This window comes from Enterobacter sp. MGH85 (assembly GCF_001037655.1).
In the GTDB taxonomy this organism is placed as follows: Bacteria; Pseudomonadota; Gammaproteobacteria; order Enterobacterales; family Enterobacteriaceae; genus Enterobacter; species Enterobacter intestinihominis.
On the sequence record NZ_KQ089925.1, the window covers coordinates 4,214,872 to 4,272,542 of the forward strand.

A 57,671-nucleotide genomic window follows, 5' to 3' on the forward strand; every position below is an offset into this window, starting at 1 on the left:
TGGTCGGTAGAACCGGCGCGCAGCTGTTCCAGCAGCGAGTAGGCTTTCATCCCGTTACGGATACGCTCTTCATGCTGCACCATCAGATCTTTCAGGCCAGTCACCTGTTTGTCGACGGAGCGCGTGGCGATAATACCCAGAGCGTAAGGAATTTGAATGGCGAAGCGGTTTTCCTGCGCGTCCTGGTCAGGCACGCCGAACAGGGTAAACGCTGCCGGTGCCGGCTGGGTTTCCCATTCAGCTTCAATTGCGGCGAGTTTGGTTTTCTGCACGTCACCCATTTCGTAACCGGATTCATCACCCAGAACAATAACGGACAGAATCGCGGCCATACCGAAGCTTGCTGCGATAGCGAAAGAACGCTTGGCGAACGCGAAGTCACGGCCGCGCAGCATATAGTAGGAGCTGATGCCCAGCACGAACATCGCGCCGCACACATAGCCAGACGCCACGGTGTGCACGAATTTAACCTGGGCAACCGGGTTCAGGACTAGCTCAGCGAAGCTGACCATCTCCATACGCATGGTTTCGAAGTTGAAATCAGATGCGATTGGGTTTTGCATCCAGCCGTTCGCCACCAGGATCCACAGTGCGGACAAGTTGGAGCCTAATGCCACCAGCCAGGTTACCGCCATATGCTGGACTTTACCCAGACGGTCCCAACCGAAGAAGAACAGACCTACAAAGGTGGATTCGAGGAAGAAGGCCATCAGACCTTCAATGGCCAGCGGCGCACCGAAAATATCCCCTACATAGTGGGAATAGTAAGACCAGTTTGTCCCGAACTGGAACTCCATGGTCAGACCGGTTGCCACGCCCAGCGCAAAGTTGATACCAAACAACTTGCCCCAGAACTTGGTCATATCTTTATAAATCTGTTTGCCGGAGAGGACGTAAACCGTTTCCATGATGGCCAGCAGGAACGCCATACCGAGCGTCAGCGGCACAAAAAGGAAATGGTACATCGCGGTCAAGGCAAACTGTAAGCGCGACAGTTCGACTACGTCTAACATTATGACTCCTTGCTCATCGCATGAAGACTCCGAGAGTGAACCCCGTTAGATAAGGATCCACACGCATGCCCCAATACAAAGTTATCTGCTTCCCTTCTTCGTTGCTTATTCTCTACAGGAGGAAAAAGCAATGATGAAAGGTTACAAATACGTTAAGAAAAAACCAAATTGATCCCGTAAATATAATACGCTGCAAAACCCTTACAATAAACAGGTTTTTATTCGAACAGATTTACGTTTTTCGACGGCGATCAATTTATAGCAAAATTACCACTTTTCGGCCATTTTGATCGGGAACAATTTAACGCCTTTTGGAGCCTTTTTCCAAGGATTAAACATTGATTTAAATCAAAAACAGCCGGTACTGTTAATGATGTTTCTTTGTGACATGGATAGTAAAAACCTTGTTAATAACATGTATATTTAAAGGCATTAATGGTTATAAAAGCCAGAAGATAATATAAACAGTTGTGATTTTTATTAACGCGTGTGAAAAAAGACCTTTTTGCAGGGAGAGAAACATATAATGTTATCCGCTTCACAGTATTTTTCTTTCGCTTTACTACCCGCCTAAAAGATTACATTTCATTCACCTTCGCTAATCTTAAAATTAACACCCTTTGGTGACTATTTGATGAAATAAAGGCCGCAGGGGATGCGGCCTTGATATTGTTCTTGAGATTACCTTTCAATTTTTATGCTGAAGGTGCGTGACTGGCCTGGCCTGAAAGACCCCGTAATGGCTGAGCCCTCCTCCCCTTGCGCTTTGCACACCTCATTCATGTCCGTTTCGCAACAGGCCTGGACCTCACGGTTCACAGACAAAGCCACGTCACTGGAGCGGGTCTCCGAAGGGTTGTACAGACGAAGAATCATCTCGTCACGATCCTCCGCTTTTTTCAGCGCACTGAGTACACATCCGTTAGGCGCCAGCGTTAGCAGGCTATAGCTACAGGGTGTGGTGAAAGAGGCACGGTTAAGCTTCATCGCATCCCACGGAATTTTGTTATAACAGTGCACTGGCGTTAACCACGACTTCGCCTGCTGCGCAACGCCAGCACTGACGGGCGTACCATTAAAACTGAACAGGCTAAAGCGACAGGTTAACTGGCCCCGCATCTGCGAATCAGGCACCGGCATTTTGATCCCGGACGGTCTGCCAGGGCGCAGAAGTAAGTCTTCCTTCCCAAGCAACCCGACGCCGCGAAGCAACGTCAGGGCAAACGTGTTTTGACGCTCACCTGTTACTTCAAATTCGCGCAACCCTTCGGTAAATAGCGCCATCCCGTTACGCCGTTCCTGGAGCACCGCGTAGTTGAGCAGATTCCACACCGGCAGCGGCGCTTCCTTCCATCCCTCCTCCTGCCAGTCTGCCATCGCTTCATCCTGTACAGGGCGCGTCAGCGAACCAAACTGGGTATCGGCTAAGACCGTCTCTGTGGTGAATGGTGTCGGGATCAGCACCCGCACACGGTGGTCATCCGCGTGATTTCCGAGACGTGCCTCGACGTCGATACGTCGGCTGTTATGGCTGAGCGTGACCGTGAGTTCTGCCTCAAGCGTTCCCGTCTGCTGACGCGCAGAACGTTCAGCGAGATCCGCTGGCACCGCCATTCGATGGCGGATCACCGCCCTGCTCTGCCAGGCCTCGTGGATCACCTCAACCTCATGTTCGCCCTGCGCGGAAGAGAGTCTCCACTCTTCCCGTGAAGGCGAGTAGTCGTACTCATCGCCATCATCCGAGCTCTCTTCAATTTCCAGCGCGCGGTCATAGATAAGCCCGGACGCTTTATCGAGCAGACGCAAAGTACCGTCCTCGTTTAACGTTACTTCCCAGAAAGCATTTTCCAGTAACGCCTCCGGCGATTTATCTGGCGTCTGCAGTTTGCCGGCCACGTGCGGCTCGATATAGAGCGTGCGGTAACCCATAGATGGCAGGATCTGGTTGAGCTGGATGTCAAACTCCATGAAGGGATCGTAGTTGCCGTAATGCACTATCTGCCGGTCAATCAGCCCGGGGTCTATCTCACGCGCGCTGCGGAGATAATAAGGGATTTCATTTCCCTTTTCGTCCAACAGGCGGAACTGGCTGGCGCGCAGACGTATCGTGGTGTTAATCACTTCCTCACGCGGCCAGGGCGTGAGGTTAAACATCACCAGTTTGTCTTCCTCGCTCTGCGGCATGTTGTCGACAATCTTGCGCATATAGAAGCACGTCAGGTTATCAGCCATGTCTTCCGCCAGCTCAAAGCGTGACATCACCTCGCGATGCACTTTATCGCTGCAGCAGCAGCCGATACTGTCGTGGGCGTGATTCTTGAGGATCTCTTTCCACATTTTTTCCAGCAAGCCGTGGTGATAGTCAAAGCCCAGCGTCCAGGCAAGCGTAGCCAGCGGCTCAAGGACGTTGACGATTTTATTCTCTATCCGGGCGTGGGCGATTTTGATGTCCATCCGCGTGGAGCCGATCGTCCGGTGCACCCGCATATATTTACCGTCAATAAATTCCCCTTTCAGCGTCGCCAGTTCATCGCGGTGCGCATCGATATGGTCAAACACCTCCTCGAAGCGGCTCATCACAAACTGACGCTGCGGATAGATTTTGCGCAGCTTATCCATCACCGCAAATATGTTCTGCTGGAGCGGCATCTGATCATGGCCGTTAGGCAGCAAAATTTCTTTCGTCACGGAGGCTTTTTCGAGCACCTCGAAGTAGTTGTCGAGCCGTTTGCGCAGTCCGGCTTCATCCTCCGGTAAGTACTTACCAATCGCGTAGCCCAGCGGCAGCACCTGTGCCGTCACTTCGCTGCCGTCCTGGCTTTGCCAGAGAAATTCGGTTTTATCGGTACCGTGCCGCTCGGAACACCCGCGCCAGAACATGGTGCGCGTGATGCCAAAACCGTTGTAAATGTGTGGCAGCTGGGAAGACATGCCGAAGGAGTCCGGCAGATAGCCAATTTTCATCGGCTCGCCAAAGGCCAGACAGTCGCGCATGCCGTACATCAGATTGCGCACAATCGACTCGCCGGAGACAAGGGTGGTGTCCGTCTGGGTATACCACGGCCCGATAATCAGCTTCCCGGCCGCCACCAGCGCCTTCACGCGTGGCCTGTTTTCCGGTTTCACGGCAAAATAATCTTCCAGCACCGCCGTCTGGCCGTCGAGAACGTAGTATTTATACTCTGCGTCCTGCTCAAGACGGGTGAGGATCTCTTCCATATTATTGACCAGAAGAATACGTGACGCTTCGGTGGTGAAGTACCACTCCCGGTCCCAGTGCATATGTGGCGTGATATGAACGCGAGATACAGCTTTCATCTTCGTTTCCTGTCAGTGCGTGTTTAGGATGGTATGTCTTCAGTCACGTAGGTACCGCTCTTCACGGCCTGGCGTCGCCAGAGCAGTAAAATGAGCGTAGAGATTGCGGCGCCCACCAGCGCGGCGCCAAACCAGCCGGCAGCGGCTATCACGCCGCCCAGCCCGGCATCATGCAGTAAGAAGAGAGAGAAAATGCCCGCGCCCGGGGTGGAGAGCCCAATACCCATCGCTCCGACAATCGCTCCGGTCGCCATTGACCCCAGAACAAATGAGCCGATGACTCGCAACGGATCCTCGATAGCCATCGGAATTGCCCCTTCGGTGATGCCCGCCAGCCCCAGCAGCCAGGTGGATTTGCCGGTCTCAATTTCGAACTGTTTAAACAGATTCGGAGCCAGCATCGTTGATGCCGTCACGGTAAAGGCCGAAACCATTTTGACGGAGGCGAAGATCGCATAAGGCCCGTATACGCCGTTGGCCATCGCGCCCAGACAGAACGCGTAAGAGGCTTTGTTGACCGGACCGCCCAGATCGAACGAGCACATAAAGCCCAGGATCGCCCCCAGCAGCAGCGCGTTCGCGCCGGAGAGACCATTAAGCCAGGCGGTCAGAGCGTTATTGATCCAGGCCACCGGTTCGCCGATCACAAACAGCATCAGGCTGCCTGCGCCCAGTACGCCAATCACCGGATAGAGATAAAAGGTCAGAAAGCCGTTGTAGCGGCTACTCAGCCGGATGTGGTTTTTCACCCAGCGCATCAGGTAGCCCGCAATCAGCCCGCCGACGATGGCCCCCAGAAAGCCGGAGCCGATCATATTGGCGGCAAGGCCCGCCGCAAATCCCGGCGTAAGCGCAGGTTTATCCGCCAGCGAGTAAGCGGTATAGGCCGCCAGAACAGGGACCATCAGAATGCCGAGCATCCCACCGCCCAGTTTACGGTACATCCACAGCCACGAGTTTTCCTGATCGAACAGGTGCTGCAAGCCCAGGATTTGCGCCAGGAGTACCGACACGGCCAGCACCGTGCCGCCAGCGACGATCAGCGGCACCGCAAAGGAGATACCGCTGAGCAGCGCTTGCTTGAGTTCGGTTTTAACGGACTTTTTCGCGTCCGTGTCGACGTGCGCAGGACGCGCATCGGATACAGGCTGTAGCGCCAGCGCACGCTCAATGAGCGCTTCCGCATGGCGCAAGGGTTCCGCGACGGGCACGGAAATGGCGGGGATCCCCTGAAAACGCTCACGCTCTTTGATCGCCACTTCCGCCGCGAAGATACACGCTTTTGCCTCCTGCAAATGCTGCGCGGTGATGCGCCCCTCAATACCGTTTGCCCCCTGCTTTTCGACCACTACATTGACGCCGAGCTTACGTCCCGCTTTTTCGAGATATTCCGCTGCCATGTAGGTATGGGCGATCCCGGCCGGACAGGCGGTAACGCAGACGATCGTCGGGGCATTCTCTGCGACGGCGGTTTCTTGCGCCTCAGGCGCCGTTTCCAGCGCAGCAAGCACCGCTTCCGCGCTGGTCGCCGTCATCACGTGCGCCCTGAGATCGTCATCCGCCAGGCGGGACGTCAGTTCCGTCAGCACCTGAATATGCGTTGATCCCGCTTGTGCGGGAGGAATGGCGAGCAGAAAAATCAGCTCGACCTCCTCCGGTCCGTCCACGCCTTCCCAGATCAGCGGCTCGCGCAGTGTTGCCACGGCAAAAGCCGCTTCCTTTACTGCCGCTGATTTACCATGGGGTACGGCCAGCCCCTCGCCCAGCGCCGTCGGGCCAAGCGATTCGCGATGGAAAACCTCTGCCAGAAACGTATCGGCGTCGGCTATTTTGCCCAACGCTACCAGCCGCGTCGCAAGCTGACGGATTGCCTCATCACGGCTGGTAAACTGCGCCTGCACGCAGACAGCACGGGGGTCGGTCAGAGTCGTCAGGTTCATAAGATCCTCACCTATCCAAAGTTATTGTCTGGGGAGGATTGTGGCAGACTGGATAATACATTTATGTGATCATTTTCACTAACAACGATATTTGTATTTAATTTGTATTATTTACAAATCAGTCACTGAAGGCATAATTCCCCTAAAAAGGTATTAAAAAGGCGTAACACAATGGGCAATAAACCGATGTACCGGCAGATCGCCGATGCGTTCCGCGAGAAGATTAACGCCGGGGAATTAAAACCCGGAGACGCGCTGCCGACGGAATCCAGCCTTCAGGAGGCATTTAACGTTAGCCGTGTCACCGTGCGGCAGGCTTTGAAGCTGCTCGCCGACGAGCAGATCATCGAAAGCATTCAGGGCAGTGGCTCGTATGTAAAAGAGGAGCGGGTGAATTACGATATTTATCAGCTTACCGGCTTTTACGAAAAACTGGCGGATCGCAACGTTGATACGCACAGCGACGTCAGCGTCTTCGAAGTGGTGAAAGCCGATGAGCGGCTCGCGGCAAAACTGGCGCTCAATCCGGATGATAAGGTCTGGCACGTCAAGCGCGTACGCTTCATCAGGGAAAAGCCGGTGAATCTGGAAGAGACATGGATGCCGCTGGCGATGTTTCCCGACCTTACATGGGAAGTGATGGAACAGTCGAAATACCATTACATTGAGCAGGTCAAAAAGCTGGTTATCGATCGCAGCGAGCAGGAGCTGGTGCCAGTCATGCCATCGGACGAGGCGATTGCCGCCCTGGCGCTCGATCCGGCAAAACCAATTCTTGAAAAAGTTTCCCGCGGCTTCCTTAAAGACGGCCGGGTATTTGAATTCAGTCGCAACGTGTTTAACACCGACGACTATAAATTCACTCTGGTGGCTAAACGCAGGCAATAAAAAAAGGCCGCTTTACAGCGGCCAACCATGTCGAAACGGACATTTTTTTATACTTCAACGCGCCCCATTCGGGGAGCAGAGAGGACTTACTTAATGATGGATTTCAGTGCTTCACCGATATCCGCCAGGCTGCGAACGGTTTTCACGCCTGCGGCTTCCAGTGCTGCGAATTTCTCATCAGCCGTACCTTTACCGCCAGCGATAATCGCACCCGCGTGACCCATACGTTTGCCTTTCGGCGCGGTCACACCCGCGATATAACCCACCACCGGCTTGGTCACATGATCTTTGATGTAAGCAGCCGCTTCTTCTTCCGCGCTACCACCGATCTCACCGATCATCACGATCGCTTCGGTCTGTGGATCTTCCTGGAACAGCTTCAGGATGTCGATGAAGTTAGAGCCTGGGATCGGGTCACCGCCGATGCCCACGCAGGTGGACTGGCCGAAGCCGTAATCGGTGGTCTGCTTAACTGCTTCATAGGTCAGGGTACCGGAACGGGACACGATGCCCACTTTGCCCGGTTTGTGAATGTGGCCCGGCATGATGCCGATTTTGCATTCGCCTGGGGTGATAACGCCTGGGCAGTTCGGGCCGATCATGCGCACGCCTGCTTCGTCCAGCTTCACCTTCACGGTCAGCATATCCAGCGTCGGGATGCCTTCGGTGATGGTGATGATCAGCTTAATGCCTGCGTCGATCGCTTCCAGAATAGAGTCTTTGCAGAACGGCGCTGGAACGTAGATCACGGTCGCGGTTGCGCCCGTCGCTTCTACTGCTTCACGCACGGTGTTGAACACCGGCAGGCCCAGGTGCGTGGTGCCGCCTTTACCTGGCGTTACGCCGCCAACCATCTGCGTACCGTAGGCAATCGCCTGTTCGGAGTGGAAAGTCCCCTGGCTACCGGTGAAGCCCTGGCAGATAACCTTGGTATCTTTATTAATTAAAACGGACATTATTTCCCCTCCACTGCGGCAACAACCTGCTGAGCTGCATCCGTCAGACTTTTCGCTGCAATAATATTCAGGCCGCTGTCAGCCAGTTTTTTCGCGCCGAGTTCAGCGTTATTCCCTTCCAGACGTACAACAACCGGAACGTTAACGCCCACTTCTCCTACCGCGCCGATGATACCGTCGGCGATCAGGTCGCAACGTACGATACCGCCGAAGATGTTCACCAGAACCGCTTTTACGTTGCTGTCAGAGAGAATGATTTTGAACGCTTCGGTTACGCGCTCTTTGGTTGCGCCACCGCCCACGTCGAGGAAGTTCGCTGGCTCACCGCCGTGCAGCTTAACGATGTCCATGGTGCCCATTGCCAGGCCCGCACCGTTAACCATGCAGCCGATGTTGCCATCCAGCGCCACGTAGTTCAGCTCCCACTGGGCAGCCTGCGCTTCACGCGGATCTTCCTGAGACTGGTCGCGCATTTCGCGCAGATCCGCCTGGCGGAACAGCGCGTTGCCGTCAGCGCCCAGCTTGCCGTCGAGGCAGATCAGGTCGCCCTGGGTGGTGATCACCAGCGGGTTGATCTCGATCAGCGCCAGATCGCGCTCCAGGAAGATGGTCGCCAGCCCCATGAAGATCTTGGTGAACTGCTGAACCAGCTTGCCTTCCAGACCCAGTTTGAACGCCAGCTCACGACCCTGGTAAGGCATTGGGCCCGCCAGCGGATCGATTGCCACTTTGTGGATCAGGTGCGGGGTCTCTTCCGCCACTTTTTCGATTTCCACGCCGCCTTCGGTAGATGCCATGAACACCACGCGACGGGAGCTACGGTCTACGACTGCGCCGAGGTACAATTCTTTCGCGATGTCGGTTGCCGCTTCAACCAGGATCTGGTTGACCGGCTGGCCATTCGCATCTGTCTGGTAGGTTACCAGACGCTTGCCGAGCCAATGTTCAGCAAACGCACGGATCTCTTCTTTGCTCTTAACAACCTTCACACCGCCCGCTTTACCACGGCCACCAGCGTGAACCTGACATTTAACTACCCACGGGCCGGAACCGATTTTAGATGCGGCTTCTTCTGCTTCACGCGGGGTAGTACAGGCATAACCCACCGGAGCCGGTAAGCCTGACCTGGCAAACAGCTGTTTGGCCTGATATTCATGTAAGTTCATGTGTTCTATCCATCCTTCAGGGTAATCGTTATCTTCAAACCTGTAGACCGGCGCTACGCTTATCCGGCCTACAGGGCAGGTGATGCTAAATAGTTACTAAACGTCCAGCAGCAGACGCGTTGGATCTTCCAGCAGCTCTTTAATGGCAACCAGGAAGCCTACGGACTCGCGGCCGTCGATCAGGCGGTGATCGTATGAGAGCGCCAGGTACATCATCGGCAGGATCTCAACTTTACCGTCTACCGCCATTGGACGATCTTTAATGGCGTGCATACCCAGGATCGCGCTCTGCGGCGGGTTGATGATCGGGGTAGACATCAGCGAGCCGAACACGCCACCGTTGGTAATGGTGAAGTTACCGCCAGTCAGGTCTTCAACGGTCAGCTTGCCGTCGCGGCCTTTCACGGCCAGCTCTTTGATTTTCTTCTCAATGTCAGCCATACCCAGGGTGTCCACATCACGCAGAACCGGGGTGACCAGGCCACGTGGGGTAGAAACCGCCATGCTGACGTCGAAGTAGTTGTGGTAAACCACGTCATCGCCATCGATAGACGCGTTCACTTCCGGGTAGCGTTTCAGCGCTTCAACTACCGCTTTCACGTAGAAGGACATGAAGCCCAGACGGATACCGTGACGTTTTTCAAACGCGTCACCGTACTGCTTGCGCAGGTCCATGATTGGCTTCATGTTGACTTCGTTGAAGGTGGTCAGCATCGCGGTGGAGTTTTTCGCTTCCAGCAGACGCTCGGCCACGCGCTTGCGAAGGCGGGTCATCGGCACGCGTTTTTCGCTACGTGCGCCCAGAGCTGGCTGTGCCGCTGGTGCTGCCGCAGGGGCTTTCGCTTCCGCTTTCGCCTCTGAAGGCGCTTTTGCCAGATGCTTGTCGATATCTTCGCGAGTCAGACGGCCACCCACGCCGGTACCTTTGATGGCTGCCGGATCGAGGCTGTGCTCAGCCAGCAGGCGACGGATCGCCGGGCTGAGCGCGTCATTGGTTTGCTCTTCCAGAGACGCCTGCTGGCGCTGGGCTGGGGTAGACGCTTTCTCTTCAGATTTCGCGCTGGACTCTTTGCCCGCGCTGTTGCCTTCACGCAGGCGACCCAGGATCTGGCGAGAAGTCACGGTCGTACCTTCGTCTTCCAGGACTGCATCCAGAATGCCATCCGCTGAAGCCGGTACTTCCAGTACCACTTTGTCAGTTTCGATTTCTACCAGCACTTCGTCACGGGTTACCGCGTCGCCTGGTTTTTTGTGCCAGGTGGCGACGGTTGCATCTGCTACGGACTCAGGCAGGTCGGGAACAAGAATATCTACGCTACTCATTATGTATCCTTTAATTAATCGACGTTCAGCGCGTCATTGACCAGATCTTGTTGCTGCTTCTGGTGAACGGACATATACCCTACCGCCGGAGAGGCGGAGGCCGGGCGACCTGCATAACGCAGGGCAGACCCAAATGGAATCACTTCACGGAAATGATGCTGGCTGCAATACCATGCGCCCTGGTTGAGCGGCTCTTCCTGGCACCAGACAAAATCATGAACGTGAGCGTACTGTTTCAGCACTTCCTGCATCGCCTGATGCGGGAACGGATAAAGCTGCTCGATACGCACGATGGCGACATCTTTCTGATCGTTCTTACGGCGCTGTTCCAGCAGGTCGTAATAAACCTTACCAGAACACATTACGACACGCTTAACGGCCTGCGGATCCAGCTCGTCAATTTCACCGATGGCTGGCAGGAAGGTGCCGTTAGCCAGTTCATCCAGGCTCGAAACCGCCAGCGGATGACGCAGCAGGGATTTTGGCGACATGACCACCAGCGGACGGCGCATACCGCGCAGCGCCTGACGACGCAGCATGTGGTACACCTGAGCCGGGGTGGACGGCACGCAGACCTGCATGTTCTGCTCGGCGCAGAGTTGCAGATAACGCTCCAGACGCGCGGAGGAGTGCTCCGGCCCTTGCCCTTCATAGCCGTGCGGCAGCAACATCACCAGACCACACATACGGCCCCACTTCTGCTCACCGGAGGAGATGAACTGGTCGATGACGACCTGCGCACCGTTGGCGAAGTCACCGAACTGCGCTTCCCAGATAGTCAGGGTGCGAGGTTCTGCGGTGGCGTAGCCGTATTCGAAGGCCAGAACCGCTTCTTCTGACAGCACGGAGTCCCAGACCTTGAACTGGCCCTGACCGTTATGCACGTGCTGAAGCGGAGTATAGGTTGAACCGTTAGACTGGTTGTGTACAACCGCATGACGGTGGAAGAAGGTGCCACGACCCGCATCTTCACCGGACAGACGAACCGGAATACCTTCGTCAACCAGCGTCGCATAGGCCAGCGTTTCCGCGCCGCCCCAGTCGAACAGCTTTTCACCCGCCGCCATGGCCTGGCGGTCGCCATAGATCTTGGCCACGCGGGACTGCATCTCGATCGCTTCCGGCACGGTGCTGATGCGTTTAGCCAGCTCCTGCAAACGCTTCATCTCAACCTTGTTCGGGTAGCTCTCGTCCCACTCGTGGTTGAGGTACGGCGACCAGGTAAAGGAGTGCATGTTCATTGGGCGCAGCTCTTTGACCACGCATTCACCCGCGTCCAGCGCGTCGCGATAAAGATTGACCATTTCGGTCGCATCTTCCAGCGTCGCCACTTTTTCGCTTTCCAGCTTGTCAGCATAGATTTTACGCGGCGTCGGGTGTTTTTTGATTTTCTGGTACATCAGCGGCTGGGTTGCACTTGGCTCATCCGCTTCGTTGTGGCCGTGACGGCGGTAGCAGAAGAGGTCAATGAACACGTCGCGCTTAAAGGTGTTACGGAAGTCCAGCGCCAGACGGGTAACGAAAGCAACGGCTTCCGGGTCATCCGCGTTTACGTGGAAGATTGGCGCCTGAACCATTTTACCGATGTCGGTGCAGTACGGGGTAGAACGCGCATCCAGCGGGTTAGAGGTGGTGAAGCCCACCTGGTTGTTGATTACGATGCGAACGGTACCGCCCACTTCATAACCACGCGCTTTCGACATGTTCAGGGTTTCCTGAACCACGCCCTGCCCTGTGACTGCCGCATCACCGTGAATGGTGATTGGCAGCACTTTATTGCTGCTCGGCTCGTCCAGACGATCCAGACGCGCACGCACGGAACCGATAACCACCGGGCTGACGATTTCCAAGTGCGACGGGTTAAACGCCAGCGCCAGGTGAACCTGACCGCCCTCGGTTTCGATATCCGACGAGAAGCCCATGTGGTACTTCACGTCACCGGTGCCGAGGTGCTCTTTATGTTTACCCGCAAATTCGTCGAACAGATCCTGCGGTTTTTTACCCAGCACGTTAACCAGCACGTTCAGACGGCCACGGTGCGCCATGCCCAGCACCACTTCGCGCGTGCCGCTCTTACCGGCATGACGAATCAGCTCTTTCAGCATCGGGACTAACGCATCGCCGCCCTCCAGTGAGAAGCGTTTTGCGCCCGGGAATTTCGCGCCCAGATAGCGCTCAAGGCCTTCGGCTGCCGTCAGTTCGCTCAGGAAACGTTTTTTCTCGTCTGCTGAGAAATTCGCGTGACCCGCCACGGATTCGATACGCTGCTGGATCCAGCGTTTCTCTTCGGTGGAGGTAATGTGCATATATTCCGCGCCGATGGAGCCGCAGTAGGTTTGCTTGAGCGCATCAATCAGATCGCCCAGCTTCATCGTGTCTTTGCCGATGGCAAAGGAACCTACGTTAAAGCTTTCCTGGAAATCGGCCTCGGTCAGATCGTGATAAGCCGGATCGAGATCCGCTACACGTTCCTGCTGCCACAGTCCCAGCGGATCGAGATTCGCATGCTGGTGACCACGGAAGCGATAAGCGTTGATAAGCTGCAGGACTTTTACCTGCTTCGCATTGGTGTCAGGGTCGGAAATCGCAGAAGAGTAACGTGAGGCATCCTTCGCCAGACGACGGAAATAATCACGTGTTTTTGAATGGAATTGATCCGGTTTGACCCCTGTACCAGGCAACTGCTGGAACATGGAACGCCAGTTTGCGTCCACTGAGTCAGGATCGGTTAAGAAGTCTTCATAGAGCTGTTCTATCCAGCTCTGGTTTGAACCAGAGAGGTAAGAAGAGTCCAGCCAGGCTTTCATTGCGCCGTTCTGCATCGTGATCCCTTAAGCATTTTTATGCTTACTTTCGCCGTAGAAACTACCACGCACACCACGTGTACGTGCCGGGGTTCACCTGCGAGCTCTTTTCATTTGGCCCGCGAAGGAACCTTTAGAAACTGTCTAAACTTCAGGGCAGTTTTTAAAGGTTTCTGCAATTTGCCTGGTGGCGCTACGCTTACCGGGCCTACTGTTACGTAGGCCGGATAAGCGCAGCGCCATCCGGCGTTGTTACTTACGCACTGCGCTGCAACAACATCGACTTAATATGGCCGATGGCGCGCGTCGGGTTCAGCCCCTTAGGACACACACTGACGCAGTTCATGATGCTATGGCAGCGGAATACGCTGAAAGCGTCACTTAACCCTTCCAGACGATTCTCGGTTTCGGTATCGCGGCTGTCGATCAGGAAGCGATAGGCAGCCAGCAGACCCGCAGGGCCGATAAATTTATCCGGGTTCCACCAGAATGACGGGCATGACGTTGAACAGCATGCACAGAGAATACACTCGTACAACCCATCGAGTTTTTCACGCTGCTCAGGCGACTGTAAGTGCTCGCGAGCGGGTGGATTTTGCCCATTATTCAATAAGTAAGGCTTAATCTTCTCATATTGTGCATAGAATTGCCCCATGTCCACCACCAAATCACGCACGACCGGCAGGCCAGGCAGAGGACGGATGACAATTTTCTGGCCTGTACGCTGTAGCGCTGAAATTGGCGTGATACAGGCCAGACCGTTTTTGCCGTTCATGTTTACACCGTCAGAGCCACATACCCCTTCACGGCAGGAGCGGCGGAACGACAGCGTAGGATCTTTTTCTTTCAGCTGGATTAAAGCATCCAGCAGCATCATGTCACGACCTTCTTCCGCTTCGAGGGTGTAATCCTGCATACGCGGAGCATCGTCTATATCCGGGTTATAACGATAAACTGAGAATTCGAGTTTCATTATCCTGTCTCCGCATTAGTAAGTACGAATCTTCGGCGGGAACGCCGGACGCAGTTTCGGTTCCATGTTAACGCTACGACGCGTCATGGTTTCCGACTCTGGCAGATACAGGGAATGGCACAGCCAGTTTTCGTCATCACGATCCGGGAAGTCGAAGCGGCTATGGGCGCCACGGCTTTCGGTACGAAAGTTTGCCGACATCGCGGTCGCGAACGCGGTTTCCATCAGGTTATCCAGCTCCAGGCACTCAACGCGCTGGGTGTTGAACTCGCTCGAAGTATCGTCCAGACGGGCATTCTTCAGACGCTCGCGGATCGCTTTCAGCTGCTCCAGCCCTTTGGCCATCGCGTCACCTTCACGGAATACCGAGAAGTTGTGCTGCATACACTCTTGCAGCGCTTTACGGATTTCAACCGGATCTTCGCCGTTACGGTTGCCGTTCCAGCGGTTGAGGCGCTCAAGAGAGGCATCAATTTCGTCGTCGGTCGCATCACGCAACGCGCCCTGCTCGGCAATAGATTCCTGGAGATGCAGCCCCACCGCACGGCCAAATACCACCAGGTCCAGCAGGGAGTTGCCGCCCAGACGGTTTGCGCCGTGCACGGATACGCAGGCAATTTCGCCTACCGCGAACAGACCAGGGATGACCACGTCTTCACCCTGCTCGTTCACGGTCAGCGCCTGACCGGTCACTTTGGTCGGAATACCGCCCATCATGTAGTGACAGGTTGGGATAACCGGAATCGGCTCTTTTACCGGGTCGACGTGGGCGAAGGTGCGGGACAGTTCCAGAATGCCCGGCAGACGGGATTCCAGCACTTCTTTACCCAGATGGTCGAGTTTCAGCTTCGCGTGCGGGCCCCAAGGGCCGTCGCAGCCGCGGCCTTCACGGATTTCGATCATGATGGAACGCGCCACCACGTCACGACCCGCCAGGTCTTTCGCATTCGGGGCATAACGCTCCATAAAGCGCTCGCCATGTTTGTTCAGCAGATAGCCACCTTCACCACGGCAGCCTTCTGTCACCAGCACGCCCGCACCGGCGATACCGGTTGGGTGGAACTGCCACATCTCCATGTCCTGCACCGGCACGCCAGCGCGGATAGCCATCCCAACGCCGTCACCGGTGTTGATGTGGGCGTTGGTAGTGGACTGATAGATACGGCCTGCGCCGCCGGTGGCCAGCACGGTTGCGCGCGCTTTGAAATAGACCACTTCACCGGTTTCAATGCACAGTGCGGTACAACCCACCACCGCGCCATCGGCGTTTTTCACCAGATCCAACGCATACCACTCGGAGAAGATGGTGGTGTGGTTTTTCAGGTTTTGCTGATAAAGGGTGTGCAGCAAAGCGTGACCGGTACGGTCAGCCGCTGCTGCGGTACGTGCCGCCTGTTCGCCGCCGAAGTTTTTCGACTGGCCGCCAAACGGACGCTGATAGATGGTGCCATTTTCCAGACGGGAGAACGGCAGACCCATGTGGTCCAGCTCCAGAATCGCTTCCGGGCCGGTTTTACACATATATTCGATGGCATCCTGGTCGCCGATGTAGTCTGAACCTTTTACCGTATCGTACATGTGCCATTCCCAGTTATCTTCATGGGAATTACCCAGCGCAACGGTGATACCACCCTGCGCAGACACAGTGTGGGAACGGGTCGGGAATACTTTAGAGAGCAGCGCACAGGTCTGGCCGCTCTGGGAAATTTGCAGTGCGGCGCGCATACCTGCGCCACCCGCACCAATCACAACAGCATCAAATTCTCTGACTGGCAGTTTCATTACACACCCCACACCACAACAAATCCATAAATGACGTAAACCAGCAGAGCAACAACAATAATCAGTTGCAGCGGAAGGCGAATCGCCAGCGGTTTAACGTAATCGGTCAACACCTGCCACATGCCAATCCAGGCATGAATAAGGATGGACAACAGGGCCAGCAGGGTGAACACTTTGGTGAAGGCCGATTCGAAGAAACCACTCCAGATTTCCCACGTCAGTGTGCCGCTAGTGGCGAAGAAACCGATCATATAGATGATGTAGAGCGTGAGGACGATGGCGGTAGCGCGGACCAGGATGAAGTCATGTACGCCGTTGCGTCCTAATGCGGAGGCGTTGCTTACCATACGAGAACTCCTGCGAGAAGTGAAAGCACGACAGTGATCACAAATGAAATGTTAGCGGTACGTTTACCGGCCTCGAACGTCTCTTCCAGGTAGCCAAAGTCCATCAGCATATGGCGAACGCCGCCAACCACGTGATAGGCCAGCGCGGTCAGAATGCCCCACATGATAAATTTCACGAAGAAGCTGTTCATGATGGCTGAGGCCTGGAGGAATCCTTCAGGAGATGAGAGGCTGGTTCCCAGTAACCACAGCAAGATACCAACCGCCACAAACGTAATCACACCAGAAACACGGTGCAGAATGGACGCTATTGCTGTTACAGGGAATCGGATCGTTTTGAGATCCAGATTGACAGGTCTTTGTTTTTTCACATTTCTTATCATGAATAACGCCCACATGCTGTTCTTATTGTTTCCTTCCTCCGGACTGCGATGCGGGTCAGACAGCGTTCCTTTTCTATAACTGCGCGTCATGCAAAACATTGCTTCCAAATGCTAAAACGACACGTTACAACGCTGGGTGGCTCGGGATTGCAGGGTGTTCCGGAGACCTGGCGGCAGTATAGGCCGTTCACAAAATCATTACAATTAACCTACATACAGTTTGTTGGGTTTTCTCTGGAACAGTGATCGGGGTCACGATAACAACATCTTTTTAATTTTTAATCATCTGATTTGACAAATGTTAAACAATATTGTTACAAACGTCATCAGAAAAGGCATATAATGCGCAAAAGTTATGAGGTCTCTCTTTCACCTGACAAATAGTTATGTAACAGTGTGATGGTATTGACCGAAGTTATCAGGACAGTTATTAGTGATATACAGGTTTGAATAATTCGGACTGCAAAAACGCTGATTTGCTGTTGTTTCACTGATATTTCATTCGTTTACCTGCAAGGCGCCATAGCTCTGTACCCTGGTTTCTCCTCGTGAGCTGAGCGGTAAGCCAAATAACAATCTGGTAACGATGATTAACAGCTGAAAGCAAATCCGGTAAAGCGCAGTCTTAAGCATAAGGCGCTAAGGAGACCGTAAATGGCTGATACAAAGGCAAAACTCACCCTAAATGGTGATGATGCTATTGAACTGGATGTGCTAAAAGGCACGCTCGGTCAGGATGTTATTGATATCCGTACGCTGGGTTCCAAAGGGGTATTCACCTTTGACCCTGGATTCACCTCTACCGCATCTTGCGAATCCAAAATCACCTACATTGACGGTGACGAAGGTATCCTGCTCCATCGCGGCTTCCCCATCGATCAGTTAGCCACCGAATCCAACTATCTGGAAGTGTGCTACATCCTGCTGAACGGCGAAAAACCGACGCAGGCCCAGTACGATGAATTTAAAACCACCGTGACCCGTCACACCATGATCCATGAGCAGATTACCCGTCTGTTCCATGCGTTCCGTCGTGACTCTCATCCGATGGCGGTCATGTGCGGTATTACCGGTGCGCTGGCGGCGTTCTACCACGATTCTCTGGACGTGAATAACCCACGTCACCGTGATATCGCGGCGTTCCGTCTGCTGTCCAAAATGCCTACCATGGCGGCGATGTGTTACAAATACTCTATCGGTCAGCCGTTTGTGTATCCACGCAACGACCTCTCCTACGCAGGTAACTTCCTGCGCATGATGTTCTCCACGCCGTGTGAAGAGTACGAAGTGAACCCGGTGCTGGAACGCGCGATGGACCGTATTCTGATCCTGCACGCTGACCACGAACAGAACGCCTCGACCTCTACCGTCCGTACCGCAGGCTCTTCCGGCGCGAACCCGTTCGCCTGTATCGCTGCGGGTATCGCCTCCCTGTGGGGACCGGCGCACGGCGGCGCGAACGAAGCGGCACTGAAGATGCTGGAAGAAATCAGCTCCGTTGAGCACATTCCTGAGTTCGTGCGCCGCGCGAAAGACAAGAATGACTCCTTCCGTCTGATGGGCTTCGGTCACCGTGTTTACAAAAACTACGACCCTCGCGCGACCGTTATGCGTGAGACCTGCCACGAAGTGCTGAAAGAGCTGGGCACCAAAGATGATCTGCTGGAAGTGGCGATGGAGCTGGAACACATCGCGCTGAACGACCCGTACTTCATCGAGAAGAAACTCTACCCGAACGTCGATTTCTACTCCGGTATCATCCTGAAAGCGATGGGTATTCCGTCTTCCATGTTCACCGTGATCTTCGCCATGGCGCGTACCGTGGGCTGGATTGCGCACTGGAACGAAATGCACAGCGAAGGCATGAAAATCGCCCGTCCTCGTCAGCTGTATACCGGCTACGAGCAGCGTGACTTTAAGTCTGACATTAAGCGCTAAAAAACACGCCCGGCGGCGCTTCGCTTGCCGGGCCTACAAGTGCGAGATGTAGGCCGGGTAAGGCGTAGCCGCCACCCGGCTTTTTTACATCTGGCACCCAGGACACCAGTAAAACGGTCTGGAAGAGATCGTCGCCTTCTCAATCACCCCGCCGCACCGCTCACACTTTTTACCCGCCCGATGAAAGACCTTGAAGCGAAACAACGCCCCGTGATGCTTGTTCTCATCCACCATGCCGCGCGTGTTGTACGACAGCCGTGGAATATCCAGCAACGCGTGCGACAGCGCCTCCAGCTTTTCATCGCTTAGCTGCGACGCTTTGTGCTGCGGCGCCAGCCCGACTTCCCAGAGGATCTCCACCCGCAGGTAGTTTCCCAGCCCCGCCAGAAATGCCTGATCGAGCAACAGCCCGGAAAACTGCCGGTTGCGGAATGTGGGCGATAACAGCCGGGCTTTCACATCGCTTGCCGTCAGGCGCATATCCAGCACGTCCGGCCCAACCCGCTGTAAGAACGGGTGCGTGAGCAACTGCTCCGGCGTTAACATTTCGATATCAGAAGCGCTGTAGAGCAGGATCGCCTTATCCGCCGTTTGTAGCCGCACGCGCAGCACGCGGGTCGTTTGCGGCTGCTCGTCCGCCTTTACCACCCGCCAGACGCCGTAAAGCTGATTGTGGCTATATAACGTCAGGTTATGGGAAAAGTGGGTGAGTAACGCTTTGCCGCGCGTTTCAATGTGGGTCACCGTCTGTCCCACCAGCTGCGATTCAAACGGTTTGAGTTGAGGAAAGGCAAACCAGACGTGTGTCAGAGGTTTGCCCTTTATCGCCGCCTCCAGGCTATCCGCCGCGCGGCGGATCTCCGGACCTTCTGGCATGTTATTGTCCTTTCATGATTATTCTGCGCTGACAACAATGCCCTCTTCCGAGAACGCCGCCCGCAGGCGTCGTGCAAACTGGAGCGCATGCTCGCCGTCACCGTGTAAGCACACCGTATCAGCCTGAACGTTTGCCGTTGTACCCTCCGTTGAGGTTACTCGCCCGAAGCGCACCATCTCCAGCGTCTGCGCCAGCGCTTTACCTTCGTCGGTGATCAGCGCACCGGCCTGCGTACGCGGAACCAGGCTACCGTCCGGCAGGTATCCCCGATCGGCAAACACTTCCTGCCGCGTAATCAGCCCCAGCCGTTCGCCGGCACGGATAAGCTCGCTGCCCGCCAGGCCCACCAGCACCAGACGCGGATTGCAGTCCCGTACCGCGCGAGCAATGGCGTCTGCCAGCGCCGGATCTTTCGCCGCCTGGTTATAGAGCATGCCGTGCGGCTTGACGTGACGCAACACGCCCTTCTCAGCGCGCACTATCGCCTCCAGGGCACCGATCTGGTAGAGCATTTGCGCGTAAACCGTCTCAGGCGGCAGATCCATCGCCGTGCGACCAAAGTTTTCCCGGTCCGGAAAGCTGGGGTGAGCGCCTATCGCCACGCCGTTTTTCATGGCATTGCGCACGCTCGCCAGCATGGTCTGCGCATCGCCGGCATGAAACCCACAGGCGATGTTCACCGAGGAGACCAGCGTCATCAGCGCCGCATCGGCGCTGCTGCCCTCCCCCAGATCGGCGTTTAAATCAATCTTTACCATCGAGCCTCCACGCCAGCTGTTCGAGATAACGCTGCTGATCCTGACGGGCTTTCAGCGCCTCCTCCAGCGAACACTGCACAAAATGAATTGGCTGACCGAGAGGAATTTGCGCCAGATGGTAGCGATCCGCTTCAATAATGCAGGCAATACGCGGATATCCTCCCGTGGTTTGCGCATCGTTCATCAGTACGATGGGCTGTCCGTTGCCCGGCACCTGAATCACCCCCGGCAACAGACCATGGGAAAGCAGCTCCCGGTCAGTCGTGCGGGTCAGCGGCTGGCCCTGAAGCCGGTAACCCATGCGGTTACTCTGCGGGCTGATCTTCCATGGCGAGCGCCAGAAAGACTCTTTTGAGGCCTCATCGAACTCATGATATTCCGGCCCCGGCAGGGCGCGGATCAGGTTCCCCCACAACAGCTGCTTCACGCCCTGCGTGGTGGTGAAATGGCGCGCTGATGGCTTAATCGCCAGGCGATCGCCGTCGCGCAGCAGCCGTCCTTCATGTCCGCCCATTCCCGCTTTCTGGTCGGTGCTGGATGAGCCCAGCACCTCCGGCACGTCGATACCTCCCGCCACCGCAAGATAGCTGCGCACGCCGTGCAGAGGACGCTTGAGCGTCAGACGCTGTCCGGCTTTCGCCCGCAGGCGCCAGCCGGTCCACACCGCTTTGCCGTCCAGCGTCGCGTCACAGCCCGCGCCGGTTAAGGCAAACCAGGTTTCCTGACCAAACTCAATCACGCACTGACCCAGCGTAATTTCTAACGCCGCCGTGCTGCCGGCGTTGCCTACCAGCAGGTTGGCAATCTCCAGCGAGGGACGATCAAGCGCACCGCAGTAGCTCACGCCCGACTGACGCAGGCCAAAGCGCCCGGCATCCTGTACCGAGGTGTAAAGCCCTGCGCGAATAAGCGTTAACATATCCCCTCCTTTTGCGGGATAAAGCGCAGGGTATCCCCCGGACGCAGGAGTATGGGTGCGTCCTGGCCAGGTTCAAATAACGGCGTGGATGTGTGCCCGATAAGCTGCCAGCCTCCCGGCGAGGCGAGTGGATAAATTCCCGTTTGCTCGCCACCAATCGCCACGCTGCCCGCCGGTACGCTCAGGCGCGGCTCAGCCCGGCGCGGCGTATGCAACTGGGGCGATAACCCGCCCAGATAGGGGAAACCCGGCTGAAATCCCAAAAACCAGACAACATAGTCGACTGAGCTATGCAGCTCCACAACCTGCTTCTCCGTTAATCCACAGTGTTCGGCCACGACGCCAAGGTCGGGGCCTCCCTTGCCGCCATAGACAACCGGGATCTGAATCGTCCGCGATTCCGGCTCCAGCGCCTCGCTCTCCTCCCACCAGCGTTGCAGACGCTCAATGGCATCCAGCGCCCCCGTGTGCGGATCACGCAGCACCACGGTGATATTATTCATACCCGGAATAGCTTCAACCACGCCAGGTAGCTCGGGCAGTCGTTGAGCCAGACGCCAGATACGCTTTTGCGTGGCAAGCGTCACCGGAGGCTCAAGTTCCAGAACCACTGCGGTTTCACCCAGAAGATAACAACGCGCTCGCTGCACTTAACTACCTCTCATCAGGCCGGATTAGGGATATCAATAAACGTCACATCCAGATCTGTATTTTCCGTCAGCCACTCGCTGAGGGCGCGGATGCCGCCACGCTCGGTGGCGTGATGGCCTGCCGCGTAAAAATGCAGGCCTTGTTCACGGGCAGAGTGAATGGTCTGCTCGGAAACCTCGCCGGTAATGAAGGCGTCGACACCGAAACGCGCCGCGCTATCAATAAAGCCCTGGCCGCCGCCGGTGCACCATGCCACGCGCTTCACGGTATCCGGCCCGGTGTCGCCGCACCACAGCGGACGACGCCCCAAGCGTGCTTCGATCCACGATGCCAGCTCCAGACCCGGAACCGGCATCGACAGTTCACCCCACGGCACCAGGGGTTCAATTTCGCCCATCACGGTAATCCCCAGCAGCTGCGCAAGCTGAACGTTATTCCCCAGTTCAGGATGCGCATCGAGCGGCAGGTGATAGCCGTACAGGTTGATGTCATTCGCCAGCAGCGTTTTGAGACGGTTGCGCTTCATGCCGCGAATAATCGGTGATTCGTTTTTCCAGAAATAACCGTGATGGACAATCACCGCGTCGGCTTCCTGACGCACCGCCTCATCCAGCAGCGCCTGGCTTGCCGTTACGCCGGTGATGATTTTTTGCACCGTCTCGCGACCCTCCACCTGTAAGCCATTCGGACCGTAGTCGCTAAACGAGGCCGTGTTGAGTTTTTCGTTAATCAGGCGTTCCAGTTCACTGTTTTTCATCATCATTCTCTCAAACTTTTCGGGCGGTTTCGTACGCCGCCAGCGTGGCGACACGCGCCTGTTTATGGTCGACAATGGGACGGGGATAGTTCAGGGTAACACGCTGTTTATCCGCCCATGCCCAGGGTTCATGAATGGCTTTGGCGGGGACATCCTTAAGTTCAGGCAGCCAGCGACGGATAAACTCGCCGTCGACGTCAAATCGTTGTCCCTGCGTGGTCGGATTAAAGATCCGAAAATAGGGAGCCGCATCCGTGCCGGTGGAGGCCGCCCACTGCCAGCCGCCGTTATTTGCCGCCAGATCGCCATCGATCAGCTGAGAGATAAAATAACGCTCTCCGGTTCGCCAGTCGATAAGCAGATCCTTTACCAGGAAGCTGGCGGTAATCATACGCAGACGGTTATGCATCCACCCGGTTTCATTGAGCTGCCGCATAGCCGCATCAACAATCGGGAAGCCGGTGAGCCCATGCTGCCATGCCTTAAGCAGCTTCTCATTCGACTGCCACTGTACCTGTTCGGTCCAACGAATAAAGGGCCGATGTTTACACAAATCAGGATGATACGTCATCAGATGGCGATAAAACTCACGCCAGATCAGTTCGTTCAGCCACACTGCGCCCGCCCCCCCGTCTACCGCCTGAGGCTGTTCCGCCAGTAGCCGATGTAAACACTGGCGCGGGGAGAGCGCGCCCAGCGCTAAACAGGCTGACAGGCGGCTGGTGCCTTCAATCGCTGGAAAATCCCGCCGCGCCTCGTAATCCGCCGCCCCCTGCGCGCAGAACTGACGCAACCGGGCGATAGCCGCTTTCTCGCTGGGGGGGAATACCGTTTCATCATACGACTGCTGGGGATAATTCAGCCTGATGTCCTGCAGATCCGTTATCGTTTCCCCTCTTATGGCCGGGGCGGGAACGCATTCTGGCAGCCCCTCTTTCAGGCGTTTGATAAAAGCATTTTTAAACGGCGTGAAAACTTTATACATTTCGTGACTGCCGGTCATCACGCTGCCCGGTGCGAGCATCACGCTGTCATCAAAGCCTTCACAGACCACGCCCGTAAGGTTTTTCTCCAGCTGACGATCCCGCTGCTGCTCGTTAAATTCATACTGGTAGTTGTAAAAAAGACGCGTTACCGCGTGCTGCTTACAGATTGCCTGCACCATCTCAAGCTGTGCGGCAAAATCATGGGCCTCTTTATAGATCAGCGGAATGCCTTTTTCGGCCAGTGAATGTTGCAGGTCATTCAGATACGCGCTGAGTAATGCCGCTTGCCGGGGCGCCATGTCATGCTGCCGCCACTGTTCAGGCGTGGCGATAAACAGGGCCAGCACATTCGCGTCTTTAGCGCGGCAGGCGGCCGCGAGAGCGAAGTTGTCGTGAATGCGTAAATCCGCGCGAAACCAAACCAGATGGGTGGGCATAAAACTCCAGGCAATTGTCCATTATGTCCGTAAGGGCATGCCGTAAAAGGAAAAAGGCACGCATTGAAGTACTTTGCCATGAAGTGTAGACGGGATGAAATAAAAAAGGCCGCCCGAGGCGGCCTTAACGCTACTTGTCCTGCGCTATCGGGGTAAAGGCAATAAACACATCCGGTTTATCACTCTTTACAACGAGTGCGCTGGCGACAATGAACGCGATGCATAAATAGCGTTTCACTATGCGGTCCCTGCTGCTAACCGCTCCACCTATCACCACCGGTGATAAATCGGTGGACACAAGCCCGGGTAGGCGGGCTGCTTTACGGCTATGGATACACCTTTCCCAGGACCGATGCCCATTTGCGAGATGGCGGAAAGGGACGTGGCATCATAATTAACACCAACGCCAAAAGTAAGTTATTTCAGTAAAATTAGGAATTTATAAAGGTGAAGTGGATTGCGAACTTTTTAAAGAAGGGTATGATAAAAATCCCGGGTAGGGGCTGCAAGATTACCCAACGGACCGCGAATCCCGAGGGACAAAAAAACCGCCACTTTGCTGTAGGCGGTTTTTTTATGGCTACGATGTCACACCGTATCAGTAGAAATCGCAGGTTGCTTTCTCGGCCTGATCCATCCACACCGGCTTTTCGCTGGTTTTCGCCCAGACGCGGTGCAGATAGCTGTAAAAACGTGCGCGATCTTTCCAGAACAGCATCACCGGCAGGGCCAGCACGCCAGCCACTACGGCGAAAGTGCGACGCATGAACACGATATGAGCCGGATACTCTTTATAAAGATCCATATTTTTCTCCCCTGTAGTTGGCCGGAAACCGTCTCCGGAAAATGTGAAATCTGTGACCTGGTTAAAATAATACCGCTTTGTTTGTAATTTTACTACTCATCCGACCACTTATTTTCATCCATTTCGTGAATATTTACATTCACGCCTGTAATTAAGTTACAAAAAAGTTAACAGTTTACTTAACAATAGTTAAATTGTGGTCTTTCCCATTTTTATACTTTTTTTACACCTGCCCTTCTGATTTTTGCGAAATCTTTGCGCCACAAATCCTACCGTTTGTACAACAACAAAAGTCACCCGGAGGTGGAGTGTGAGTGCAGGTCTGATTGCCGGCATCGTGCTGGTGTTCCTGTTATTGGGTTATCTGATTTATGCCCTGATTAATGCGGAGGCATTCTGATGGCTGCTCAGGCGTTTTTGCTTATTGCCAGCTTTTTACTGCTGCTGTTTGTGCTCGCCAGGCCGCTGGGAACAGCGCTGGCACGGCTGATAAACAACGTGCCACTGCCGGGTACGCGAAAAATTGAAAACGTGCTCTGGCGCATTTCAGGTATCAGCGACCGCGAAATGAGCTGGGGCCAGTACCTGATGGCGATACTGCTTCTGAATATCGTGGGGCTTATTGCCCTCTTTACGTTGCTCATGCTCCAGGGCAATTTGCCGTTGAATCCGCAGCAGTTACCAGGTTTATCCTGGCATCTGGCGCTGAACACGGCGGTCAGCTTTGTCACCAATACCAACTGGCAGTCTTACGCCGGTGAAACCACGCTCAGCTACTTCAGCCAGATGGCAGGGTTAACCGTGCAAAACTTTCTGTCTGCAGCCAGCGGTATCGCGGTGATCTTCGCCCTGACGCGCGCGTTTGCCCGTCAGAATGTCAGCACGCTCGGCAACGCGTGGGTTGATGTCACGCGCATCACCCTTTGGATCCTGGTGCCTGTTGCGCTGATTATTGCCCTGTTCTTTATACAGCAAGGCACTCTGCAAAACCTGCTGCCTTATACCCCTTACACCTCGCTTGAAGGGGGCAGGGAACTCCTGCCAATGGGGCCAGTGGCGTCGCAGGAAGCAATCAAGATGCTGGGCACCAACGGGGGCGGCTTCTTCAACGCCAACTCATCGCATCCGTTTGAAAACCCAACGGCATTAACCAATTTTGTACAGATGCTGGCGATATTCCTGATCCCCGCCGCGCTCTGCTTCGCCTTTGGCGATGTGGTTAACGATCGCCGCCAGGGCCGTACGCTGCTGTGGGCCATGTCGTTAATCTTCGTGGTCTGCGTTGCACTGGTGATGTGGGCCGAATGGAACGGCAACAGCCATTTCATGCAGCTGGGGGCTAACAGCAATATCAACCTGGAAGGCAAAGAGAGCCGCTTCGGCATTCTTGCCAGCAGCCTCTACGCGGTGGTCACCACGGCGGCCTCCTGCGGGGCGGTGAACGCCATGCACGACTCTTTCACCGCGCTTGGCGGCATGATCCCGATGTGGCTGATGCAGATTGGCGAGGTAGTCTTCGGTGGGGTCGGTTCGGGGCTGTACGGCATGCTGTTGTTCGTTCTGCTCGCCGTGTTTATCGCCGGGCTGATGATCGGCCGCACGCCGGAATATCTCGGCAAAAAAATCGACGTCCGCGAAATGAAATTAACCGCGCTGGCAATCCTGGTCACCCCCACCCTTGTGCTGCTCGGTACCGCCCTGGCGCTGATGACCGACGCCGGGCGCAGCGGCATCTTTAACCCGGGCATTCACGGCTTTAGCGAAGTGCTTTACGCCGTTTCGTCTGCCGCAAACAACAACGGCAGCGCCTTTGCAGGGTTAAGTGCCAACTCACCGTTCTGGAACTGTCTGCTGGCGTTCTGCATGTTCTTCGGTCGTTTCGGCGTGATTATTCCCGTCATGGCGATCGCCGGAACACTGGTGAATAAGAAGATCCAGCCGACCACTACCGGTACGTTACCGACTCACGGCGCGCTGTTCGTCGGCCTGCTGATTGGCACCGTTCTGCTGGTAGGTGCCTTGACCTTTATCCCCGCCCTCGCGTTAGGCCCGGTTGCGGAATATCTCTCTTTACGCTGATTTTGCGGAGAATTTGTCATGAGTCGTAAACAACTGGCCCTGCTCGAACCAACCTTAGTTCGTCAGGCCCTCATGGATGCGGTAAAAAAACTGAGCCCGCGAGTGCAGTGGCACAACCCGGTGATGTTTATTGTCTGGACTGGAAGTTTACTCACCACCGCATTGGCGATTGCCATGGGAACGGGACACCTTTCAGGAAATGCAACCTTTACCGGCGCCATCAGCCTGTGGCTGTGGTTTACCGTGCTGTTCGCCAACTTTGCCGAAGCGCTGGCGGAAGGCCGCAGTAAGGCGCAGGCCAACAGTCTGAAAGGGGTCAAAAAAACCGCCTTTGCGCGCAAATTACGCGAACCTAAATACGGCGCGCAGATGGACCACGTTCCGGCGGATGAACTGCGCAAAGGTGACGTGGTGCTGGTGGAAGCCGGGGACATCATCCCCTGCGACGGGGAGGTAATTGAGGGCGGCGCGTCGGTAGACGAAAGCGCTATTACCGGGGAATCCGCGCCCGTGATCCGTGAGTCGGGCGGAGATTTCGCCTCAGTTACCGGCGGAACGCGCATTCTTTCCGACTGGCTGGTGATCCAGTGCAGCGTTAACCCGGGCGAAACCTTTCTCGACCGGATGATCGCCATGGTGGAAGGCGCACAGCGTCGTAAAACGCCGAACGAGATCGCCCTGACCATTCTGCTGGTGGCGCTCACCATTGTGTTCCTGCTGGCAACGGCGACCCTGTGGCCCTTCTCCGCCTACGGCGGTACAGCGGTCAGCATCACCGTACTGATCGCCCTGCTGGTCTGTCTGATCCCCACCACTATCGGCGGCCTGCTTTCCGCGATTGGCGTGGCGGGGATGAGCCGTATGCTGGGCGCGAACGTCATCGCCACCAGCGGACGCGCCGTTGAAGCGGCGGGTGACGTAGACGTACTGCTGCTGGATAAAACAGGGACCATCACCCTGGGTAATCGTCAGGCCTCTGACTTTTTACCTGCTCCCGGCGTGGATGAAAAAACGCTGGCCGACGCGGCGCAGCTTTCTTCGCTGGCCGATGAGACGCCGGAAGGTCGCAGTATCGTGATCCTCGCCAAGCAGCGCTTTAACCTGCGCCAGCGCGACGTACAAAGCCTGCACGCCACGTTCGTGCCCTTTACGGCGCAAACCCGCATGAGTGGAATTAACATTCAGGACCGAATGATCCGTAAAGGGTCCGTTGATGCCATTCGCCGTCATATTGAAGCCAATAATGGACATTTCCCTCCGGAAGTCGACCATCTGGTGGAAAGCGTAGCGCGTCAGGGGGCAACCCCGCTGGTGGTGGCGGAAGGTGCAAGCGTTCTGGGGGTTATCGCCCTGAAGGATATCGTTAAAGGCGGTATAAAAGAGCGTTTCGCCCAGATGCGTAAGATGGGCATTAAAACGGTGATGATCACCGGGGATAACCGTCTGACTGCGGCGGCCATTGCCGCCGAAGCGGGCGTGGATGATTTCCTTTCCGAAGCGACACCGGAAGCAAAGCTGGCGCTCATTCGCCAGTATCAGGCGGAAGGTCGTCTGGTGGCGATGACCGGCGACGGCACCAACGACGCCCCGGCGCTGGCGCAGGCCGACGTGGCGGTGGCGATGAACTCCGGTACCCAGGCGGCAAAAGAGGCGGGCAACATGGTGGATCTCGACTCGAACCCGACCAAGCTGATCGAAGTGGTGCATATCGGGAAGCAGATGCTGATGACGCGCGGCTCGCTGACCACGTTCAGTATCGCCAACGACGTGGCGAAGTATTTCGCCATAATCCCGGCGGCCTTTGCGGCAACCTATCCGCAGCTGAATGCCCTGAACGTAATGCACCTGCACTCTCCAGCCTCGGCCATTTTGAGCGCGGTGATCTTCAACGCGCTGATTATTGTCTTTCTTATTCCGCTGGCGCTGAAAGGGGTGAGCTATAAGCCGCTGACGGCCGCCGCCATGCTGCGCCGTAACCTGTGGATTTACGGTCTGGGTGGGCTGGTGGTGCCCTTTATTGGGATCAAGGTTATCGACATGTTGTTAACGCTGTTCGGGCTGGTTTAAAAGGTGAATCTCATGACGATGTTACGTCCCGCTATACTGTTGTTTATTCTGCTGTCTCTGATTACCGGCGGGCTTTACCCGCTGATGACAACCGCGCTGGGCCAGTGGTGGTTTGAGGACCAGGCCAACGGCTCGCTGATTATCCAGAACGGTGAAAACCGCGGCTCGCGTCTGATTGGGCAAAACTTTACGGACCCGCGCTACTTCCAGGGACGCCCTTCCGCCACTGCGGAAAGCCCGTATAATCCAATGGCCTCCGGCGGCAGCAATCTGGCTGGCAGTAATCCTGACCTGGACAAAGCCGTTGCTGAACGCGTTGCCGCCCTGCGCGCCGCGAATCCGCAGGCCAGCCGTGAGGTGCCGGTTGAGCTGGTCACCGCCTCCGCGAGCGGGCTGGATTACAGCCTGACGCCGGACGCAGCGGCGTGGCAGATCCCACGCGTGGCCGCCGCCCGTCAGCTGACCGTCGAGCAGGTGAGCCAGCTGGTTGCAGAACATACGCAAAAGCCGCTGGTCAGCTTCATCGGCATGCCGGTAGTGAACATTGTTGAGCTGAATCTGGCGCTGGATGCGCTAAGGAAGAACTAAATGACCGAAGAGCCCATGCGCCCGGATCCGGACAGGCTGCTTGAACAAACGGCTGAAGCCCACCGCGGCAAGCTGAAAATTTTCTTCGGCGCCTGCGCGGGCGTCGGGAAAACCTTCGCCATGCTGACGGAAGCCCAGCGGCTTCGGGCGCAGGGGCTTGATATTCTCATCGGCGTGGTGGAAACCCACGGTCGCAAAGAGACGGCGGCGCTGCTGACGGGGCTGGCGACGCAGCCGCCCCAGCGTATCAGCCATCGCGGTCGGCTGGTGACGGAGTTCGATCTTGATGCCGCCCTCGCCCGCCGCCCCGCGCTGATCCTGATGGACGAACTGGCGCACAGCAACGCGCCTGGCTCACGCCACCCGAAGCGCTGGCAGGATGTTGAGGAGCTGCTTGAAGCCGGCATCGACGTCTTCACTACGGTGAATGTTCAGCATCTGGAAAGCCTGAACGACGTGGTAAGCGGGGTAACCGGTATCCAGGTGCGGGAAACCGTCCCCGATCCGTTTTTTGATTCTGCCGATGAAGTCGTACTGGTTGACCTGCCGCCTGACGATCTGCGCCAGCGCCTGCACGAAGGCAAGGTGTATATTGCCGGCCAGGCCGAACGCGCCATCGAACATTTTTTCCGCAAAGGAAACCTGATTGCCCTGCGCGAGCTGGCCCTGCGCCGCACCGCCGATCGCGTGGATGACCAGATGCGCGCCTGGCGAGACCTGCAGGGGCGGGAGCGCGTCTGGCACACGCGTGACGCCATTCTGTTATGCATTGGTCACGGCAGCGGCAATGAAAAACTGGTCCGCACCGCCGCCCGGCTTGCGGCGAAGTTTGGCAGCGTCTGGCACGCGGTGTATGTCGAAACGCCACAGCTTCACGGCCTGCCGGAAAATCAGCGTCGCGCCATTTTGAGTGCGCTGCGGCTGGCGCAGGAGCTGGGTGCCGAAACCGCAACCCTGTCCGATCCGCAAGAAGATAAAGCCATTCTGCGCTACGCGCGCGAGCATAACCTGGGCAAGATTGTCATTGGACGTCGCCAGCATCGCCGCTGGTTTAGCCGCGAATCTTTTGCCGACAGGCTGGCACGCCGCGCGCCGGATCTGGATTTAGTCATCGTCGCGCTGGATGACAAGCCCACCCCCCTGCCCGGCCGTACGCCGGACGCACGCACCTTTGGCGATAAATGGCGCGTCCAGATCCGGGGCTGCCTCGTGGCCGTGGTCCTTTGCGCCCTGATTACGGTGATTGCCAGCCAGTGGCTAATCGCCTTCGATGCCGCCAATCTGGTCATGATTTATCTGCTGGGCGTCGTTGTGGTCGCGCTCTTTTATGGCCGCTGGCCGTCGGTGCTGGCAACGGTGATCAACGTCATCAGCTTCGACCTCTTTTTTATCGCTCCGCGCGGGACGCTTGCTGTCTCGGACGTGCAGTACATTCTGACCTTTGCCGTGATGCTTACCGTCGGGCTGGTGATCGGGAATCTGACGGCAGGCGTACGCTACCAGGCACGCATTGCCCGCTATCGCGAGCAGCGCACCCGCCATCTGTATGAGATGTCAAAATCGCTGGCGGTCGGTCGCACGCAGCAGGATATCGTCCAGACCAGTGAGCAGTTTATCCGTTCGACCTTTCATGCCAGTAACCTGATTTTGCTCCCCGACGAGCAGGGGCGCCTTCACCCGCTGACCTCCCCTTCGGGGATGACGCCCTGGGATGAAGCGATTGCCCGCTGGAGCTTTGATAAGGGGTTACCTGCCGGTGCCGGCACCGACACTCTGCCCGGGGTGCCTTACCAGATCCTGCCGCTGCGCAGCGCGAATAAAAATCACGGGCTGGTCATCGTCGAGCCGTCTAACCTGCGTCAGCTGATGATCCCCGAGCAGCAGCGCCTGCTGGAAACCTTCACCCTGCTGGTCGCCAGCGCTCTTGAACGGCTGGCGCTCACCGCCAGCGAAGAGCAGGCGCGGCTGGCAAGCGAGCGCGAAAGTATTCGCAATTCGCTGCTGGCAGCGCTGTCTCACGATTTGCGCACCCCGCTTACCGTGCTGTTTGGTCAGTCCGAAATTCTGACGCTGGATCTGGCGGCGGAAGGATCAAAACATGCGATGCAGGCCAGCGAAATTCGTCAGCACGTGCTAAATACCACGCGTCTGGTGAACAACCTGCTGGACATGGCGCGCATTCAGTCCGGCGGGTTTAACCTCAAAAAAGAGTGGCTCACCCTTGAGGAGGTTGTCGGCAGTGCGCTGAAGATGCTGGAGCCGGGTCTCGGCGGGCGCCATATCGAGCTGGACATGCCGGAACCCCTGACGTTAATCCATGTGGATGGCCCGCTGTTTGAGCGCGTGCTGATTAATCTTCTGGAAAATGCCGCTAAATACGCCGGGGCAAAGGCCCGGCTGGGGATTGCTGCCAGGGTGGATAAACGTGTGCTGCGGCTCGATGTCTGGGATACCGGGCCGGGTATTCCGGCCGGCCAGGAGCGCGCCATATTCGAAAAATTTGCGCGCGGTAATAAGGAATCTGCCATTCCGGGCGTCGGGCTGGGGCTGGCGATCTGCCAGGCGATTGTTGACGTGCATGGCGGCACCATTTCCGCAGAGAACCGCCCGGAAGGTGGGGCACGCTTTTGTGTTACACTTCCTCTTGAAACCCCACCAGAACTTGATGAATTACCAGAGGATTTGTGATTAACGTTCTGATTGTTGAAGATGAGCTCGCTATCAGCCGATTTCTGCGTACCGCGCTGGAAGGCGACGGTTTGCGCGTTCATGAAGCCGGAACGCTTCAACGGGGGTTAATTGAAGCCGCCACCCGCAAGCCAGATCTGGTGATCCTGGATCTGGGACTCCCGGATGGCGACGGCATCGATTTTATTCGTGAGGTGCGTCAGTGGAGCCAGATGCCCATTCTGGTGCTCTCTGCCCGCACCGAAGAGACGGATAAAATCGCCGCGCTGGATGCCGGAGCGGATGATTATCTGATCAAACCGTTTGGCATTGGCGAGTTACAGGCCCGGCTGCGTGTGGCGCTGCGTCGACACAGTGCCACCACTCCTTCTGAACCGGTGTACGTCTTTGGCGATATCCGCGTCGATCTTGCCGCCCGCCGAATGGTGCGAGGGGAAGAAGAGATCCACCTTACGCCTATCGAGTTTCGTCTGCTGGCCGTGTTGCTCAGTAACCACGGAAAAGTGTTAACGCAGCGACAGCTGTTAAGCCAGGTCTGGGGACCGAATGCTGTCGAACATAGTCACTATTTACGCATTTATATGGGACACCTTCGCCAGAAACTTGAAGCCGATCCCGCGCGTCCTCGTCATTTATTAACAGAAACCGGTATCGGATATCGGTTTATGATCTGAATAAGTATTCACTTTAATTTTAAATAAAGAACACGCCAGCCTGAATATAGCCATGAAAATAACGCCGAGATTATTTTCATGCCTATATTTGTCCTCACTAAACATAATTAGAACACCAATTTAACACCAAACCAACAAAACAGCATTTTGATCTGCGTTATTCACTCATAACGACTAATTATTTCTGAAATGATCGGTTATTGGTGATCTGTTTCACAGTTAATCCCTTTTTCCTGGATAAAATGACCGTGCTTTCAATTACTGAAAGGAAAATGAACATGGAAAACAATAATCGTTTAATGCCCCATATAAGGCGGACAACACATATCATGATGTTTGCCCACCGAAACTGTTTTGACTTTCATCTCTTTAACGCCCGGTAGTCCTTCGACTTCTGGCGCATCTGCTTACAGGTTATCCTGAAAAACGCTATTTTACAGGCTGTTGCCTGTGAACACCTGCGCTCATTCCTTGTGATTCAGATTCTCCGCAACCGGGCGGACTGAATTCTACTCAGCAAAAAAGCAATTAACTGATTTCGTATCAGCGGACGCGCTTTGCTTTTTTTTCCGGAAAAAATCGATTTCTTTACCGCAAGAAGTCGAGGGCCCCATATTGCCTGAAATAAAGAGATAAAGATGAAAACGTTAAAAATTGCCGTCAGCCGTGCCTGCCCTGAATGCTTTACCACTTCGCGCGAGATCGTGGATATCACCGCATCGGATTATATTGATGTGGCAGCCGTGGTTCTGGCCGTCAGTGATATTTTCAATGGCGCCATAGAAGAAATAGAAGCCACGGGATTCGGTATTCCGGTGTTTATTGCCACGCATAAAGAAGAAAGGGTTCCGGCTGAATTTTTGTCGCGTATTCACGGCGTTTTTGAGTACTCCGACACCAGCAATGCGTACTACGGACGCCAGCTTGAAGCGGCTGCGCAGAAGTACGAAACCAAGCTCCGTCCGCCGTTCTTCCGCGCGCTGGTCGATTACGTCCAGCAGGGGAACAGCGCGTTTGACTGCCCCGGACATCAGGGAGGCCAGTTCTTCCGCCGCCATCCGGCCGGAAACCAGTTTGTCGATTTCTTTGGCGAAACGCTTTTCCGCGCCGATCTGTGCAATGCCGACGTGGCAATGGGCGATCTGCTGATCCATGAAGGTGCGCCATGCATCGCCCAACAGCATGCGGCAAAAGTCTTTAATGCGGATAAAACCTACTTCGTGCTGAACGGCACCTCCTCTTCCAATAAGGTGGTGCTCAATGCCCTGCTCACGCCAGGCGATCTGGTGCTGTTCGATCGCAATAACCATAAATCTAACCACCACGGGGCGCTGTTACAGGCGGGAGCGACGCCGGTGTATCTGGAAACAGCGCGCAACCCGTACGGGTTTATCGGCGGTATTGACGCACACTGTTTCGACGAGAGTTACCTGCGGGAACTGGTGTCAGAGGTCGCGCCTGGTCGCGCGCGGGATGAACGTCCCTTCCGTCTGGCGGTGATCCAGCTGGGCACCTACGACGGTACCATTTATAACGCCCGTCAGGTGGTGGATAAGATTGGTCACCTGTGCGATTACATCCTGTTTGACTCCGCCTGGGTGGGTTACGAGCAGTTTATCCCGATGATGGCCGACTGCTCGCCGCTGCTGCTGGAGCTGAACGAAAACGATCCGGGCATTCTGGTTACCCAGTCGGTGCATAAGCAGCAGGCGGGCTTCTCGCAAACCTCGCAAATCCATAAGAAGGACAGCCACATAAAAGGCCAGCCGCGCTATGTTCCGCATAAGCGCCTCAACAACGCCTTTATGATGCACGCCTCCACCAGCCCGTTTTATCCGCTGTTTGCCGCCCTGGATATCAACGCCCGCATGCACGAGGGGCAAAGTGGGCGCAACATGTGGATGGACTGCGTGGTGACGGGTATCGAAGCGCGAAAACTGATCCTTCAGAACTGTCAGTTTATTCGCCCGTTCGTGCCGGAGACGGTGGATGGCCGTCCGTGGGAAAGCTGGGATACGGCGGAGATCGCCACCGATCTGCGCTTCTTCCATTTCGTTCCGGGCGAACGCTGGCACGCCTTTGAGGGATATGCCGAGCATCAGTATTTTATTGATCCCTGCAAACTGCTGCTGACCACGCCAGGCATCAACGCCCGCACCGGCGAGTATGATGATTTCGGCGTGCCCGCCACCATCCTCGCCAACTTCCTGCGTGAAAACGGCATCGTGCCGGAAAAATGCGACCTCAATTCCATTCTGTTCCTGCTCACCCCGGCGGAGGACATGGGCAAATTGCAGCAGCTCGTCGCCCAGCTGGTGCGCTTCGAAAAACTGCTCCAGAGCGATGTGCCGCTGAAAGAGGTTCTGCCCTCTCTTTATAAGCAACATCCGGAACGTTATGCGGATTATTCCCTGCGTCAGATTTGTCAGGAGATGCACGACCTCTACGCCCGCCATAACGTGAAGCAGTTGCAGAAAGAGATGTTCCGCAAGTCTCACTTCCCGCGCGTCATGATGAACCCGCAGGAGGCGAACTATGCCTATCTGCGCGGTGAGGTCGAGCTAGTGTCACTGCGCGACGCGGAAGGCCGTATCGCCGCGGAAGGCGCGCTGCCTTACCCACCGGGGGTGTTGTGCGTGGTTCCGGGGGAAGTCTGGGGCGGTTCCGTGCTGCGCTATTTCGCCGCGCTGGAAGACGGGATCAATCTGCTGCCGGGCTTTGCGCCGGAGTTACAGGGGGTTTACGTCGAGGAGTGTGACGGGCGCAAACAGGTGCGCTGCTACGTCATTAAACAACCCGCCGCTCAGCCGTCTCTGCTGAAAGGAGAAAAATTATGAGTAAGTCCAACAAGATGGGCGTGGTACAACTCACTATCCTCACCATGGTGAATATGATGGGGTCCGGGATCATCATGCTGCCCACCAAGCTCGCTGAAGTGGGGACGATTTCGATTATCTCCTGGCTGGTAACGGCAGTCGGCTCAATGGCGCTGGCGTGGGCGTTTGCCAAGTGCGGGATGTTCAGCCGTAAGTCTGGCGGCATGGGCGGCTATGCCGAATATGCGTTTGGTAAGTCCGGTAACTTTATGGCCAACTATACCTACGGCGTGTCGCTGCTGATCGCCAACGTGGCGATTGCCATCTCCGCTGTCGGTTACGGTACGGAGCTGTTTGGCGCGACGCTGACCCCGGTGCAGATTGGGCTGGCGACCATGGGCGTGCTGTGGATCTGCACCGTCGCCAACTTTGGCGGCGCGCGCATCACCGGACAACTCAGCAGCATCACCGTCTGGGGCGTGATCATTCCGGTAGTCGGTCTGTGCATCATCGGCTGGTTCTGGTTCAGCCCGACGCTGTACGCCAATTCCTGGAACCCGCATCACGTGCCGTTCTTTACCGCCGTGGGATCGTCCATCGCCATGACGCTATGGGCTTTCCTCGGGCTGGAGTCAGCCTGTGCGAATGCGGAAGTGGTGGAAAACCCGGAAAAGAACGTGCCGATCGCGGTACTCGGCGGGACGCTGGGGGCGGCGGTGATCTATATCGTCTCAACCAACGTGATTGCGGGAATTGTGCCCAACATGGATCTCGCCAACTCCACGGCGCCGTTCGGGCTGGCGTTTGCGCAGATGTTTACGCCAGAGGTAGGGAAAGTGATCATGGGACTGATGGTGATGTCCTGCTGCGGCTCGCTGCTGGGCTGGCAGTTCACCATCGCCCAGGTATTCAAATCCTCCGCTGACGAAGGTTATTTCCCGAAAATCTTCTCCCGCGTCACCAAAGCGGATGCGCCGGTACAGGGTATGCTGGCGATTGTGATTTTCCAGAGCGGTTTGTCGCTGATGACCATCAGCCCGTCACTGAACAGCCAGTTTAATGTACTGGTCAACCTGGCGGTGGTGACGAACATCATTCCGTACATTCTGTCGATGGCGGCACTGGTGATTATTCAGAAGGTGGCGAAGGTGGATCCGCGCAAAGCCCGGGCGGCCAATATCGTGGCGCTGATTGGGGCGATTTACAGCTTCTATGCGCTCTACTCGTCCGGTCAGGAGGCGATGCTGTATGGCGCGATGGTGACCTTTATGGGCTGGACGCTGTACGGTCTGGTATCGCCGAGATTTGAACTGAAGAATAAGCATAGTTAAAAAAGAAGCCCGGTGGCGCTAACGCTTACCGGGTCTACGAGATCACTGTTTTCTCCCTCTCCCTGTGGGAGAGGGCCGGGGTGAGGGCATCAGCCCGCACCAGACACCATTTACGCGTTTTTCAGCACTTCGCTGACAATCTCTACCGCTTCTTTCTCAATCTGCTGGCGGTGCTCAGCGCCGAGGAAGCTTTCGCAATAGATTTTATACGCATCTTCCGTACCGGATGGACGCGCGGCGAACCAACCGTTTTCGGTCATCACCTTCAGGCCGCCGATGGATGCGCCGTTACCCGGTGCCGCCGTCAGACGCGCGGTGATCGGGTCACCTGCCAGGGTGCTTGCGCTGACCATCTCCGGAGAGAGTTTGGACAGAGCGGCTTTCTGAGCAGAGGTCGCGCCAGCCTGAATACGGTTATAGCTTGGCGCACCAAAGCGTGCCGCCAGGTCGTTGTAATGTTCCTGCGGGTTCTTACCGGTAACCGCGGTGATTTCCGCCGCCAGCAGGCACATGATGATGCCGTCTTTATCGGTTGACCATGGGGTGCCGTCGAAGCGCAGGAAGGATGCCCCCGCGCTCTCTTCACCACCAAAGCCGAAGCTGCCGTCGTGCAGACCGTCAACAAACCACTTGAAGCCCACCGGCACTTCCACCAGCTTGCGGCCCAGCGCATCGACCACACGGTCAATCATGGCGGAAGAGACCAGCGTTTTACCCACCGCAACCTCTTTGCCCCACTGCGGACGATGCTGGAAGAGATAATTGATCGCAACAGCCAGGTAGTGGTTAGGGTTCATCAGCCCAGCCGGGGTGACGATACCGTGGCGGTCGTAGTCCGGGTCGTTGGCAAACGCCAGGTCGAACTTGTCGCGCAGCGCCAGCAGGCCAGCCATTGCGCATTCGGAGGAGCAGTCCATACGGATCGCGCCGTCTTTGTCCAGGTGCATAAAGCGGAAGGTCTGATCGACGTGATCGTTCACGATGGTCAGATCCAGCTTGTAGTGCTCGGCAATGCGTTTCCAGTATTCAATACCGGAGCCGCCCAGCGGATCCACGCCCAGCTTCAGACCGGCTTTCTGGATAGCGGCCATATCGACGATATCCGCCAGCCCTTCCACGAACGGCTGCACCAGATCCTGCTCTTTCACGTGGCCGGACGCCATGGCTTCATCCAGCGAGATGCGCTTCACGCCGTTCAGACCGTTAGCCAGTAACGCGTTGGCGCGATCTTCCACCACTTTCGTGACGTTGGTATCCGCCGGGCCACCGTTAGGTGGGTTGTACTTGATGCCGCCATCTTCCGGTGGGTTGTGGGACGGGGTGATCACAATACCGTCCGCCTGCGCGCCACCTTTTTTGTTATGTACCAGAATAGCGTTAGAAACCGCAGGCGTTGGCGTGAAACCGTTGTTCTCCTGAACAATCACGTCTACGCCGTTTGCCGCCAGTACTTCCAGCACGGAGATAAAGGCAGGTTCAGACAGGGCGTGGGTATCTTTCCCAACATAGCACGGACCGGTGACGCCATTTTTGGCGCGCTCTTCCGCGATGGCCTGAGCAATGGCCAGAATGTGCGGTTCGTTAAAGCTGTGGCGCGCCGCGCTGCCGCGGTGGCCAGATGTACCAAACTTCACTGCGTGTTCTGCGTTGCCCACCACCGGCTTCAGCACGTAGTACTGCGCGGTCAGTTGAGCGACGTTAATCAAATCGCGTTGTTGTGCAGGTTGTCCTGCACGGCTGTGATTTGCCATTGCCTGGTCCTTCTGATGCAAGGGTTAAATTGTACCGCAAACCTTTTCGATCAATTCCGCCGGGAACTGCATGGACTGCATGATATGTTCGATCATGCTGCACTTGCGGCCCGTATTGGTATTGGTGATCACCCAGTATGGCGTACCGGGAACATGTTTGGGTTTGGTTTGGTTGCCATTTTGCAGCAGGGTCTGCTCGTCACCTGCGAAGTAAACGCGCGTGCGACCGTGCAGCGACTCTGTCGCTTCTGCAAATGCGTTGTTATCCAGTGAGTAAAGTGTAGACAGCACCAGCATAAAGCGGTTAACCGCCTTTTTCTGCTCTGCATATTCATCGGACAGCAGCAGCTCGCGCATCGCGCGCACTTTGTCTTTTGCCGGCATGACGGCAGGTTTTACTTGTGCAACAACGCTCGGCTGAGACACAACATCTTTTGTGACAGGAGTGGGCTGTGAGGCGGCGGAAATTTTAAGCATGCGCCGTAAAATGTCGGACGCGCTCTCCCCAATATGCCGCGTCTGGCTGGCAATATACTGATAGAGTTCGTCATCAACTTCGATTGTTTTCATCTTAATCCAGTGCGATATCTTATCTGAATACAAGTCGTTGAGATTATAAGGTCTAATCCCAACAGCGGATAGCGTCAAACCAGGTTGGCGGCAAAAGTCAGATTAAACTGGATCCTTGCCCCCGGGCGGCAGAATGGTCAACATGATACCCTAACCTGACAAACCTAAAAAAAGAACTTTGCCATGAAATTGAATACCCGAGCGCAAACTGCACAATCGCCGAACAATAATTCTCCCATCGTACTGGTTCACGGCCTGTTTGGTAGCCTGGATAACCTGGGCGTGCTGGCGCGCGATTTAGTGACCGATCACGAGATCCTCCAGGTTGATATGCGCAATCACGGTCTTTCAGGACGCTCGGAGGAGATGACCTACGCAGCCATGGCGCAGGATCTGCGGGACACCCTCGATGCGAATAATATCCAGAAAGCGACGCTCATCGGGCATTCAATGGGCGGTAAAGCGGTGATGGCGCTTACAGCGCTGGCCCCTGAGCGAATTTCCGGTCTGGTGGTCATTGACGTTGCGCCCGTCAATTACGACGTTCGCCGTCACGATGAGATTTTCGCTGCGATCAATGCTGTGACAGAGTCAGGCGTCTCCACACGCCAGCAGGCGGCAGCCGTTATGCGCGAGCATCTCGATGAAGAAGGCGTGGTCCAGTTCCTGCTGAAATCCTTTGTTGACGGACAATGGCGCTTTAACGTCCCGGTACTGTGGGATCAGTATTCGCATATTGTGGGGTGGGAAAATGTCCCCGCCTGGCCGCACCCTACCCTCTTTATTCGCGGCGGCAACTCCCCTTACGTCACTGACGCGTACCGTGACACGCTGCTGGCGCAATTTCCGCAGGCTCGCGCTCACGTCATCGCCGGTGCCGGGCACTGGGTCCACGCGGAAAAACCGGATGCGGTCCTGCGCGCCATTCGCCGCTATCTTACTGATACAGCGAATTGATTAAAAAGCCAGCGACCGGAAGACGACGGGCTTCCAGTCGTTGGCGTGTGGATATGGGTGATGTATGATGGCGCGCTTATCGCCCGGGCATTAGCAGGGCGGCGTGTTTCCCCCGAAGTCTCAGAATCATGGCCAAAGAACAAACGGACCGTACGACACTAGATCTGTTCGCGAATGAGCGTCGACCGGGACGACCGAAAACGAATCCGCTTTCGCGCGATGAACAGCTGCGTATCAATAAACGCAACCAGCTTAAACGCGATAAAAATCGTGGGCTTAAGCGTGTCGAACTCAAGCTGAATGCCGATGCCGTCGATGCGCTTAACGAGTTAGCTGACGCGCGCAACATCAGCCGCAGCGAACTGATCGAAGAGATGCTGATCGCCCAGCTTGAGACGTTACGCGGCAAGGCGTGAGTCAGAAAATCCCCAATATTACCTTTTTCATGTAGCACAGAGTGCAGTCCTGCGTGATAGCTGTTTCCGCAGGGTTGCCTGTTCTGCTATTATTGCCCTTATCCGTGGACAATTTGCGCCACCATACCATTAAGTTTCAAGAGGTTATTTTACTCATGGCAATCATCGGCATTTTCTTTGGCAGTGATACCGGCAATACTGAAAATATCGCAAAAAACATTCAAAAACAGCTCGGTAAAGACGTTGCTGATGTGCATGACATCGCCAAGAGCAGCAAAGAAGATCTCGAGGGCTATGACATCCTGCTGCTGGGCATCCCGACCTGGTACTACGGTGAAGCACAGTGTGACTGGGACGATTTCTTCCCGACGCTGGAAGAAGTCGACTTCAACGGCAAGCTGGTTGCCCTGTTTGGCTGTGGCGATCAGGAAGACTACGCTGAGTATTTCTGTGATGCGCTGGGCACTATTCGCGACATCATTGAGCCGCGCGGTGCGGCGATCGTTGGTCACTGGCCAACAGCGGGTTATCACTTCGAAGCTTCCAAAGGTCTGGCAGATGACGATCACTTCGTTGGCCTTGCCATTGATGAAGACCGTCAGCCAGAGCTGACCGCAGAGCGTGTAGAAAAATGGGTTAAGCAGGTTCGTGAAGAGCTGAACCTGGACGATATCCTTAACGCCTGATATCCCTGCGGCGCAACTCCGGTTGCGCCCGTTGTCCAGGTAAAACCGATTAAATTAATTGCTACAAACTTTTAACTTTTTCGTCCAGACCTGTACAATATCCCCCTGGTAAAAAGTGGGTGCCATCGAACAAGTTTGTTGGTGATACCACGTTTTTATAAGCATACTTTGCTTGAGACTTGCAGTTTCCATTTAGCCATGGCAGTTCTATAATGAGACGCATTATCCCAAGTGCATTTTCTGTCACTTCTTCTTTTGAAGTGAATCGTTTAGCAACAGGACAGATTCCGCATGACTGACAACAATACCGCATTAAAGAAAGCTGGCCTGAAAGTAACGCTTCCTCGGTTAAAAATCCTTGAAGTGCTTCAGGGGCCAGACAATCACCATGTCAGTGCGGAAGACCTTTATAAGCGTCTTATCGATATGGGTGAAGAGATTGGGCTGGCAACCGTCTATCGTGTGCTGAACCAGTTTGATGACGCGGGCATTGTTACTCGTCATAATTTCGAAGGCGGTAAATCCGTGTTCGAGCTGACTCAGCAGCACCACCACGATCACCTGATCTGCCTCGACTGTGGCAAGGTCATTGAATTTAGCGATGATTCCATTGAATCACGCCAGCGTGAAATCGCCGCCCGTCATGGCATCCGCCTGACCAACCACAGCCTGTACCTGTACGGTCACTGTGCTGAAGGGGATTGCCGCGAAAATGAACATGCGCACGACGCAAAATAAGTCAGTGTTCATACTCTGAGCCAGCCGTGAGGTTGGCTTTTTTTTGCCTGGAAAAAGCCCGGTAAGCGCAGCGCCACCGGGCGTAAAGCAACTTATTTATTGTTATTGCGAATCTCGTCCCATATCTTATCGCAACGCTTCGCCACTTCCTGATCGTTACCGGTTTTACGCGCCTGAATGCAGGCCTGGTAATCCATCACGCGAACGTTTTCCTGCGTGGCGAATTGCTCATGGGCTTTGTCTTTTTTTAGCTCGTTCAGCACGCTTTGACAGGCTTCAATCTTCTCAGGTGAACCTTGTGCGGTATTGATGCAAGCGCTATACGCCTCTTTCAGACGGGAGTCTTCTTTCGGCGCCTGATCCTGCGCGCACGCCACCAGCCCGAATGCCAGCAGCGCAACGATTACCCTTTTTTTCATCATGTTCATTCTCCATAACGGCGGGACACAGCCCGCCGCAGCATTCATCAGAAGATGGTAAATGGCGCAATGACCATGAATTTCACGTCGCGCTCATCCTGGAAGATGTTGCCGTAACCGCCCGCGTAGCTCGGGATATCGGAGTGGTTGTCATACTGGGTGAAGTGCAGTTTGAACATCGTGCCTTTCGCACGGCCCTCCTGCAGGGTATAAATCGCATCCAGACTGTATGAAGACTCTTTCAGACGGTAGTTCGGATCGTAGTAGGCGTCTGGCGTAGCCATATCCGCTGGCTTCGCGTCCCAGGCGTACGCGTAGGACGCGCCCACTGCCCAGCCAGGCAGGTTCCAGTTCTTCAGGTCATACATTGCGCCGAAGAAGACTGCCTTTTCGCCGTCGGCGTTGAAGTCAGAGCGGTTATCCCACCAGATATCCAGACGACCGTTGGAAGAGGCGTAGGTTGGCGTCATACGTTGCAGGAAGTAGCCCTGCTGCCCTTCTGCCTTGACCCATGTACCCTCCAGACGCAAATCAACCTGACCCACCTTGTAGCCGAAGGTCAGCGCCTGTAACCACGCGGTGCCGTCATAAATATCATTTACGCTGCCATCGCTGACCTTGTCGCGCGTACCGTAGAACTGATAGCTGGTGCTCAGCGGGCTGCCTGCGATATCAAATTTGTAGCTGGCTTTAGCAAAGTACTGATCGATATAGCCTTCAGCCTGACCAAAAGCCGCTTCCAGCACCAGATCGTTTTTGAAGTCGTACTTCGCCCCCAGCGAGTGGAGATAATCAACTTTGGTTTTTTTATCGTTTTGATAGAACTTGTCCATCTCAATGTGCCACGGCGCTTTGTACTCGTTGGTCCACATATAGGAGAAGCTCAACGCCCCCGCATCGCCGTAGTCAAAATTAGCACCGGCTTCCGCGCCCTGATAGGTACCTGGCATAAAGCTCCAGTGCGGCGCTAACAGCGTCTGACCGGTTGGCTGGATATAACCACCACGCGCCCAGACCGGGCCATATTTGAATTTTGCAGCCGCTTTATACAGGCTGATTCCGCTTTTATCGCCGGACCAGTCTTCGTCGTAAGCTTTATTGCTGGAGGAAAACGCAATTTCGTTCGGATGGCCGCTGTCGCCATTTTCGGCCATTTCAATTGCGGTGAACGCTGCAATATCGATCCCGAACATATCGGCGGCATATCCCGACTGGAAATCCAGGTTGGCGTTCCAGGTCGAGTGAGAAAGGTTAGTTTTGTATTTATCTTCAGTGACGTCTTTACGGTCACGCTCACGTTGCCAGTAATAAATACCGCCCGTAAGGGTGGAATCTTCAATGAAACCTGCTGCTTTTGCCTCTGGCGCAACCACCAGGCCCGACATTGCTGTCACACCGGCGATAGCCAGCGCCAGCGCACTACGTTTGCCACTGAACGTACGCATAGATTATTCCTCTTTGACGAATTAAAACGCCTTAAATGGCGAAAAACAGAAAAGACCAAATGGTCAGGGGTAGTCAGAAATACCCTCGAATTAACTACCGTCTTTAGGTTATTTTTCGCGACGCGAATTATCAATGCTTTTAATCAGGCAAAAGTCAGGATTATGACGAAGAGCACATATTTCGTAGTGCTTTGTAACATTTACCGTGAAGCGAGTACTGGCGGGGGAATACGCTAATTTTCAGTAAGTAACATTGAGATTGACAATATATTTTTCAACGTTTCTGTTTTTGGAAAACAACAAACTTTTTTTAAATAAAATAAGTAGCACCACATTGACCTGGAATGTTGGCTTTAAAAGATTATCCCGATGCTTAACGACATGATCGTTAAATAAAAAAACGCCGCTTTACGCGGCGTTTGTTTCTCATTGACCAGAGCAGCGTTATTATTCGCCGATCTTAGTCCAGGTATCACGCAGACCCACGGTACGGTTAAATACCGGTTTTTCTGCCGTGCTGTAACGGCTGTCCAGGCAGAAATAACCCTCACGTTCGAACTGGAACGCTTTACCGGCTTCAGCGGCTTTCAGAGACGGCTCGGCATACCCCTGCTTGATAATCAGAGACTCAGGGTTAATAACCGCCAGGAAGTCTTCCGCTGCGCCTGGGTTAGGCACGCTGAACAGACGGTCGTAGAGACGGATCTCAACCGGCAGCGCATGCTGCGCGCTCACCCAGTGGATTACGCCTTTCACTTTACGGCCATCCGCCGGATCTTTGCTCAGCGTCTCTGCGTCGTACGTACAGAAGATGGTCGTGATGTTACCTTCCGCATCTTTCTCTACGCGCTCGGCTTTGATTACATAGGCGTTACGCAGACGTACTTCTTTGCCCAGCACCAGACGCTTGTACTGCTTGTTCGCTTCTTCGCGGAAGTCGGCACGATCGATCCAGATTTCACCGCTGAACGGCACGTCGCGGGTGCCCATTTCCGGTTTGTTCGGATGATTAGGCATAGAGACCAGTTCGCTCCCGCCCTGCGGATAGTTTTCGATAACCAGTTTCACTGGATCGATCACCGCCATCGCGCGCGGCGCGTTTTCGTTCAGGTCTTCACGAATGCAGGATTCCAGAGACGCCATTTCGATGGTGTTGTCCTGCTTGGTGACGCCGATACGTTTGCAGAACTCACGAATGGACGCAGAGGTGTAGCCACGACGACGCAGGCCAGAAATGGTCGGCATACGTGGGTCGTCCCAGCCTTCAACGTGCTTGTCAGTGACCAGCAGGTTCAGCTTACGCTTGGACATCACGGTGTATTCCAGGTTCAGACGAGAGAACTCGTACTGACGCGGATGCACAGGAATGGTGATGTTATCCAGCACCCAGTCGTACAGACGACGGTTGTCCTGGAATTCCAGCGTGCACAGAGAGTGCGTAATGCCTTCCAGCGCATCGCTGATGCAGTGGGTGAAGTCGTACATCGGGTAGATGCACCACTTGTTACCGGTCTGGTGGTGTTCTGCGAACTTAATGCGGTACAGCACCGGATCGCGCATCACGATGAACGGAGACGCCATATCGATTTTGGCACGCAGACACGCTTTACCTTCTTCAAAGCCACCGGCACGCATTTTTTCAAACAGCGCCAGGTTCTCTTCCACGCTACGATCGCGGAACGGACTGTTCTTACCGGGCTGAGTCAGCGTACCGCGGTATTCACGGATTTCGTCAGCAGAGAGCTCGTCGACGTATGCCAGACCCTTGTTAATCAGTTCAACCGCATAGGCATACAGCTGATCGAAATAGTCTGAGGAGTAGCAGATATCGCCTGACCAGTTGAAGCCCAGCCATTGCACGTCGTTTTTAATCGACTCAACGTATTCGATGTCTTCTTTTACTGGGTTGGTGTCATCGAAACGCAGGTTGCACTGCCCCTGGTAGTCTTGCGCAATACCAAAGTTAAGGCAGATCGATTTGGCGTGACCAATGTGCAGGTAGCCATTTGGCTCCGGCGGGAAACGCGTGTGGACTGTGGTGTGCTTACCACTGGCCAGATCTTCATCGATGATCTGACGAATAAAGTTACTCGGGCGGGCTTCTGCCTCACTCATCGTGGATTCCTCAAAGCGTAAACAACGTATAACGGCATATGATCTTATAAGCCGGACGTAGTGACAACCCTTAAAACGTCCCGGAAGAAAATAATGGGGGCAATTGCTGCAAAAAAAAGCGGCGGAGGATATCCCCCGCCGCTAAAGGCATAACTCTACTCAGGAGCGATTACTTGCCTTTAATCTCATACAGTGGCGTTTGGCCTGCAACTACCTGCCCCTGCGCCTGGATCACCAGACCGCTGAAGTCGTCGATGTTGCTGCACACTACCGGGCTTATCATGGAGCGCGCGTTGGCGTTCAGGAACTCCAGATCCATTTCCAGAATCGGCTGGCCTGCCGCCACTTCAGCGCCCTCTTCCACCAGGCGAGTAAAGCCCTGACCGTTCAGCGCAACGGTATCGATACCCATATGGACAACGATCTCCGCGCCTTTTTCCGTTTCCAGGCAGAACGCGTGGTTGGTGTTGAAGATTTTCACGATAGTACCGGCTGCCGGAGAGACCACGGTTTTGTCCGTTGGTTTCACCGCCACGCCATCACCGACCGCTTTGCTGGCGAACGCTTCGTCAGGCACCTGCTCAAGCGCAACAACGTCACCTGTCACCGGAGAAACCAGCGCAGCGATGGTCACCGCATTTGGCACAGCCTGCGGTTTTGCAACCGGCGCGTCAGCCACTGGCGCGTTATCCGTTGAGGCGGCAGCGACCGGCCCACGGGCAACCACTTTTTTCATTTCATCGCCGATAGATTCGGCTTTCGCACCCACGATAACCTGGATGGTTTGTTTATTCAGCTTCACCACACCAGACGCACCAAGGCGTTTGCACATTGCATCGCTCACGCGCGCGGAGTCGCCCACGGTCAGACGCAGACGGGTAATACAGGCATCGATCGCTTTCAGGTTGTCGGTGCCACCCACAGCGGCAATATAGCTGGTTGCCAGCTGGGTTAAACCCTCTTCGGTATTGCTGTTGGCTTCACTGGTCACAACAGCATCTTTCGTATCTTCGCGGCCCGGCGTCTTCAGGTTAAACATACGAATAACCGCGCTGAACAGAACGAAGTAGATAACGAAGAAGATCAGGCCCATCACCACCAGCATCCAGACGTTGCTGCTTGCCGCCGGCAGGTTGTACATCAACACATAGTCGATAGCGCCTGCGGAGAAGGAGAAGCCTGCATGGATACCCAGAAGGGTGGCAACGAACAGGCTGATACCGGTCAGGATCGCGTGCATCAGATACAGCAGCGGAGCCAGGAACATGAACAGGAATTCCAGTGGCTCGGTCACGCCGGTCAGGAAGGCGGTGATCGCAACGGACAGCAGCATCCCGCCAACCATTGGGCGACGCGCTTTCGGCGCAGCCAGGTACATTGCCAGCGCGGCGCCAGGCAGACCAAACATCATGATTGGGAAGAAGCCGGACATGAACATGCCCGCGGTGCCGTCACCTGCGTAGAAGCGGTTGATATCACCGTGGAATACCGCGCCAGCCGCGTTGGTGAACTCACCAATCTGGAACCAGGCGATGGTGTTCAGTACCTGATGCAGACCGGTTGGGATCAGCAGACGGTTAATGAAACCGAAGATGCCCGCGCCCATTGCGCCCGCAGACACGATCCACTCGCCACCCGCATGGATAGCATGCTGAACCGGTGGCCAAACGTAGCCAAAGATGGCGGCGAGGATCAGACAGAAAAAGCCCGTCGCAATCGGCACAAAACGTTTACCGCCGAAGAAGCTCAGGAAGTCAGGCAGTTTGATACCCGCCCAGCGGTTGTACACGGCGCCACCGACCAGACCGGTAATGATACCCGCCAGTACACCCATGTTGATTTCCGGGTTGATGGTTACCATCGCTTTCGTGAGGATGAAGTAACCTACCGCCCCTGCCAGTGCCGCAGCACCGGCGCTGTCTTTTGACCAGCTTGACGCCACGCCGATGGCGAAAATCAGCGCAAGGTTGTCAAAAATGGCGCCGCCTGCCTGGGCAATAAACGGCACATTAAGAAGATCGGGTTGCCCGAATCGCAGCAGCAATGCTGCAACCGGTAGCACGGCGATAGGGAGCTGCAAAGCCCTACCGAGGCGCTGGAAAAAACCTAAAATATTCATCCTATTCCCCCTACGAGACCCTTTGTTAAGACTCGCGCATAAACTATGTTTTTATTGTGTCACGAACGATAGATACTGTTGATGATTCACTGGCAGTGTGAGTGTGTGAAAAATTAATTCGTATCGCAAATTAAACACCTATTTTTTGTGATTATTGTCACCAAATATCGTATTAAACCCTCCCTTTCACTGGCTAACCACGAAAACTTATTTTATCATTCAAAAAATCAAGACGGATTGATCCGGCCTGAAAGGTTCCAGGTTACGCTTAGTTCAGGTTGCACTAATCATCCGCCCACTTTTACTTAAACTTTAGAGGTGAATAATGAGACTGATTCCCCTGGCAACAGCTGAACAAGTCGGAAAATGGGCTGCTCGTCATATCGTTAACCGCATCAACGCGTTCAAACCAACAGCCGATCGTCCTTTCGTACTCGGTCTTCCAACCGGTGGTACTCCCCTGACCGCGTATAAGGCTTTGGTTGAAATGCACAAAGCGGGCCAGGTTAGCTTTAAACATGTTGTGACCTTCAACATGGACGAATATGTCGGCCTGCCAAAGGAACATCCGGAAAGTTACCACAGCTTTATGCACCGTAATTTCTTCGATCACGTTGATATTCCGGCTGAAAACATTAACCTGCTGAATGGAAACGCGCCTGATATTGACGCAGAATGCCGTCAGTATGAAGAAAAAATCCGTTCTTACGGTAAAATCCACCTGTTTATGGGCGGCGTAGGCAACGATGGTCATATCGCGTTCAACGAACCGGCATCTTCACTGGCTTCCCGTACCCGTATTAAAACGTTGACCCATGACACGCGTGTGGCTAACTCCCGCTTCTTTGACGGCGACGTCAATCAGGTGCCTAAATACGCGCTGACCGTGGGTGTGGGTACACTGCTGGATGCCGAAGAAGTGATGATTCTGGTGCTGGGCGCAGTGAAAGCGCAAGCGCTTCAGGCTGCCGTTGAAGGCAACGTGAACCATATGTGGACGATCAGCTGCTTACAGTTGCATCCAAAAGCGGTTGTCGTGTGTGACGAACCGTCCACCATGGAGCTGAAAGTGAAAACGCTGAAATACTTCAACGAGCTGGAAGCTGAGAACATTAAAGGTCTGTAATTGAATAACCGCCTCTTTTATCAGGGGCGGTCGCTTTTTTAACCGGGGGTCGATATGTACGCTTTAACCCACGGTCGGATTTATACCGGCCATGAAATTCTGGATGACCATGCGATTGTAATCGCCAATGGCCTGATTGAACGTGTTTGCCCGCTGGCGGAACTGCCGCCGGAGATCGAACAGCGTTCCCTCAATGGAGCAGTAATCTCCCCCGGTTTCATCGACGTACAGCTTAACGGCTGCGGCGGTGTCCAGTTTAACGATACCGCAGAGGCGGTAACGGTTGAAACGCTGGAAATCATGCAAAACGCCAACGAGAAATCGGGCTGCACCAGCTATCTGCCAACGCTGATTACCAGCAGCGATGACCTGATGAAACAGGGTATCCGCGTCATGCGTGAATACCTGGCAAAACATCCGAATCAGGCGCTGGGTCTGCACCTGGAAGGACCATGGCTGAATATGGTCAAGAAAGGCACCCATAACCCGAACTACGTGCGCAAACCGGATGCCGAGCTGGTGGATTACATGTGCGCCAATGCCGATGTGATCACTAAAGTGACGCTGGCACCGGAAATGACCGGCACGGACGTTATCAGCAAACTGGCCGCCGCCGGGATTGTGGTATCTGCGGGCCATTCGAACGCGACGCTTAAAGAGGCGAAGGCCGGTTTCCGCGCAGGTATTACATTTGCCACACACCTTTATAACGCGATGCCGTATATTACCGGTCGCGAACCGGGACTGGTTGGCGCAATTCTGGATGAACCAGACGTCTACTGCGGTATTATCGCCGACGGCTTGCATGTCGATTACACCAACATCCGCAACGCCAAGCGCCTTAAAGGCGACAAGCTCTGCCTGGTCACGGATGCTACCGCTCCGGCAGGAGCGAATATTGACCAGTTCATTTTTGCTGGTAAAACAATATACTACCGGAATGGACTGTGTGTGGATGAGAACGGCACGCTGAGCGGTTCTTCTCTGACGATGATCGAAGGGGTACGTAACCTCGTTGAACATTGCGGCATTGCGCTTGAGGAAGTGCTGCGCATGGCCACGCTTTATCCGGCGCGCGCTATTGGCGTCGATAAACAGCTCGGCGGTATTGCGCCAGGTATGGTTGCAAACCTGACGGCGTTCACACACGATTATAAAATTATTAAGACCATCGTTAATGGTAACGAGGTCGTCACTGAGTAAGTAAAAGTATGACACCAGGCGGACAAGCTCAAATCGGTAATGTCGATCTCGTTAAACAACTTAACAGCGCGGCAGTTTATCGCCTGATTGACCAGCACGGGCCAATCTCACGCATTCAGATAGCCGAACAAAGCCAGCTTGCTCCCGCCAGCGTGACAAAAATTACACGTCAGCTTATTGAGCGCGGCCTGATCAAAGAAGTGGATCAGCAGGCCTCCACCGGCGGCCGCCGCGCGATTTCCATCGTCACTGAAACCCGCAATTTTCAGGCCATTGGCGTTCGCTTAGGCCGTCATGACACCACGCTTACGCTCTACGATCTGAGCAGCAAGGCCATTGCCGAAGAGCATTACCCCCTTCCTGAGCGCACGCAGGAGACGCTCGAACACGCGTTACTGAATACCATTGCGCAGTTTATCGAAATCTGTCAGCGCAAGATCCGTGAACTCATCGCCATCTCGGTGATTTTACCCGGCCTGGTTGACCCGGAAAGCGGCGTTATTCGCTACATGCCGCATATTAAAGTAGAGAACTGGGGGCTGGTTGAGGCGCTGGAAAAACGCTTCAAGCTGACCTGCTTTGTTGGTCACGATATCCGCTCGCTGGCGCTGGCGGAGCACTACTTTGGTGCGAGCCAGGACTGCGAAGACTCTATTCTGGTGCGCGTTCACCGTGGTACAGGTGCGGGTATCATCTCGAATGGCCGCATTTTTATTGGTCGTAACGGTAACGTAGGCGAGATCGGTCATATCCAGGTGGAACCGCTTGGCGAGCGCTGCCACTGCGGTAACTTTGGCTGTCTTGAAACCGTTGCCGCCAATGCCGCCATTGAACATCGCGTCCGCCACCTGCTGGAGCAGGGTTATCAGAGCCGCGTCACGCTGGGCGACTGTAAGATCGGTGCCATCTGCAAAGCGGCAAACAAAGGCGATGCGCTGGCCTGCGAAGTGATCGAACAGGTAGGACGCCACCTGGGTAAGACCATCGCCATTGCCATCAACCTGTTTAATCCGCAAAAAGTGGTGATTGCCGGCGAGATCGTTGAAGCCGAAAAAGTATTACTGCCTGCCATTGAAGGCTGCATCAATACCCAGGCGCTGAAGGCATTTCGCCAGAATTTGCCGGTGGTGCGATCTACGCTCGATCACCGCTCGGCAATTGGCGCATTCGCCCTGGTAAAACGTGCCATGCTCAACGGGATCCTGCTGCAACATTTGCTGGAATCCTGATCGGACCTTATAGTAACGCCTTCTTTTTTTGATGTCGGATTGTCCATGACCATTAAGAATGTAATTTGTGATATCGACGGCGTGCTAATGCACGACAACGTTGCCGTGCCAGGTGCTGCGGAGTTTCTTCACCGCATCATCGACAAAGGAATGCCACTGGTTCTTCTCACGAACTACCCTTCACAGACTGGTCAGGATCTGGCAAATCGCTTTGCTACCGCGGGCGTCAACGTCCCGGACAGCGTGTTTTATACCTCTGCGATGGCGACCGCGGATTTCCTGAAGCGTCAGGAAGGCAAAAAAGCCTACGTGGTTGGCGAAGGCGCGCTGATCCACGAGCTGTATAAAGCGGGCTTCACCATCACCGACGTGAATCCGGACTTTGTCATCGTGGGCGAAACGCGCTCCTTTAACTGGGAGATGATGCATAAAGCAGCCTACTTTGTCGCCAATGGTGCACGTTTTATCGCCACTAACCCGGATACGCATGGTCGTGGTTTTTATCCCGCCTGCGGTGCGCTGTGCGCCGGTATCGAAAAAATCTCAGGCCGTAAGCCGTTTGTTGTCGGCAAACCGAGCCCGTGGATCATCCGCGCTGCACTGAATACGATGCAGGCACACTCAGAAGAAACCGTCATTGTTGGCGACAACCTGCGCACCGATATTCTGGCTGGCTTCCAGGCGGGGCTTGAAACCATCCTGGTGCTTTCTGGCGTTTCACAGCTTGATGACATTGATACGATGCCGTTCCGGCCAAGCTGGATTTACCCCTCTGTCGACGAAATCGACGTTATTTGATTCAGAACCACGCCTCAGGGCGTGGTTTTTCATTTCTGCTGCCTGAAAATATCACTTCATCTAACGAAATCAGCTCTTCATTGAGAAATCATCAATAGAATGGCTTAATGCATACTCTTTTTTTAAGATTCGGCAATTGCCATTGCACTTTTTACGTTTTCATCGGTAAAACGCTTGCGCCCCCTCCCCTTTTTGCGGCATTTTCATAAGCAAGCAACATCACAACGCAACAGGGTTAACGGAGAAGGTTATGTGTTCTATTTTTGGCGTACTGGATATTAAAACTGACGCGGGCGAACTGCGTAAAAAAGCACTCGAATTGTCCCGCCTGATGCGCCATCGCGGTCCGGACTGGTCAGGCGTTTACGCCAGCGATAAAGCGATTCTGGCTCACGAACGTCTTTCCATTGTTGATGTCAACGCTGGCGCACAGCCGCTGTATAACGAGAAAAAAACGCACGCGCTTGCTGTTAACGGTGAAATTTACAACCATCAGGCGCTGCGCGCTGAGTACGGCGATCGCTATGCGTTTCAGACCGGCTCAGACTGCGAAGTGATCCTGGCGCTGTATCAGGAGAAAGGCCCGGAGTTCCTCGACGACCTGCAAGGTATGTTCGCCTTCGCGCTGTACGACAGCGAAAAAGACGCTTACCTGATTGGCCGCGACCATATTGGTATTATCCCGCTGTACATGGGACACGATGAACACGGTAACTTCTACGTTGCCTCAGAGATGAAAGCCCTGGTACCGGTGTGCCGCACCATCAAAGAGTTCCCGGCAGGTAGCTACCTGTGGAGTAAAGACGGCGAGATCCGCCCGTACTACCAGCGCGACTGGTTTGATTATGAGGCGGTGAAAGACAACGTGACGGACAAAGCCGAACTGCGTCAGGCACTAGAGGAGTCAGTGAAAAGCCACCTGATGTCAGACGTACCTTATGGCGTACTGCTCTCCGGCGGTCTGGACTCCTCCGTGATCTCCGCGATTACCAAGAAATTCGCCGCACGTCGCGTGGAAGATCAGGAGCGCTCTGAAGCCTGGTGGCCGCAGCTGCACTCCTTTGCCGTGGGTCTGGAAGGGGCACCTGACCTGAAAGCCGCCCAGGAAGTGGCGAACCATCTCGGCACGGTGCACCATGAAATTCACTTCACCGTACAGGAAGGTCTGGATGCGATCCGCGATGTGATCTATCACATTGAAACCTATGATGTGACCACCATTCGCGCCTCCACGCCGATGTATTTGATGTCGCGGAAGATCAAAGCGATGGGCATCAAGATGGTGCTCTCCGGCGAAGGTTCTGACGAAGTGTTTGGCGGTTACCTCTATTTCCACAAAGCGCCAAACGCCAAAGAGCTGCATGAAGAAACGGTGCGTAAGCTACAGGCGCTGCACATGTTTGACTGCGCGCGCGCCAACAAAGCGATGTCCGCCTGGGGTGTGGAAGCCCGCGTGCCGTTCCTCGATAAGAAATTCCTCGATGTGGCGATGCGCATCAACCCGCAGGACAAAATGTGCGGCAACGGCAAAATGGAGAAACATATCCTGCGTGAATGTTTTGAATCCTACCTGCCGGCGAGCGTGGCGTGGCGTCAGAAAGAGCAGTTCTCGGATGGCGTGGGTTACAGCTGGATCGACACCCTGAAAGAGGTGGCGGCAAAACAGGTTTCTGATCAACAACTGGAAACTGCGAGCTTCCGCTTCCCGTACAACACGCCAGCCTCGAAAGAAGCGTATTTGTACCGTGAGATCTTTGAGGAGCTGTTCCCGGTTCCAAGTGCAGCCGAGTGCGTACCGGGTGGTCCATCGGTCGCCTGCTCTTCTGCTAAAGCCATTGAATGGGATGAATCCTTCAAAGCCATGAACGATCCGTCAGGACGCGCAGTGGGCGTTCACCAGTCTGCCTATAAATAATGTTCAGAGTATCATCAGGCCCTCCGGGGCCTGATTTTTTTGCCTCTCTTTTCCCCGCATAAAATCGATTAATAACCAATAATTGTCGAATATTCGGCCTCGCTGTTCGCAACCTAACCAAACAGTCACATTCCGGCTATTTTCATTGAAAAAGGTGTTGACGCTGCAAGGGTCTATACGCATAATGCGCCCCGCAACGCCGATAAGGTAACGCGAAAAAAAGATGGCTACGTAGCTCAGTTGGTTAGAGCACATCACTCATAATGATGGGGTCACAGGTTCGAATCCCGTCGTAGCCACCATCTTTTTTGCGGGAGTGGCGAAATTGGTAGACGCACCAGATTTAGGTTCTGGCGCCGCAAGGTGTGCGAGTTCAAGTCTCGCCTCCCGCACCATTCCCAGGTAAGCGTTGCACGGATGGGGTATCGCCAAGCGGTAAGGCACCGGTTTTTGATACCGGCATTCCCTGGTTCGAATCCAGGTACCCCAGCCATATTTCTTCGATCATGCGGTTCTCCGCGGTATTGGGGTATCGCCAAGCGGTAAGGCACCGGTTTTTGATACCGGCATTCCCTGGTTCGAATCCAGGTACCCCAGCCATCGAAGATTGCAGTACTGGCTACGTAGCTCAGTTGGTTAGAGCACATCACTCATAATGATGGGGTCACAGGTTCGAATCCCGTCGTAGCCACCATATTTATGTTATCGAATACGATTCGGTAAACTGAACATTGTTGGGGTATCGCCAAGCGGTAAGGCACCGGATTCTGATTCCGGCATTCCGAGGTTCGAATCCTCGTACCCCAGCCACTTTAAAGTCGTTAAGCAGTTTGTTTAACGCAATTGGGGTGTCGCCAAGCGGTAAGGCTCTGGTTTCTGATACCAGCATTCCGGGGTTCGAATCCCTGCACCCCAGCCACTTAAAACAAAAAAGCCCGCTCTGCGGGCTTTTTTGTTTTTGTTGCTCAGAATAGTGCGGCCTGATGCCCTCACCCTAACCCTCTCCCACGGGGAGAGGGAATAAAGATTAGAGTCCGAGGGCGTATTTCAGTGCCTGACGCTTCAGACCACCGGCGCGCTCCGCCGCCATCAGTCCGATATTTCGCAATATCCGCACCGGACCCACGTCATTGCTGAACCCGGCATAGAACAGATCCATCCCCGACTGCATAATGAAGTTATCCGCCATACGGCGCGTCTGGTAGCGCTTCAGTACCTGATGGCTGGCCCAGGCTTCCGCGTGGGCGCGAGCGTTACCCAGCACATCCAGTAACGCATCGACGTCACGGTATCCCAGGTTAACCCCCTGCCCCGCCAGCGGATGAATGGTGTGCGCCGCGTCTCCCACCAGGGCCAGCCCTTCACGGGCATACTGCAACGCATGGCGTCGCATCAGCGGGAATGCGCCAGCGGCAACCGGGGTCACGTTACCCAGACGGCGCGGGAAGTGCTGGCGGATTTCGCGCTGCAACTGATCCATGGACAGCCCCTGCAACTGTCGAATGCGCGCCGGCTTGTCGTACCACACCAGCGAAGCCCAGTTATCAAACAACGGTAAGAATGCATGCGGGCCGTTCGGCGTAAAATGCTGCCAGGTGCTTTCGCCCGGCGCGTTTTCTGACTGCACGGTGATCAGCATGCAGGACTGCTGATACTGCCAGGCATGGATCCCAATGCCTGCCATCTGCCTGACCTGCGAGTTCGCGCCATCCGCCCCCACCACCAGCTTTACGGCCAGCTCATCGTCGTTATCCAGCGTCAGGAGATATCCACCTTCATGACGATGCAGGGCTTTCAGCGAGTCCGGAACGCGCAGCGTCACCTTCGGGTGCGCCTCCAGCGCCTGCCAGAGTGCCTGCTGGAGCACGTTGTTTTCCACCATATAGCCCAGGCGCGGCAGTTTCAGCTCGGCGGCGTCAAACGAGACGTGAGCATTTTCCCACTCCCAGGTTTCAAGACGGCTGTAAGGGTGCGCGCGCATCGCCAGCACCGCCTCCCAGACGCCCAGCCCGCGAAGCAGATCAACAGAGGACGCGCTGATGGCGGAAATACGCACGTCCGGTTGGCTGGAAGGATCGAATACCGGCGGAGCCGCCTGTTCAATAACGGTTACGTCAAATCCCTGCTGCGCCAGCCCCAGCGCCAGTGCGCCGCCGACCATACCGCCGCCAACAACGGCAACTTCGGTGTTCAGGAGTGTCATGGTCACTATTCCTTATTGGAGAATACCTTAAGTTTACCGGATTTTTGCGGCCCTGAGGTTGACAACCTTCATACTGGTCACAACCGCACCAAAGCATTACAATACGCGGCTTGCAATCCTGAGCTGAGCAAGTCGATGACTAAAAAACTCCATATAAAAACCTGGGGCTGTCAGATGAACGAATACGATTCATCGAAGATGGCCGATCTGCTGGATACCACCCACGGATACCAGCTGACTGAAAATGCGAAAGAAGCCGATGTGCTGCTGCTGAACACCTGTTCAATTCGTGAAAAAGCACAGGAAAAAGTCTTTCATGTGTTAGGCCGCTGGAAGCTTCTCAAACGGAAAAATCCGGACCTGATTATTGGCGTGGGTGGCTGCGTCGCATCGCAGGAAGGTAAGCTGATCCGCCAGAGAGCACCCTATGTGGATATCGTTTTTGGCCCTCAGACCCTTCACCGCCTGCCAGAGATGATTAACCAGGTTCGCGGCAGCCGTAGCCCGGTGGTTGACGTGAGTTTCCCGGAGATCGAGAAATTTGACCGTCTGCCAGAGCCGCGCGCTGATGGCCCGACCGCCTTCGTCTCCATCATGGAAGGCTGCAACAAATACTGTACTTACTGCGTGGTACCTTACACCCGCGGTGAAGAAGTGAGCCGCCCGGCAGACGATATCCTGTTTGAAATCGCGCAGCTTGCCGCGCAGGGCGTTCGC

At 55.1% G+C, this 57,671-nt stretch carries 46 protein-coding genes and 7 tRNA genes (2 of these 53 only partly in view); 28 read left to right on the top strand and 25 right to left on the bottom strand.

The annotated features are described in order from the left end of the window. From cydA to mngA, 3 genes are all read right to left on the bottom strand, one after another. Positions 1-1,013 carry the 5' portion of a cytochrome ubiquinol oxidase subunit I gene (gene cydA / locus SK51_RS20050; RefSeq protein ID WP_023299615.1) on the bottom strand. Its footprint begins 556 nt before the window's first position, so the window shows 1,013 of its 1,569 coding nt (coding positions 1-1,013); the start codon lies at positions 1,011-1,013; its stop codon lies off the left edge, out of view. A 681-nt stretch (positions 1,014-1,694) separates the two neighbouring features. Beyond that, positions 1,695-4,331 carry a mannosylglycerate hydrolase gene (gene mngB / locus SK51_RS20055; RefSeq protein WP_023305709.1) on the bottom strand — a complete coding sequence of 879 codons (2,637 nt, stop codon included), beginning with the start codon at positions 4,329-4,331 and terminating at the stop codon, positions 1,695-1,697. Between the two features lie 23 nt (positions 4,332-4,354). After that, a complete protein-coding gene (gene mngA, locus SK51_RS20060; protein ID WP_023305708.1) occupies positions 4,355-6,271 on the bottom strand; it encodes a PTS 2-O-a-mannosyl-D-glycerate transporter subunit IIABC in 1,917 nt (638 codons plus the stop codon). A 171-nt stretch (positions 6,272-6,442) separates the two neighbouring features. On the opposite strand from mngA, the gene SK51_RS20065 reads away from it, so the two are divergent. Beyond that, the gene (locus SK51_RS20065) at positions 6,443-7,159 is read left to right on the top strand and encodes a GntR family transcriptional regulator (protein WP_032676359.1); all 717 of its coding nucleotides are present in this window, start codon (positions 6,443-6,445) and stop codon (positions 7,157-7,159) included. An 86-nt stretch (positions 7,160-7,245) separates the two neighbouring features. Here SK51_RS20065 and sucD read toward each other — a convergent pair whose 3' ends face one another. From sucD to sdhC, 8 genes are all read right to left on the bottom strand, one after another. Beyond that, the gene (sucD, locus tag SK51_RS20070; protein ID WP_006809578.1) at positions 7,246-8,115 is read right to left on the bottom strand and encodes a succinate--CoA ligase subunit alpha; all 870 of its coding nucleotides are present in this window, start codon (positions 8,113-8,115) and stop codon (positions 7,246-7,248) included. Then, entirely contained in the window at positions 8,115-9,281 is a 1,167-nt protein-coding gene (sucC, locus tag SK51_RS20075) for an ADP-forming succinate--CoA ligase subunit beta (RefSeq protein ID WP_022647464.1), read from the bottom strand. The genes sucD and sucC overlap by 1 nt, the downstream gene beginning before the upstream one ends. Before the next feature lie 96 nt (positions 9,282-9,377). Beyond that, positions 9,378-10,604 carry a 2-oxoglutarate dehydrogenase complex dihydrolipoyllysine-residue succinyltransferase gene (gene odhB, locus SK51_RS20080; RefSeq protein ID WP_023299612.1) on the bottom strand — a complete coding sequence of 409 codons (1,227 nt, stop codon included), beginning with the start codon at positions 10,602-10,604 and terminating at the stop codon, positions 9,378-9,380. 14 nt (positions 10,605-10,618) lie between these two features. After that, positions 10,619-13,426: a 2-oxoglutarate dehydrogenase E1 component gene (gene sucA, locus SK51_RS20085; RefSeq protein WP_022647462.1), complete on the bottom strand. Its 2,808-nt coding sequence runs from the start codon at positions 13,424-13,426 to the stop codon at positions 10,619-10,621. Between the two features lie 238 nt (positions 13,427-13,664). Further along, positions 13,665-14,381: a succinate dehydrogenase iron-sulfur subunit gene (locus SK51_RS20090; protein WP_023305706.1), complete on the bottom strand. Its 717-nt coding sequence runs from the start codon at positions 14,379-14,381 to the stop codon at positions 13,665-13,667. A 15-nt stretch (positions 14,382-14,396) separates the two neighbouring features. Beyond that, on the bottom strand, positions 14,397-16,163 hold the full coding sequence (sdhA, locus tag SK51_RS20095; RefSeq protein WP_003858619.1) for a succinate dehydrogenase flavoprotein subunit: 1,767 nt from the start codon (positions 16,161-16,163) through the stop codon (positions 14,397-14,399). Then, complete coding sequence (gene sdhD, locus SK51_RS20100; RefSeq protein ID WP_023305705.1) at positions 16,163-16,510, bottom strand: succinate dehydrogenase membrane anchor subunit; 348 nt, start codon at positions 16,508-16,510, stop codon at positions 16,163-16,165. Before sdhD ends, sdhA begins: the two co-directional genes overlap by 1 nt. Continuing rightward, complete coding sequence (sdhC, locus tag SK51_RS20105) at positions 16,504-16,908, bottom strand: succinate dehydrogenase cytochrome b556 subunit (RefSeq protein WP_026080740.1); 405 nt, start codon at positions 16,906-16,908, stop codon at positions 16,504-16,506. The genes sdhD and sdhC overlap by 7 nt, the downstream gene beginning before the upstream one ends. A 639-nt stretch (positions 16,909-17,547) precedes the next feature. On the opposite strand from sdhC, the gene SK51_RS20110 reads away from it, so the two are divergent. Next, a complete protein-coding gene (locus SK51_RS20110) occupies positions 17,548-18,831 on the top strand; it encodes a citrate synthase (protein WP_006809584.1) in 1,284 nt (427 codons plus the stop codon). Between the two features lie 84 nt (positions 18,832-18,915). Here the strand turns inward: SK51_RS20110 and nei are convergent, their stop codons facing one another. The 7 genes from nei to SK51_RS20145 form a co-directional block, all read right to left on the bottom strand. Beyond that, on the bottom strand, positions 18,916-19,707 hold the full coding sequence (gene nei / locus SK51_RS20115) for an endonuclease VIII (RefSeq protein WP_023305704.1): 792 nt from the start codon (positions 19,705-19,707) through the stop codon (positions 18,916-18,918). Between the two features lie 18 nt (positions 19,708-19,725). Then, positions 19,726-20,466, bottom strand: coding sequence for a 5-oxoprolinase subunit PxpA (pxpA, locus tag SK51_RS20120; RefSeq protein ID WP_023305703.1), 741 nt, complete (start codon positions 20,464-20,466; stop codon positions 19,726-19,728). Next, positions 20,453-21,385 carry a 5-oxoprolinase subunit PxpC gene (gene pxpC, locus SK51_RS20125; RefSeq protein WP_022647458.1) on the bottom strand — a complete coding sequence of 311 codons (933 nt, stop codon included), beginning with the start codon at positions 21,383-21,385 and terminating at the stop codon, positions 20,453-20,455. Before pxpC ends, pxpA begins: the two co-directional genes overlap by 14 nt. Next, the gene (gene pxpB, locus SK51_RS20130; RefSeq protein ID WP_023305702.1) at positions 21,379-22,035 is read right to left on the bottom strand and encodes a 5-oxoprolinase subunit PxpB; all 657 of its coding nucleotides are present in this window, start codon (positions 22,033-22,035) and stop codon (positions 21,379-21,381) included. Before pxpB ends, pxpC begins: the two co-directional genes overlap by 7 nt. A 14-nt stretch (positions 22,036-22,049) precedes the next feature. Beyond that, on the bottom strand, positions 22,050-22,793 hold the full coding sequence (locus tag SK51_RS20135; RefSeq protein WP_003858635.1) for a type 2 GTP cyclohydrolase I: 744 nt from the start codon (positions 22,791-22,793) through the stop codon (positions 22,050-22,052). A 10-nt stretch (positions 22,794-22,803) separates the two neighbouring features. Beyond that, positions 22,804-24,216 (bottom strand): deoxyribodipyrimidine photo-lyase, encoded by a 1,413-nt coding sequence (gene phrB, locus SK51_RS20140; RefSeq protein WP_023305701.1) that lies wholly within the window; start codon positions 24,214-24,216, stop codon positions 22,804-22,806. 598 nt (positions 24,217-24,814) lie between these two features. Beyond that, on the bottom strand, positions 24,815-25,021 hold the full coding sequence (locus tag SK51_RS20145) for a YbfA family protein (protein ID WP_014069366.1): 207 nt from the start codon (positions 25,019-25,021) through the stop codon (positions 24,815-24,817). Positions 25,022-25,331: 310 nt separating this feature from the next. On the opposite strand from SK51_RS20145, the gene kdpF reads away from it, so the two are divergent. From kdpF to potE, 9 genes are all read left to right on the top strand, one after another. Further along, positions 25,332-25,421, top strand: coding sequence for a K(+)-transporting ATPase subunit F (gene kdpF, locus SK51_RS25060; protein WP_003858638.1), 90 nt, complete (start codon positions 25,332-25,334; stop codon positions 25,419-25,421). Next, positions 25,421-27,100, top strand: a complete 1,680-nt coding sequence (kdpA, locus tag SK51_RS20155; protein WP_023305700.1) for a potassium-transporting ATPase subunit KdpA — start codon at positions 25,421-25,423, stop codon at positions 27,098-27,100. Before kdpF ends, kdpA begins: the two co-directional genes overlap by 1 nt. Before the next feature lie 18 nt (positions 27,101-27,118). Beyond that, a complete protein-coding gene (kdpB, locus tag SK51_RS20160; protein WP_023305699.1) occupies positions 27,119-29,167 on the top strand; it encodes a potassium-transporting ATPase subunit KdpB in 2,049 nt (682 codons plus the stop codon). Between the two features lie 12 nt (positions 29,168-29,179). Beyond that, positions 29,180-29,755, top strand: a complete 576-nt coding sequence (gene kdpC, locus SK51_RS20165; protein WP_022647452.1) for a potassium-transporting ATPase subunit KdpC — start codon at positions 29,180-29,182, stop codon at positions 29,753-29,755. Continuing rightward, the gene (gene kdpD / locus SK51_RS20170) at positions 29,756-32,443 is read left to right on the top strand and encodes a two-component system sensor histidine kinase KdpD (RefSeq protein ID WP_032676362.1); all 2,688 of its coding nucleotides are present in this window, start codon (positions 29,756-29,758) and stop codon (positions 32,441-32,443) included. It abuts the gene before it with no gap. Further along, positions 32,440-33,117 (top strand): two-component system response regulator KdpE, encoded by a 678-nt coding sequence (gene kdpE / locus SK51_RS20175; protein WP_048206998.1) that lies wholly within the window; start codon positions 32,440-32,442, stop codon positions 33,115-33,117. Before kdpD ends, kdpE begins: the two co-directional genes overlap by 4 nt. Positions 33,118-33,395: 278 nt before the next feature. Continuing rightward, entirely contained in the window at positions 33,396-33,500 is a 105-nt protein-coding gene (gene speFL, locus SK51_RS24590; protein WP_003858645.1) for a leader peptide SpeFL, read from the top strand. 255 nt (positions 33,501-33,755) lie between these two features. Beyond that, positions 33,756-35,954 carry an ornithine decarboxylase SpeF gene (gene speF, locus SK51_RS20180; protein ID WP_023305697.1) on the top strand — a complete coding sequence of 733 codons (2,199 nt, stop codon included), beginning with the start codon at positions 33,756-33,758 and terminating at the stop codon, positions 35,952-35,954. After that, a complete protein-coding gene (gene potE / locus SK51_RS20185; RefSeq protein ID WP_023305696.1) occupies positions 35,951-37,264 on the top strand; it encodes a putrescine-ornithine antiporter in 1,314 nt (437 codons plus the stop codon). Before speF ends, potE begins: the two co-directional genes overlap by 4 nt. 110 nt (positions 37,265-37,374) lie before the next feature. Here the strand turns inward: potE and pgm are convergent, their stop codons facing one another. Beyond that, positions 37,375-39,015 (bottom strand): phosphoglucomutase (alpha-D-glucose-1,6-bisphosphate-dependent), encoded by a 1,641-nt coding sequence (gene pgm / locus SK51_RS20190; protein WP_023305695.1) that lies wholly within the window; start codon positions 39,013-39,015, stop codon positions 37,375-37,377. A 24-nt stretch (positions 39,016-39,039) separates the two neighbouring features. Continuing rightward, the gene (gene seqA, locus SK51_RS25370; protein WP_003858650.1) at positions 39,040-39,585 is read right to left on the bottom strand and encodes a replication initiation negative regulator SeqA; all 546 of its coding nucleotides are present in this window, start codon (positions 39,583-39,585) and stop codon (positions 39,040-39,042) included. A 183-nt stretch (positions 39,586-39,768) separates the two neighbouring features. On the opposite strand from seqA, the gene ybfF reads away from it, so the two are divergent. From ybfF to fur, 4 genes are all read left to right on the top strand, one after another. Beyond that, positions 39,769-40,542 (top strand): esterase, encoded by a 774-nt coding sequence (gene ybfF / locus SK51_RS20200; protein WP_022647446.1) that lies wholly within the window; start codon positions 39,769-39,771, stop codon positions 40,540-40,542. A 128-nt stretch (positions 40,543-40,670) separates the two neighbouring features. Continuing rightward, entirely contained in the window at positions 40,671-40,958 is a 288-nt protein-coding gene (ybfE, locus tag SK51_RS20205; protein ID WP_003858652.1) for a LexA regulated protein, read from the top strand. Positions 40,959-41,113: 155 nt separating this feature from the next. Beyond that, the gene (gene fldA / locus SK51_RS20210; RefSeq protein ID WP_003858653.1) at positions 41,114-41,644 is read left to right on the top strand and encodes a flavodoxin FldA; all 531 of its coding nucleotides are present in this window, start codon (positions 41,114-41,116) and stop codon (positions 41,642-41,644) included. Positions 41,645-41,935: 291 nt separating this feature from the next. Continuing rightward, the gene (gene fur / locus SK51_RS20215) at positions 41,936-42,382 is read left to right on the top strand and encodes a ferric iron uptake transcriptional regulator (RefSeq protein ID WP_003858655.1); all 447 of its coding nucleotides are present in this window, start codon (positions 41,936-41,938) and stop codon (positions 42,380-42,382) included. 92 nt (positions 42,383-42,474) lie between these two features. On the opposite strand, the gene chiQ is transcribed toward fur, so the two are convergent. The 4 genes from chiQ to nagE form a co-directional block, all read right to left on the bottom strand. Next, the gene (gene chiQ, locus SK51_RS20220) at positions 42,475-42,801 is read right to left on the bottom strand and encodes a ChiQ/YbfN family lipoprotein (protein ID WP_023299602.1); all 327 of its coding nucleotides are present in this window, start codon (positions 42,799-42,801) and stop codon (positions 42,475-42,477) included. 47 nt (positions 42,802-42,848) lie between these two features. Next, positions 42,849-44,246 (bottom strand): chitoporin ChiP, encoded by a 1,398-nt coding sequence (chiP, locus tag SK51_RS20225; protein ID WP_017694280.1) that lies wholly within the window; start codon positions 44,244-44,246, stop codon positions 42,849-42,851. A 447-nt stretch (positions 44,247-44,693) separates the two neighbouring features. Beyond that, on the bottom strand, positions 44,694-46,361 hold the full coding sequence (gene glnS, locus SK51_RS20230) for a glutamine--tRNA ligase (RefSeq protein WP_015571127.1): 1,668 nt from the start codon (positions 46,359-46,361) through the stop codon (positions 44,694-44,696). Between the two features lie 169 nt (positions 46,362-46,530). Further along, positions 46,531-48,480 carry a PTS N-acetyl glucosamine transporter subunit IIABC gene (nagE, locus tag SK51_RS20235; protein ID WP_048207002.1) on the bottom strand — a complete coding sequence of 650 codons (1,950 nt, stop codon included), beginning with the start codon at positions 48,478-48,480 and terminating at the stop codon, positions 46,531-46,533. A 325-nt stretch (positions 48,481-48,805) separates the two neighbouring features. On the opposite strand from nagE, the gene nagB reads away from it, so the two are divergent. The 12 genes from nagB (at position 48,806) to SK51_RS20300 (ending at position 55,670) form a co-directional block, all read left to right on the top strand. Next, complete coding sequence (nagB, locus tag SK51_RS20240; RefSeq protein ID WP_003858663.1) at positions 48,806-49,606, top strand: glucosamine-6-phosphate deaminase; 801 nt, start codon at positions 48,806-48,808, stop codon at positions 49,604-49,606. 54 nt (positions 49,607-49,660) lie between these two features. Further along, the gene (gene nagA / locus SK51_RS20245) at positions 49,661-50,809 is read left to right on the top strand and encodes an N-acetylglucosamine-6-phosphate deacetylase (RefSeq protein WP_023299598.1); all 1,149 of its coding nucleotides are present in this window, start codon (positions 49,661-49,663) and stop codon (positions 50,807-50,809) included. Between the two features lie 8 nt (positions 50,810-50,817). Next, on the top strand, positions 50,818-52,038 hold the full coding sequence (nagC, locus tag SK51_RS20250) for a DNA-binding transcriptional regulator NagC (protein WP_023305693.1): 1,221 nt from the start codon (positions 50,818-50,820) through the stop codon (positions 52,036-52,038). Between the two features lie 45 nt (positions 52,039-52,083). Next, positions 52,084-52,836 carry a ribonucleotide monophosphatase NagD gene (gene nagD / locus SK51_RS20255; RefSeq protein ID WP_003858667.1) on the top strand — a complete coding sequence of 251 codons (753 nt, stop codon included), beginning with the start codon at positions 52,084-52,086 and terminating at the stop codon, positions 52,834-52,836. Positions 52,837-53,086: 250 nt separating this feature from the next. Further along, on the top strand, positions 53,087-54,751 hold the full coding sequence (gene asnB / locus SK51_RS20260) for an asparagine synthase B (protein WP_015571128.1): 1,665 nt from the start codon (positions 53,087-53,089) through the stop codon (positions 54,749-54,751). 225 nt (positions 54,752-54,976) lie between these two features. Then, positions 54,977-55,053 (top strand) — tRNA-Met (locus SK51_RS20270). Between the two features lie 8 nt (positions 55,054-55,061). Further along, a tRNA-Leu gene (locus SK51_RS20275) sits at positions 55,062-55,146 on the top strand. A gap of 23 nt (positions 55,147-55,169) precedes the next feature. After that, positions 55,170-55,244 (top strand) — tRNA-Gln (locus tag SK51_RS20280). Between the two features lie 32 nt (positions 55,245-55,276). Continuing rightward, positions 55,277-55,351 (top strand) — tRNA-Gln (locus SK51_RS20285). 17 nt (positions 55,352-55,368) lie between these two features. Beyond that, positions 55,369-55,445 (top strand) — tRNA-Met (locus SK51_RS20290). Between the two features lie 41 nt (positions 55,446-55,486). Continuing rightward, positions 55,487-55,561: transfer RNA gene (locus tag SK51_RS20295), tRNA-Gln, on the top strand. A 34-nt stretch (positions 55,562-55,595) separates the two neighbouring features. After that, positions 55,596-55,670: transfer RNA gene (locus tag SK51_RS20300), tRNA-Gln, on the top strand. 108 nt (positions 55,671-55,778) lie between these two features. Here the strand turns inward: SK51_RS20300 and ubiF are convergent. Next, positions 55,779-56,954: a 3-demethoxyubiquinol 3-hydroxylase gene (gene ubiF, locus SK51_RS20305; protein ID WP_023305692.1), complete on the bottom strand. Its 1,176-nt coding sequence runs from the start codon at positions 56,952-56,954 to the stop codon at positions 55,779-55,781. A gap of 135 nt (positions 56,955-57,089) precedes the next feature. Between ubiF and miaB the strand changes: the two genes are divergently transcribed. After that, positions 57,090-57,671 carry the beginning of a tRNA (N6-isopentenyl adenosine(37)-C2)-methylthiotransferase MiaB gene (gene miaB / locus SK51_RS20310; RefSeq protein WP_023305691.1) on the top strand. It continues 843 nt past the right edge of the window, so 582 of the gene's 1,425 nt are visible here — the first part of the coding sequence; it begins with the start codon at positions 57,090-57,092; its stop codon lies beyond the right edge, outside the window.

Coding starts and splice junctions, on each gene's coding strand:
- nagA (WP_023299598.1), top strand. CDS start 49,661: ATGTACGCTTTAACCCACGGTCGGATTTATACCGGCCATGAAATTCTG.
- fur (WP_003858655.1), top strand. CDS start 41,936: ATGACTGACAACAATACCGCATTAAAGAAAGCTGGCCTGAAAGTAACG.
- sucD (WP_006809578.1), bottom strand. CDS start 8,115: ATGTCCGTTTTAATTAATAAAGATACCAAGGTTATCTGCCAGGGCTTC.
- kdpB (WP_023305699.1), top strand. CDS start 27,119: ATGAGTCGTAAACAACTGGCCCTGCTCGAACCAACCTTAGTTCGTCAG.
- sucC (WP_022647464.1), bottom strand. CDS start 9,281: ATGAACTTACATGAATATCAGGCCAAACAGCTGTTTGCCAGGTCAGGC.
- ubiF (WP_023305692.1), bottom strand. CDS start 56,954: ATGACACTCCTGAACACCGAAGTTGCCGTTGTTGGCGGCGGTATGGTC.
- sucA (WP_022647462.1), bottom strand. CDS start 13,426: ATGCAGAACGGCGCAATGAAAGCCTGGCTGGACTCTTCTTACCTCTCT.
- SK51_RS20135 (WP_003858635.1), bottom strand. CDS start 22,793: ATGAAAAACAGTGAACTGGAACGCCTGATTAACGAAAAACTCAACACG.
- phrB (WP_023305701.1), bottom strand. CDS start 24,216: ATGCCCACCCATCTGGTTTGGTTTCGCGCGGATTTACGCATTCACGAC.
- SK51_RS20110 (WP_006809584.1), top strand. CDS start 17,548: ATGGCTGATACAAAGGCAAAACTCACCCTAAATGGTGATGATGCTATT.
- kdpD (WP_032676362.1), top strand. CDS start 29,756: ATGACCGAAGAGCCCATGCGCCCGGATCCGGACAGGCTGCTTGAACAA.
- SK51_RS20065 (WP_032676359.1), top strand. CDS start 6,443: ATGGGCAATAAACCGATGTACCGGCAGATCGCCGATGCGTTCCGCGAG.
- pgm (WP_023305695.1), bottom strand. CDS start 39,015: ATGGCAAATCACAGCCGTGCAGGACAACCTGCACAACAACGCGATTTG.
- asnB (WP_015571128.1), top strand. CDS start 53,087: ATGTGTTCTATTTTTGGCGTACTGGATATTAAAACTGACGCGGGCGAA.
- nei (WP_023305704.1), bottom strand. CDS start 19,707: ATGCCAGAAGGTCCGGAGATCCGCCGCGCGGCGGATAGCCTGGAGGCG.
- mngA (WP_023305708.1), bottom strand. CDS start 6,271: ATGAACCTGACGACTCTGACCGACCCCCGTGCTGTCTGCGTGCAGGCG.
- nagB (WP_003858663.1), top strand. CDS start 48,806: ATGAGACTGATTCCCCTGGCAACAGCTGAACAAGTCGGAAAATGGGCT.
- ybfF (WP_022647446.1), top strand. CDS start 39,769: ATGAAATTGAATACCCGAGCGCAAACTGCACAATCGCCGAACAATAAT.
- odhB (WP_023299612.1), bottom strand. CDS start 10,604: ATGAGTAGCGTAGATATTCTTGTTCCCGACCTGCCTGAGTCCGTAGCA.
- nagE (WP_048207002.1), bottom strand. CDS start 48,480: ATGAATATTTTAGGTTTTTTCCAGCGCCTCGGTAGGGCTTTGCAGCTC.
- speF (WP_023305697.1), top strand. CDS start 33,756: ATGAAAACGTTAAAAATTGCCGTCAGCCGTGCCTGCCCTGAATGCTTT.
- sdhA (WP_003858619.1), bottom strand. CDS start 16,163: ATGAAACTGCCAGTCAGAGAATTTGATGCTGTTGTGATTGGTGCGGGT.
- nagC (WP_023305693.1), top strand. CDS start 50,818: ATGACACCAGGCGGACAAGCTCAAATCGGTAATGTCGATCTCGTTAAA.
- kdpC (WP_022647452.1), top strand. CDS start 29,180: ATGACGATGTTACGTCCCGCTATACTGTTGTTTATTCTGCTGTCTCTG.
- sdhC (WP_026080740.1), bottom strand. CDS start 16,908: ATGTGGGCGTTATTCATGATAAGAAATGTGAAAAAACAAAGACCTGTC.
- sdhD (WP_023305705.1), bottom strand. CDS start 16,510: ATGGTAAGCAACGCCTCCGCATTAGGACGCAACGGCGTACATGACTTC.
- chiP (WP_017694280.1), bottom strand. CDS start 44,246: ATGCGTACGTTCAGTGGCAAACGTAGTGCGCTGGCGCTGGCTATCGCC.
- SK51_RS20145 (WP_014069366.1), bottom strand. CDS start 25,021: ATGGATCTTTATAAAGAGTATCCGGCTCATATCGTGTTCATGCGTCGC.
- nagD (WP_003858667.1), top strand. CDS start 52,084: ATGACCATTAAGAATGTAATTTGTGATATCGACGGCGTGCTAATGCAC.
- kdpA (WP_023305700.1), top strand. CDS start 25,421: ATGGCTGCTCAGGCGTTTTTGCTTATTGCCAGCTTTTTACTGCTGCTG.
- speFL (WP_003858645.1), top strand. CDS start 33,396: ATGGAAAACAATAATCGTTTAATGCCCCATATAAGGCGGACAACACAT.
- pxpC (WP_022647458.1), bottom strand. CDS start 21,385: ATGTTAACGCTTATTCGCGCAGGGCTTTACACCTCGGTACAGGATGCC.
- SK51_RS20090 (WP_023305706.1), bottom strand. CDS start 14,381: ATGAAACTCGAATTCTCAGTTTATCGTTATAACCCGGATATAGACGAT.
- ybfE (WP_003858652.1), top strand. CDS start 40,671: ATGGCCAAAGAACAAACGGACCGTACGACACTAGATCTGTTCGCGAAT.
- mngB (WP_023305709.1), bottom strand. CDS start 4,331: ATGAAAGCTGTATCTCGCGTTCATATCACGCCACATATGCACTGGGAC.
- seqA (WP_003858650.1), bottom strand. CDS start 39,585: ATGAAAACAATCGAAGTTGATGACGAACTCTATCAGTATATTGCCAGC.
- pxpA (WP_023305703.1), bottom strand. CDS start 20,466: ATGGTAAAGATTGATTTAAACGCCGATCTGGGGGAGGGCAGCAGCGCC.
- glnS (WP_015571127.1), bottom strand. CDS start 46,361: ATGAGTGAGGCAGAAGCCCGCCCGAGTAACTTTATTCGTCAGATCATC.
- chiQ (WP_023299602.1), bottom strand. CDS start 42,801: ATGAAAAAAAGGGTAATCGTTGCGCTGCTGGCATTCGGGCTGGTGGCG.
- potE (WP_023305696.1), top strand. CDS start 35,951: ATGAGTAAGTCCAACAAGATGGGCGTGGTACAACTCACTATCCTCACC.
- fldA (WP_003858653.1), top strand. CDS start 41,114: ATGGCAATCATCGGCATTTTCTTTGGCAGTGATACCGGCAATACTGAA.